The 41,775-nt window shown below is 41.3% G+C and carries 43 protein-coding genes (1 of these 43 cut by a window edge); 20 read left to right on the top strand and 23 right to left on the bottom strand.

Features of this window, described 5'->3' with window-relative positions:
* Nucleotides 1-661 (bottom strand): sugar nucleotide-binding protein (locus tag AAGA18_06880; protein MEM9445060.1); only part of this gene is annotated, 661 nt, incomplete at its 3' end.
* A gap of 363 nt (nucleotides 662-1,024) precedes the next feature.
* On the opposite strand from AAGA18_06880, the gene fdhD reads away from it, so the two are divergent.
* Entirely contained in the window at nucleotides 1,025-1,891 is an 867-nt protein-coding gene (gene fdhD / locus AAGA18_06875) for a formate dehydrogenase accessory sulfurtransferase FdhD (protein ID MEM9445059.1), read from the top strand.
* Nucleotides 1,888-4,161 (top strand): FdhF/YdeP family oxidoreductase, encoded by a 2,274-nt coding sequence (locus AAGA18_06870; GenBank protein ID MEM9445058.1) that lies wholly within the window; start codon nucleotides 1,888-1,890, stop codon nucleotides 4,159-4,161. Before fdhD ends, AAGA18_06870 begins: the two co-directional genes overlap by 4 nt.
* Nucleotides 4,162-4,394: 233 nt before the next feature.
* Here AAGA18_06870 and AAGA18_06865 read toward each other — a convergent pair whose 3' ends face one another.
* The gene (locus AAGA18_06865; GenBank protein ID MEM9445057.1) at nucleotides 4,395-5,045 is read right to left on the bottom strand and encodes a M90 family metallopeptidase; all 651 of its coding nucleotides are present in this window, start codon (nucleotides 5,043-5,045) and stop codon (nucleotides 4,395-4,397) included.
* A gap of 200 nt (nucleotides 5,046-5,245) precedes the next feature.
* On the opposite strand from AAGA18_06865, the gene glmM reads away from it, so the two are divergent.
* The 4 genes from glmM (at nucleotide 5,246) to AAGA18_06845 (ending at nucleotide 10,250) form a co-directional block, all read left to right on the top strand.
* Nucleotides 5,246-6,601: a phosphoglucosamine mutase gene (glmM, locus tag AAGA18_06860; protein MEM9445056.1), complete on the top strand. Its 1,356-nt coding sequence runs from the start codon at nucleotides 5,246-5,248 to the stop codon at nucleotides 6,599-6,601.
* Between the two features lie 33 nt (nucleotides 6,602-6,634).
* A complete protein-coding gene (fsa, locus tag AAGA18_06855) occupies nucleotides 6,635-7,282 on the top strand; it encodes a fructose-6-phosphate aldolase (GenBank protein MEM9445055.1) in 648 nt (215 codons plus the stop codon).
* Between the two features lie 82 nt (nucleotides 7,283-7,364).
* Nucleotides 7,365-9,002, top strand: coding sequence for a hypothetical protein (locus AAGA18_06850; GenBank protein MEM9445054.1), 1,638 nt, complete (start codon nucleotides 7,365-7,367; stop codon nucleotides 9,000-9,002).
* A gap of 24 nt (nucleotides 9,003-9,026) precedes the next feature.
* Complete coding sequence (locus tag AAGA18_06845) at nucleotides 9,027-10,250, top strand: glycosyltransferase family 87 protein (protein ID MEM9445053.1); 1,224 nt, start codon at nucleotides 9,027-9,029, stop codon at nucleotides 10,248-10,250.
* On the opposite strand, the gene AAGA18_06840 is transcribed toward AAGA18_06845, so the two are convergent.
* Nucleotides 10,217-10,942 (bottom strand): lycopene cyclase domain-containing protein, encoded by a 726-nt coding sequence (locus tag AAGA18_06840; protein ID MEM9445052.1) that lies wholly within the window; start codon nucleotides 10,940-10,942, stop codon nucleotides 10,217-10,219. The two genes, AAGA18_06845 and AAGA18_06840, sit on opposite strands and share 34 nt — an antisense overlap.
* Before the next feature lie 85 nt (nucleotides 10,943-11,027).
* Here AAGA18_06840 and AAGA18_06835 point away from each other — a divergent pair, with 85 nt between their 5' ends.
* The 3 genes from AAGA18_06835 to AAGA18_06825 are packed head-to-tail and all read left to right on the top strand — an operon-like array spanning nucleotide 11,028 to nucleotide 12,896.
* Nucleotides 11,028-11,669 (top strand): phosphopantothenoylcysteine decarboxylase, encoded by a 642-nt coding sequence (locus tag AAGA18_06835; GenBank protein ID MEM9445051.1) that lies wholly within the window; start codon nucleotides 11,028-11,030, stop codon nucleotides 11,667-11,669.
* Between the two features lie 29 nt (nucleotides 11,670-11,698).
* Nucleotides 11,699-12,454, top strand: coding sequence for a PHP-associated domain-containing protein (locus tag AAGA18_06830; GenBank protein ID MEM9445050.1), 756 nt, complete (start codon nucleotides 11,699-11,701; stop codon nucleotides 12,452-12,454).
* A gap of 49 nt (nucleotides 12,455-12,503) precedes the next feature.
* Nucleotides 12,504-12,896 carry an ApaG domain gene (locus AAGA18_06825; GenBank protein MEM9445049.1) on the top strand — a complete coding sequence of 131 codons (393 nt, stop codon included), beginning with the start codon at nucleotides 12,504-12,506 and terminating at the stop codon, nucleotides 12,894-12,896.
* Nucleotides 12,897-12,999: 103 nt separating this feature from the next.
* Here AAGA18_06825 and uvrB read toward each other — a convergent pair whose 3' ends face one another.
* On the bottom strand, nucleotides 13,000-15,045 hold the full coding sequence (gene uvrB, locus AAGA18_06820) for an excinuclease ABC subunit UvrB (GenBank protein ID MEM9445048.1): 2,046 nt from the start codon (nucleotides 15,043-15,045) through the stop codon (nucleotides 13,000-13,002).
* 69 nt (nucleotides 15,046-15,114) lie between these two features.
* Here uvrB and rsfS point away from each other — a divergent pair, with 69 nt between their 5' ends.
* A complete protein-coding gene (gene rsfS / locus AAGA18_06815) occupies nucleotides 15,115-15,456 on the top strand; it encodes a ribosome silencing factor (GenBank protein ID MEM9445047.1) in 342 nt (113 codons plus the stop codon).
* 6 nt (nucleotides 15,457-15,462) lie between these two features.
* Here rsfS and AAGA18_06810 read toward each other — a convergent pair whose 3' ends face one another.
* Together AAGA18_06810 and AAGA18_06805 are read right to left on the bottom strand one after the other, a co-directional pair.
* A complete protein-coding gene (locus AAGA18_06810) occupies nucleotides 15,463-15,939 on the bottom strand; it encodes a PTS sugar transporter subunit IIA (protein ID MEM9445046.1) in 477 nt (158 codons plus the stop codon).
* 15 nt (nucleotides 15,940-15,954) lie between these two features.
* The gene (locus AAGA18_06805) at nucleotides 15,955-16,668 is read right to left on the bottom strand and encodes a hypothetical protein (protein MEM9445045.1); all 714 of its coding nucleotides are present in this window, start codon (nucleotides 16,666-16,668) and stop codon (nucleotides 15,955-15,957) included.
* A gap of 55 nt (nucleotides 16,669-16,723) precedes the next feature.
* Between AAGA18_06805 and rpsT the strand changes: the two genes are divergently transcribed.
* Nucleotides 16,724-16,981 (top strand): 30S ribosomal protein S20, encoded by a 258-nt coding sequence (gene rpsT / locus AAGA18_06800; protein ID MEM9445044.1) that lies wholly within the window; start codon nucleotides 16,724-16,726, stop codon nucleotides 16,979-16,981.
* Nucleotides 16,982-17,069: 88 nt separating this feature from the next.
* Here rpsT and AAGA18_06795 read toward each other — a convergent pair whose 3' ends face one another.
* Together AAGA18_06795 and bamD are read right to left on the bottom strand one after the other, a co-directional pair.
* Complete coding sequence (locus tag AAGA18_06795) at nucleotides 17,070-17,591, bottom strand: LptE family protein (protein MEM9445043.1); 522 nt, start codon at nucleotides 17,589-17,591, stop codon at nucleotides 17,070-17,072.
* Between the two features lie 93 nt (nucleotides 17,592-17,684).
* Nucleotides 17,685-18,734: an outer membrane protein assembly factor BamD gene (gene bamD, locus AAGA18_06790; protein ID MEM9445042.1), complete on the bottom strand. Its 1,050-nt coding sequence runs from the start codon at nucleotides 18,732-18,734 to the stop codon at nucleotides 17,685-17,687.
* A 172-nt stretch (nucleotides 18,735-18,906) separates the two neighbouring features.
* Here bamD and AAGA18_06785 point away from each other — a divergent pair, with 172 nt between their 5' ends.
* Both AAGA18_06785 and AAGA18_06780 read left to right on the top strand, forming a co-directional pair.
* Complete coding sequence (locus AAGA18_06785) at nucleotides 18,907-19,131, top strand: hypothetical protein (protein ID MEM9445041.1); 225 nt, start codon at nucleotides 18,907-18,909, stop codon at nucleotides 19,129-19,131.
* Nucleotides 19,132-19,143: 12 nt separating this feature from the next.
* The gene (locus AAGA18_06780) at nucleotides 19,144-19,830 is read left to right on the top strand and encodes a hypothetical protein (protein MEM9445040.1); all 687 of its coding nucleotides are present in this window, start codon (nucleotides 19,144-19,146) and stop codon (nucleotides 19,828-19,830) included.
* A 20-nt stretch (nucleotides 19,831-19,850) separates the two neighbouring features.
* Here AAGA18_06780 and glgA read toward each other — a convergent pair whose 3' ends face one another.
* Entirely contained in the window at nucleotides 19,851-21,467 is a 1,617-nt protein-coding gene (gene glgA, locus AAGA18_06775) for a glycogen synthase GlgA (protein ID MEM9445039.1), read from the bottom strand.
* Nucleotides 21,468-21,819: 352 nt separating this feature from the next.
* Here glgA and AAGA18_06770 point away from each other — a divergent pair, with 352 nt between their 5' ends.
* Nucleotides 21,820-22,800, top strand: a complete 981-nt coding sequence (locus tag AAGA18_06770) for a response regulator (GenBank protein MEM9445038.1) — start codon at nucleotides 21,820-21,822, stop codon at nucleotides 22,798-22,800.
* 34 nt (nucleotides 22,801-22,834) lie between these two features.
* On the opposite strand, the gene AAGA18_06765 is transcribed toward AAGA18_06770, so the two are convergent.
* The 13 genes from AAGA18_06765 to AAGA18_06705 all read right to left on the bottom strand — a co-directional run bounded on the left by AAGA18_06765 (nucleotide 22,835) and on the right by AAGA18_06705 (nucleotide 35,109).
* A complete protein-coding gene (locus AAGA18_06765; protein MEM9445037.1) occupies nucleotides 22,835-23,605 on the bottom strand; it encodes an RDD family protein in 771 nt (256 codons plus the stop codon).
* 13 nt (nucleotides 23,606-23,618) lie between these two features.
* Nucleotides 23,619-24,623, bottom strand: a complete 1,005-nt coding sequence (locus tag AAGA18_06760) for a stage II sporulation protein M (GenBank protein MEM9445036.1) — start codon at nucleotides 24,621-24,623, stop codon at nucleotides 23,619-23,621.
* Entirely contained in the window at nucleotides 24,620-25,996 is a 1,377-nt protein-coding gene (locus tag AAGA18_06755) for a DUF58 domain-containing protein (protein ID MEM9445035.1), read from the bottom strand. The genes AAGA18_06760 and AAGA18_06755 overlap by 4 nt, the downstream gene beginning before the upstream one ends.
* A complete protein-coding gene (locus AAGA18_06750; protein ID MEM9445034.1) occupies nucleotides 25,993-26,958 on the bottom strand; it encodes a MoxR family ATPase in 966 nt (321 codons plus the stop codon). The genes AAGA18_06755 and AAGA18_06750 overlap by 4 nt, the downstream gene beginning before the upstream one ends.
* A 22-nt stretch (nucleotides 26,959-26,980) precedes the next feature.
* Nucleotides 26,981-28,384: a hypothetical protein gene (locus AAGA18_06745; GenBank protein MEM9445033.1), complete on the bottom strand. Its 1,404-nt coding sequence runs from the start codon at nucleotides 28,382-28,384 to the stop codon at nucleotides 26,981-26,983.
* 2 nt (nucleotides 28,385-28,386) lie between these two features.
* A complete protein-coding gene (locus AAGA18_06740) occupies nucleotides 28,387-29,259 on the bottom strand; it encodes a hypothetical protein (GenBank protein MEM9445032.1) in 873 nt (290 codons plus the stop codon).
* Nucleotides 29,256-30,290, bottom strand: a complete 1,035-nt coding sequence (locus tag AAGA18_06735; protein ID MEM9445031.1) for a hypothetical protein — start codon at nucleotides 30,288-30,290, stop codon at nucleotides 29,256-29,258. The genes AAGA18_06740 and AAGA18_06735 overlap by 4 nt, the downstream gene beginning before the upstream one ends.
* Nucleotide 30,291: 1 nt before the next feature.
* Nucleotides 30,292-30,675, bottom strand: coding sequence for a hypothetical protein (locus AAGA18_06730; protein MEM9445030.1), 384 nt, complete (start codon nucleotides 30,673-30,675; stop codon nucleotides 30,292-30,294).
* Nucleotides 30,676-30,700: 25 nt separating this feature from the next.
* Entirely contained in the window at nucleotides 30,701-31,246 is a 546-nt protein-coding gene (locus AAGA18_06725) for a hypothetical protein (protein ID MEM9445029.1), read from the bottom strand.
* Nucleotides 31,243-31,878 (bottom strand): hypothetical protein, encoded by a 636-nt coding sequence (locus AAGA18_06720; GenBank protein MEM9445028.1) that lies wholly within the window; start codon nucleotides 31,876-31,878, stop codon nucleotides 31,243-31,245. The genes AAGA18_06725 and AAGA18_06720 overlap by 4 nt, the downstream gene beginning before the upstream one ends.
* Nucleotides 31,879-31,917: 39 nt before the next feature.
* Nucleotides 31,918-32,712: an RDD family protein gene (locus tag AAGA18_06715; protein ID MEM9445027.1), complete on the bottom strand. Its 795-nt coding sequence runs from the start codon at nucleotides 32,710-32,712 to the stop codon at nucleotides 31,918-31,920.
* A gap of 297 nt (nucleotides 32,713-33,009) precedes the next feature.
* Nucleotides 33,010-34,497 carry a response regulator gene (locus AAGA18_06710; protein ID MEM9445026.1) on the bottom strand — a complete coding sequence of 496 codons (1,488 nt, stop codon included), beginning with the start codon at nucleotides 34,495-34,497 and terminating at the stop codon, nucleotides 33,010-33,012.
* A gap of 30 nt (nucleotides 34,498-34,527) precedes the next feature.
* Nucleotides 34,528-35,109: a cyclic nucleotide-binding domain-containing protein gene (locus tag AAGA18_06705; protein ID MEM9445025.1), complete on the bottom strand. Its 582-nt coding sequence runs from the start codon at nucleotides 35,107-35,109 to the stop codon at nucleotides 34,528-34,530.
* A 97-nt stretch (nucleotides 35,110-35,206) separates the two neighbouring features.
* Between AAGA18_06705 and hisC the strand changes: the two genes are divergently transcribed.
* From hisC to AAGA18_06675, 6 genes are all read left to right on the top strand, one after another.
* The gene (gene hisC / locus AAGA18_06700) at nucleotides 35,207-36,310 is read left to right on the top strand and encodes a histidinol-phosphate transaminase (GenBank protein MEM9445024.1); all 1,104 of its coding nucleotides are present in this window, start codon (nucleotides 35,207-35,209) and stop codon (nucleotides 36,308-36,310) included.
* A complete protein-coding gene (locus tag AAGA18_06695; GenBank protein ID MEM9445023.1) occupies nucleotides 36,303-37,190 on the top strand; it encodes a prephenate dehydrogenase in 888 nt (295 codons plus the stop codon). Before hisC ends, AAGA18_06695 begins: the two co-directional genes overlap by 8 nt.
* The gene (gene aroA / locus AAGA18_06690; GenBank protein MEM9445022.1) at nucleotides 37,177-38,493 is read left to right on the top strand and encodes a 3-phosphoshikimate 1-carboxyvinyltransferase; all 1,317 of its coding nucleotides are present in this window, start codon (nucleotides 37,177-37,179) and stop codon (nucleotides 38,491-38,493) included. Before AAGA18_06695 ends, aroA begins: the two co-directional genes overlap by 14 nt.
* A gap of 20 nt (nucleotides 38,494-38,513) precedes the next feature.
* Nucleotides 38,514-39,170, top strand: coding sequence for a (d)CMP kinase (gene cmk / locus AAGA18_06685; protein ID MEM9445021.1), 657 nt, complete (start codon nucleotides 38,514-38,516; stop codon nucleotides 39,168-39,170).
* The gene (locus tag AAGA18_06680; protein ID MEM9445020.1) at nucleotides 39,167-39,787 is read left to right on the top strand and encodes a lysophospholipid acyltransferase family protein; all 621 of its coding nucleotides are present in this window, start codon (nucleotides 39,167-39,169) and stop codon (nucleotides 39,785-39,787) included. Before cmk ends, AAGA18_06680 begins: the two co-directional genes overlap by 4 nt.
* Before the next feature lie 72 nt (nucleotides 39,788-39,859).
* Nucleotides 39,860-41,086: a PHB depolymerase family esterase gene (locus tag AAGA18_06675; GenBank protein MEM9445019.1), complete on the top strand. Its 1,227-nt coding sequence runs from the start codon at nucleotides 39,860-39,862 to the stop codon at nucleotides 41,084-41,086.
* Between the two features lie 8 nt (nucleotides 41,087-41,094).
* Here AAGA18_06675 and prmC read toward each other — a convergent pair whose 3' ends face one another.
* On the bottom strand, nucleotides 41,095-41,775 hold the 3' portion of the coding sequence (prmC, locus tag AAGA18_06670; GenBank protein MEM9445018.1) for a peptide chain release factor N(5)-glutamine methyltransferase. It continues 162 nt past the right edge of the window; the window shows 681 of its 843 coding nt (coding positions 163-843); the start codon falls outside the window, past its right edge; the stop codon is at nucleotides 41,095-41,097.

The following is a 41,775-nucleotide window of genomic DNA, read 5'->3' as shown; positions in this document are numbered from 1 at the left end:
CGCGAGTTGTGATAAAGCCTGGATTGGTCACATTATAAGTGCCGAATTCAAAATCCTCTTTCCAACACTTCACGCAGGCTCGTACATACTCCTCCAATTGGGAAACGGAATTCTCAACATCTAAAAGCCTTTTATAACTCATCACCTTTGTTAAGTAATTTCGCGGGCTATTGATTTCATGAAAAGGAATACGAAGCCTCCATATATAGCAGTTGCTCAAATCTTTAAGTAGTTCCTCCCCTAATGCCTTTGTTCCGCTATAAAAGCTACAATTATTTTGCCTGAATGTAAAATTGGGAGCATCCTCTTCAGAGAAGCCTTTGCCTTGATTGTTACCTGTAAAAATACAGCCTGAGGAAACATGTCCCCAGGGTATTTCATGATCTCGACAAACCTCACCTACGACACCGGGAAGAACTGCATTAGCTCTCAAGCACTCAGTTTTATCGAGCTCTGCTTGATCTACATTAGGCTTACCTGTATAGCCAGCCGCATTGATAATAAAATTTGGTTTTAGTTCTTCGATCGCTTTGATTAGAACCGACCGCTGCGAATAGTCAGCAGCCGATCGGCTCAAAGACTTATAATCAATCCCCAGAGATTGTAAAACAGCCTGAAACGTCTGCCCCACATAACCACTACCGCCTAGAATTAATATCATCTAATGCCTCTGCCAGAAATTTTAATGGTCTCTTATTATTTTCATGCATCAAGCGAAACATATGACCTTACCTGTTTGCACGGAAATTTATCTAGAGCTACTTTCTAGTAAAGAATAAAAGTAAGCTTACTCGATATCATGGCCTTTACTAATGTGTCCTTCTTAGTTCTCACAATTGATGTCCTTGATACTTTGCCTTCGAGGCTTTTTTGTGTAAATTATGAATTTATCTCCTTACGTCCTTTAGATAAACATTACACTTAGATGAGATCATTTGTTTAACAGTTACTCGGCTAAGGTTTACATCAATATTTGCATTATCAGCCGAGTGGGAGTATTTAATTAATTGAATTAACCCAAAAAATGGACCAACTGACTGATTCAATTAGACCTGTTCGAAAAAGCAAAATCCTTCGGTATTGGAATAGTCAATACGGTTACAAAAATGATATTCTTGCCGCAGAAGAGCCCTTAGAAATTCGTCTCAATTGCCAGGGGAGTGCTTCAAAACTTCATAAACCTTTCATGATCAGTCTACGCACACCAGGACATGACTTAGATCTCATAACTGGTCTGCTTTATTCCGAAGGATTGATCGATTCTATTGATGATATTGTAGCTATTGATTTCCCCTCATCTTTCCAAGCATCTGTTACTTTAAAGAATAAGAAGCCTCAAGAGCATCATTCTAGAACTCATACAAGTAACTCAGCATGCGGTGCCTGTGGAAAATCAGAAATCAAAATGCTTGGTATCGATCGCCTAGATAAACTCTCTGTGCGAGAACGTTTTTGCCATTTAGAATTGGATCGTGTTTATGAAAAGCTTAGTAATACTTCTTCACTTTTCTCTCAGACGGGAGGCATTCATGGGGCTTTCTTGATAAATCCTACTGATTCCAATGTTCTTTGCACACGAGAAGACATCGGTCGCCATAATGCCGTGGACAAAGTCATTGGGGCAGCGTTACGAAATCCAGATACTCAAGCTCTTTTGAACAGGAAATCCCTAGCGATATCAAGCCGCATTGGTTTTGAAATTGTTCAAAAAGCAGCGAATGCTAGAATTCCTGTTATTATTGCACTCGGCGCTGCTTCAAGCTTAGCAGTAGAAATTGCGGATGAACTTAATATCTGTCTCGTTGGTTTTCTCTCCTCAAAAAAACATAATATTTACACGCATTCATTTAGGCTTCTTAAGGATGCTACAAACATTTCCGCAACTCCATGAAACACAAGACTGAAAAATGCCCTGAGGAGCTTACCGCACTCAAACAGAGTACCCCTAAGACATGGGCAGGCGGAGCACTAGCGGTTACCAACTCGCTTAAGCATATTCAACGAGAAACTGGTTTCACAAAAGGGGCCCAACTTCTGAGCATGATCAATCAAAAAAGCGGAGTTGACTGTCCCTCCTGCGCTTGGCCAGATCCAGATGATCACCGGGCACCCACTGAGTTCTGTGAAAACGGAGCAAAGGCTATTGCTTCAGAGGGCACCCAAAAAAAGATTACACCTCAGTTCTTTGAAGAGTATTCTGTTGAAGCATTAGGTGAGAAAAGCGACTATTGGCATGAGCTACAGGGTAGGCTGACTGAGCCGATGCTATTGCCCAAAGATAGCACTCATTACGAGGCAATCTCTTGGGAAAAAGCTTTTGACTTAATTGCTAAGGAGCTAAAGGGCCTTCCATCGCCAGACGATGCAATCTTTTATACCTCTGGCAGAGCGAGTAATGAGGCAGCCTTTCTTTATCAACTCTTAGCGCGTCAGTTTGGAACTAACAATCTACCGGACTGTTCTAATATGTGCCACGAATCAAGCGGTGTCGCCCTCAATAAGACAATAGGTATTGGCAAGGGAACAGTGAAGTTAGAAGACTTCTATAACGCTGATCTCGTCCTAATCATCGGTCAAAACCCTGGCACAAACCACCCACGCATGCTTAGTGCGCTACAAACCTGTGTAAGAAAAGGAGGGAAGATCGTGGCCATTAATCCACTCAAAGAAGCGGGACTACAGGCTTTTTCACACCCTCAAGAAGTAAAAGGCATGTTGGGCCAGGCCACATCACTTGCTTCTAGCTTCCTCCAAGTCAAAATCAATGGAGACCATGCATTGCTCAAGGCTCTCGCTAAAGGGCTGATAGAGAGTGGTCACCTCAACCACGATTTTATTTCAGAATACACCAAGGACTTTGAATCCTACAAAAATTCTATCCTAGCAGAGGACTGGAAAGAACTTTCACGCATCTCTGGCATTGGCAAGGAATTCATAGACTCTGTGGTTTCTGATCTCGCTCAAACGGATAAGATCATAACCTGTTGGGCCATGGGCGTCACACAACATAAAAACGCAGTTTCTACTATCGAAGAAATCGTCAACCTCCATCTTTTACGTGGTGCATTAGGCAAGCCTAATGCAGGGCTTTGTCCAGTCCGAGGACATAGTAATGTTCAGGGAGATCGAACCATGGGTATATTCGAAAAAATGCCGGAATGGTTTTTGGCTAAGCTGGAAGAAGTCTTTCAATTTAAAGTTCCTCGTAAACATGGCTATGATACAGTCGATGCTATACGCGCCATGCATAAAGAACCTGGTAAAGTATTTATAGCACTAGGTGGCAATTTTCTCTCCGCAACTCCTGACACTGAATTTACCGCAAAAGCCCTGCGAAACTGTTCATTGACAGTTCATATTTCCACCAAATTGAACAGATCTCACCTCGTAACCGGAAAACAAGCCCTCATTTTGCCTTGCTTAGGTCGTAGTGAACTTGATCTTTCAGATAATGGAATTTACCAATTTCTCACCGTCGAAAACTCCATGGGAGTAGTTCACACTTCTACAGGTAACCTTCCACCAGCGTCCGATCATCTTTTAGGAGAACCCTGTATCATCGCCAAGCTTGCTGAACAACTTCTTGAGCAAAGTCATGATACCCCTTGGAGTGAATGGTCTACCGATTATTGCAAAATAAGGAAGGCTATCTCAGAAGTCATCCCTGGATTTGAAAACTATGACCAGCGAGTTCGAGTACCCGGGGGATTCTATTTACCTAACCACGCTCGTGAAGGAAACTATGAGCCGATAGGAGGAGCGATTCCTTTCTCCACCAATGCTTTACAGGAACTTACCCTAGAAGAAGATCAATTGTTACTGATGACCATAAGAAGTCATGATCAATTTAATACGACCATTTATGGTATGAATGACCGTTACCGGGGAATCAAAAACGAACGAAGAGTCCTCTTCATGAATCACCAAGACATGTCTTCCCGAAAGATCGCAAATCAACAGTTAGTTGATATCACCAGTGAATTTCAAGGCACCACTCGCCGAACGAATACTTTCCAAGCAATTGAATATGACATCCCCAAAGGATGTGCCGCCGCTTACTTCCCCGAAGCCAATGTCCTAGTACCTATTTCCAGCACAGCAGATCAAAGTAATACCCCTACTTCCAAAAGCATCGTCATTCGCGTTACTCCGAAGGAATAAATTCGACGTTACTCTATTTTTCTTTTTTGAGCAGGAGAATACTAAGGCTATTCATAGAGGTAGTTCGAATAATCAGACAGTTTGAAAACTGTCACTAATGTTTTGCTTGGCTATCCTATCAAAAGGCTTCCCTACTCTATAATGTACTCATACTCTACTTGAACGTTTCCAACTAGCAGGATCGACACGATAAAACTTCGCTAACTCTGCATAAAGCTCAGGATGCTTACGCTTCATTTTTTTTGATTTCTCAAAAAAGCTCTCTGTAATGACGGCAAAGAACTCCGCAGGATCTGTTGCGCCATACGCATCAAATCTGCTTTAGCACCTCGCTCTAGCCTATCCTGCAAGTTTTCATACTCCTCGCCAAGTACTCGAGCCCAACTGGCATAGGAAGCCCTATTTTCTAGAGTTGGTGCTCCATCGGTATCTCCATCGAGTTGATCAAGTTGATGAGCAAATTCGTGAAAGACAACATTTTGCCCATCTTGAGCGTTCAGTGCATCACCTATCACGCTATCCCAAGCGAGGATAACGGAACCGGTTGACCAAGATTCCCCCAGGCGGGTAGGGTTGTCATCTTGATAATTGAATAAACAGCCGTCCGTATTATTTCGAAAACTGGAAGGGTAAAGCAAGATGGTTCTGAGAGCTGGATAGATATCTGAGTTCTGATTCATGATCAACATACAAGCTTGACCTGCAATTGTCACAGTCATTTCCTCAGTAACCTCCAAACCTCCACATCCTTCAAAAGATTTTTTAGCTAAAAAGAGTTGAATTGACCGATGAAGTTTTTCTTTCAACTCATCCGGCAATCCTTTGTATAGAGGGATATTTTTTCTTAAAATAGCCTCCCATGGAGTTGGAAATGGCCGATTCAAGATAGCTCTGCACCTACGACTGCTCAACCTAATCTGCCCAAAGTAAAATCCGATTGCCAAGAGTGCAATACCCAGCAGTATCCATAAGCCTATCATAGATTATCATAATCTTATCTCCTATGAATAAGTTGATCAAGTCGCTCATAGGGTAGAGTAAAGGTTGATTTCAAAAGTGACATCCTCTACGTTTTGGCAAAAGCATGATGAATAGAAAATACTTCGGCACAGACGGTATTCGAGGAACCTATGGTCATCACCCTATGACATCCGCATTCGCTTACCAAGTAGGCTATGCATTAGGAAAATTTTTTAATCAAGAGGAGAGTACTCTCTTTGTGATTGGTCGAGACACAAGAGCTTCTGGAACCACACTAGAAAAAGCTCTAGTCAAAGGCATAGAAAAGTCAGGTGGATCAGCAGCGTGTATAGGCGTTATACCAACTGCCGCTGTAGCCTTGCTCACCCAGCACCATCGAGCAGCAGCAGGAATCATGATCAGCGCCTCACATAACCCCTATGAGGACAACGGTATTAAATGCTTTGGTCAAGATGGTTTTAAACTTACCGACGAAATAGAACGCGAAATAGAAACTCTGATAGATCAAGCACCAGCTCTACAAGATTCTCAGCTTACTGACCAAAAACCTTGTTTCGAAACCAAAGATACTTGCTTTAAGATTTATGAAAAAGCCCTTTGCAGTAGCCTCCCCGAAAAAACCTCACTAGAAGGCTTAAATATCTTTGTCGACTGTGGAAACGGGGCTTCTTGGGTTTCAACTCCCCAAATTTTAAAAAACCTTGGAGCCAAGGTCACCTCTTTGTTTGTAGATCCTAATGGAGAAAATATTAATCTCAATTGCGGTAGTCAACATACAGCAATCCTTCAAGAGCTAGTCAAAAAAAATGAGTATGCTGTAGGACTTGCACATGATGGCGATGCCGACCGCTTTATCTTGATTGATGAAACAGGCCAAGCTCTAGATGGAGATGAAGTTTTAGCTATTCTAGGCATCGATATGCTAGAGAGAAGAACCTTGAAGCATAATACGGTTGTTACCACTGTGATGAGCAATTTAGCACTAGACGAAGTTTTGATGAAGCATGGAGGCCATGTTCATAGAACCCAAGTTGGGGATCGTTACGTCCTCGCTGCTATGAAGGAGCATGATTATAATCTGGGAGGTGAGCAATCTGGACACATGATCTTGCTAGATTTCCTATCAACCGGGGATGGCCTTCTCTCTGCCTTACAAGTCCTCGAATTAATGACTCGAAAAAAGAAAACACTCACGGAACTAAGAACCTGTATAAAAAAATACCCGCAACAGCTCTTTAATATTAGAGTAAAGTCAAAACCTCCTTTAGAAGAGCTCACTGACCTTCAGTTAGCTTTAAATGAAGTTAACCAAGATTTAGGAGCTCAAGGACGCGCATTCTTACGCTACTCGGGCACAGAAAACAAAATTCGCTTATTGCTAGAAGCCAAAGATGCCTCTAAAGTCTCGCCAATGGCTGAAAGGATTCTCAAGGAGATCCGAATCGCCATAGGTGTTTAAGTAAAGAGAAATAAGAAATCAAAGGAGCAAAATATGATCATTTTTATCGATTCTGGTGATACAGATGAAATTCGCGAACTCAATGAAATGGGAATTGTTGACGGTGTCACTACAAACCCTTCACTTGCAGCCAAAAGTGGCAAAAAATTTAAAGATCTGATCACAGAGATTTGCAATATCGTCGATGGTCCAATCAGCGCAGAAGTCACTTCTTTGGATGCGCCAACTATGATCAAAGAGGGTGAAGAGTGCGCAACCTGGCACGAGAATGTTGTGGTTAAAATACCCCTTATTGAAGAAGGTCTAAAAGCAACAGCAGCGCTTACCCAAAGGGGTATTAAAACAAATGTCACTCTATGCTTTTCTGCATCTCAGGCCTTGTTGGCTGCAAAAGCTGGTGCTACTTACATAAGCCCTTTCGTAGGCCGTTTAGATGATCTCAGCCAAGACGGCATGGACCTCATTGCTGACATCCGCCAAGTGTATGATAATTACGGGATGGAAACGATGATCCTAACTGCATCTGCGAGAAGCCCAATGCACTTCTTAAATGCAGCAAAAATCGGTAGCGATGTCATTACTGCTCCTGGGAAAGTCCTTAAGCAATTGATTAAGCATCCGATGACAGATATTGGGCTTAAAAAGTTCATGGAAGACTGGGAAAAAGGCGCTGGAAAATAATTTATGCTTTCATCGTAATTTTTGATGCAGTGAAACGGTGAGCTTTTAAGCTCGCCGTTTTTTTTAACTAAAGAGCAAGACAATGAGTCATTCTGTTTTTAACTTTTTATGGATTATATCTATAGCACTCTTTTTGATATCTTGCTCAAGGGAGGAGTCTTTTCTACTTGAGGAAGATCCCAATCTATTTGTAGATGATTCCACATCAGTCCCCCTCACAGTTGTAGCCTACAATGTGGAGAATCTCTTCGATATAGATGGGCAAGCCATCTTCAATGACTACAAGCCTCAAACGGTAGATCGACCCAACGGCTATACGGCAACCAAGTTTCTTACCAAGCTAGAAAATATTTCTTACATTCTTTCGACTATTAATAAAGGAGAAGGACCTGAAATCATCCTCTTTCAGGAACTTGAAGCAGATCAAACACCTGAAGGATGGCATGGGGATTTGCGTCGTTTTTTATACGAAAACCCTGAAGTAACTGTCAGAGATATGTTGACATCAAATCGATCTGCTCAGTTTAAGCAAGTGCCTGCTGAAGCTTGGCTGTGGCGAATTCTTTTTGAAGCAGGCTTGGGTGAATATTTTGTTGCGGTTGGTGATTCTTATCCAGACCCTCTTGGCTATTCCTTTCCTCACGTAAACGCTACTTTTAGCAAGTTCCCCATAACGAATTCGATCACTCATAAAACTGCCGGGGGCAGAGGCATCCTAGAAGTTAAAATAGAGATCGGAGAGATTCCTTTAATCATTTTCAATAACCACTGGAAAGCTGGTGCTAGTTCAGAGGAATCTGAGTTAATACGCACCGGAAATGCCAGAGTGCTACGAAGTCGAATTGATGAATTACTAGCTGAAGATTCCTATTATGACTTTATCATTGGTGGAGATCTGAATTCTCATTATAACCAAACTAACCTTTTCCCATCCATGAAAAGGACGGGGATTAATGATGTCTTGAAATCCAAAGGCAACGAAATTGGCTTAATAAGTGATCCTGAGATTGATCTTTACAATCTTTGGTTTGAACTACCTTTCGATCAACGCTACAGCGAAATTTTCAAAGGTCATCACAGCACTCTCATGCATCTTATTATCCCCCAAGGGCTCTATGATTATAAAGGTATACAATACATCGATAATTCTTTCAAAGTCCTATCTTTGCCGGGAGTAAACACTGATAAGATAACAGGAATACCGATTAGATGGAACAACCAAAAAAATGGATACGGCTTCTCAGATCATTTGCCAATTTTAGCAAAATTCAAAACAATTCCATTTACTGTTCAGAAAAGAAAAGTATTTCTAGATAACCCATCCTATGAGCCAACACCTCCTTCTAGGCCAGTAAAGCTAGATTATGCACATATGAATCTAGCTATGGCACAATCTACCAATAAAATCCCCATGCACACCCCCTTGCAATCAAGTTACTTTTATAACAAAGTGCTTTTGGTTGACTCGATTGTTGTGAGCACCAAACCCTTTCAAATAAAGGTGCATAATGAAACTTTTACCATATGGTCTCCTAACAAAAAGCTACTCAACAAAATTACCTCTACTTATATCAAAGATGATTCACTTTACTTTTATGGGCAACTCAATCAACACAAAGGTAAGTGGCAATTTGTCATTCAGCATCCAACATGGTTAGATCCAGGTCTATTCTTACAGAGTAACAGCAAGGGCAAAAAGCAAACAGCTGAGCATAACTAGGTGTTTCTTAAATAACCTAAATCCATGAAATCTTTCTTTTGCCACAATGCTTTGTGGGTCACACTCTCCGTGTTGGCATCCATTCAATGCTATCTCTTTGCCTCACTCTTCATACAAGATAATCCAGCTACGGGTGAATGGGATATAGGACCTCAATTCAGTCCCAATGATTTGATACAACACTATGTCGCATGCCAACTTGTCCTTGAGGAGAATATGAAAGCCCCATATCAAATCGCTAGATTAGGAGAAAAATTTATATTTCTCTATCCTGATTCTGAATACACTGAGAATTTTAAAGGTGACCATTATCTCTACCCTCCTCCTACACTAGCTTTTCATTATGTTCTATCCATCTTGGCTGGCCATGATTATACTACTTTTGCAGATTTATGGAGCCTATTTTCTATTCTCCTCTATATCAGTGCTGGCGGGTTACTTCTTTTGCAAGTATATTTCAAAGAAAGGCTCAAAGTCCTGCTTCTCTTACTATCGTTTCCTGGCTTTAGCTATACACTAGGAATAGGCCAAAATGGTTCTATCAGTCTATTAGTTATTACTTTTTCTGGCTTCTTGGTTTACAAGAAAAAATTTTTTTTGGCAGGTGGCTGTATTGGCTTGCTGGCCTATAAACCACAATTAATTTTATGCTTCTTACCTTTCCTCTTTTTTCTCAACAAAAGGATATTACTAGGAGCCTTATCAATGCTTCTGGTTGGTGGAACCCTTTCCTTCATTATTTTTGGCTTAGAAGTGCATCAAGACTGGCTCAATATTATACTCAATCATCGAAGTGAAGCTTTCAATCATTTCTGGGGATGCACTTGGCTCTCTTTTGTGCAAAGCTTCCTAAAAATCGATTCACCTTTAATAGGGCTGCTCCTTGCAATCCTGTCTATATCATTAGGAATAGGCCTCTTCTTTTTCATCGGCAGTAAAACTCAGGCCAAAAAATGGCCTCTTCATTTGCATTTCTATTTTGCCACTGCCCTCGCTTTTTTGTTTTCTCCTTACCTATTATTTTATGACCTGATTCTCTTTATCCCCTTTGTCGGTATGATTCTTGAAAGACATCAAGAAAAGAATACCCTTTTGATAAGTGTCCTCTATGCCTTGACATGGGGAGCTGTCTTTTTCTCCATTCTGGGGGAAAGTGTGGGGTTTTCTTATGTTGCACCAAGTCTCAGTCTTATTTTTGTAGCCTACTTACTTACTTACCTCAAAGCTTCAGGAAGCAAGATAAGGTAGCTCTGAGCTACTAGGAAACTTGTTAGGTAAAAGAAAGCGGCCTCTTCCCACGGCATCTTTTTGCCGATCATTACCCCTGTCACTTGCTTATAATCAAAATGCCAAATCCCCTCATTAATGGCTAAATAGTCCGCTAGGGAAAGATAAGTCCCTAATAATAGGGCAGGAAAAACGACCCACTCCCATCTTGGCAATAACACTTCCCACCCAATGATCCACTGCATAAAGATCACAGGCAAAAACCAGTAAAAAAGATGCCAAGCGTAATGCCAACGACTCTTTGAATCAATCCGCTTTTTCCCAAACAAACCTATTACTAAAAAGACTAACGAAAGCATGCCCATTAAGATCCAGCGATCAAGGCCCCAAGAAACTTCTAAACTTTCTTTAGCATTGGTATCAATAAAAATTTGAGTTAACAGCATGGCTTGAACTGACTGAATAACAAAGAAAAGGTATTCTTCTACAGGTAAATACTTCACCATCTTCCAATACCGATTATCTGCAAAACCCCAGATTCCACAATAAGCCGCATAGTTATCCCATGGAGTCGTAAAAATCATGACAATTCCTAGAACAACTCCTAAAACACACCATTGCTCCAAACCCCAACTGCCAAAAAAATATAAACCTAGAATTAGACAGAGAAGTATTGGAAGATTAAAGATGAGATGAAATCTAAAGTATGTCATTATTGGTGATTAAAGAGGGGGAACTTTTCTAGTATTGTTCTTACTGTCGCAAATACTATTCTATAGTCCTTAAGTTCCATAGCAAATGAGAATCTACATTACTTTAGGTCCAAGTTACGAGCCAATAGACCGCGTTAGAAGAATCACTAATTTTTCCACCGGCACGCTTGGAACGCAACTCGCCAACGCTTTTTTGGATGAAGGGCATGATCTAACTTGCTTTAGAGGTGAAATGTCTACCTGCACTGAACAAATCCCTGATAGATATGTCACTCCTTTCTCCACCCTACAGTCTTTAATCAATATAATGAGGGAAAGAGCTGCTAATAGCGATCACCCAAGTTATATTTTTCACATAGCTGCACTCACAGATTTTATGATTAAAGAAATCCGCAGTGAATCTCATTTGCTAAATGACCCAGGAAAAATTTCTAGTAGTGCTCATGAGTTAACACTCAGTCTTAGACCCGCTCCCAAACTTATTGTGGAACTTCGCTCTTGGTACCCTAAAAGCAAAATTGTGGGCTGGAAATATGAAGTTGATGGAACTGAAGAAGAGGCCATTCGCAAAGGTCGAGCACAAATCGAATTCAACCACACCAATGCTTGTGTTGTAAACGGACCAGCATTTGGAAAAGGCTGTGCCTTTATCACTTCAGGGCAGGACGTAGTCACCCTACCCAGCAATAAAGAATTATTAAAGTTTCTCAAAGAATGGGCTAAGTGAACATTTAGGGAAAATCAATTATTCTTGTTATGCCTAAATACCGTGTAGATCTACATAATCATTGTAACTGCGATCCGATTGATGTCTTAGACTATTCTGCAGAACAGCTTATTGACCAAGCCAAGCATTTAGGGATAGATGTGCTGAGTATAACTCCTCACAGAGACTATTTTATAGACCCTCAAGCTTCAGCTTATGCAAAATCTAAAGGCATCTTGCTTATTCCAGGAGTTGAGCGCATCGTTGATGGAAAGGAAATACTTATTTTAAATGCAGACCCAAGATTTTTCCCCAATGACGCTTTTAGTACGAAAGCAGATCTAGAAAAGGCTCGTGCTTATCACGGAGACTCTATGCTAATCGTAGCACCCCATCCATTTTACCCTCGCAAGACCTGTGCTCATCAATATCTCGATGAAATCCACTATTTGCTGGATGCTGTAGAGTTTTGTCATTTCTATTTTCCTTTTTATAACCCTAACCAAGAGGCAGAAATATGGGCAGAAAAGAATGATATTACCATTCTCGCAAACTCCGATGCTCACCAACTCAAAATGGTCGGTTACAATAGTAGCCTCGTCGAAGCAAAACAACTTACTGCAGAGGCAATCTTCCAAGGCATACGAGATAACTTAGTCTCCTATGAGTATAAATATATGGACTTGCTTGAATTTGTCATTTATGCAAAAAACTTGGTTATGCAAGATCTTAATAGGCGTTTGCAAAGGCCGGGGGTTATAAAGAGAGAAAATAAGCGACTCAAAGCCCTAATGCAACACTCCTAGTAAAGCCCCTTTAATTCCCTAGCTGTAATTAACATTTTCATTCTACAAGATGCCAAACTCCTCGCTCGAACATGAAGAAATCTCTGGACTGTGGGTTAGTGTAGATAAAGTTGAATACTGCAAAGACGCTCAGACACCACCTCACAAGCCACACCAGTTCACCTATTACATTACTATTCATAATGATAGTTTGCAGGTGGTCACCATTGTTGGCCGTAAATGGTTGGTGACAAACCAAGAAGGTCACCGCCTAATTATCGAGGGAGATGGAGTGATCGGCCAATTCCCCCGACTTGCACCTGGTGACCAGTTCCATTATCACAGCTATCACATTGTGAGTGGCCCTAGCAAAGCAGAAGGCGCTTACCTGGGAAAAGATGCGGAAGGCAGTGGAGTGCTTGCAAGAATTCCCTCATTTGTGATGAAACCGCCAGAGGATTAAACCTGAATGATCCCCTGTGAAACTATACTTATGTTCTTTGATAGGTATTCTAGAGAATCATAGTATCCCATGAACCTTTGCTTTTAATCATTCATTCGAGTGCTTAAGACATCTTCTTTATTTTCCCACGGTAAGATATTTTTTTCCTCTTCATGGTTTTTTCTTCGAGAATTTCCGGATCATTGCCTAGCTGAGTTTTGAGTTCCTTAATTTGATCACGCAGCAACGCTGCTTTTTCAAATTCTAGTCTCTCTGAGGCTTCAACCATCTCACTCTGAAGTTCTCTTAGCGTTTCTAAAATATCTCCATCTTGGTTTGCACCTTCCATGACACGTGAAGACGCACTGTTGCCTCGAACAATTGTAGATAGACTCTCCTGAACCGCCCTTTTAACTGTCTTGGGAGTAATGCCTTTCAATTGATTATGTGCCATTTGTTTTTTGCGACGATACTCTGTGACTTCAATCAGCTTGTTAATTGACTTTGTTTTTTTATCTGCAAAAAGGATAACCGTTCCATTAACGTGTCTCGCAGCTCTACCCGCTGTTTGAATCAGCGAAGTTTCCGAGCGCAGATAACCTTCCTTGTCTGCATCCAATATTGCCACTAATGAGACCTCTGGAAGGTCTAGCCCTTCTCTTAATAAGTTAATACCCACCAATATGTCGCATTCACCCTGACGCAAAGAACGCAAAATCTCCACTCTAGCCACGGCATCTACCTCTGCGTGTATGTACTGAACTTTTAAACCAGACTCCCTAAGGTAATTAGATAAATCTTCCGCGGTCCGCTTCGTAAGTGTTGTGACCAATACGCGCTCTCCCCGCTCAATGCGTTTGCGACTCTCAGACATTACTGTATCGATCTGCCCTCTTAAAGGCTTCATTTGAATAAGAGGATCAAGGAGTCCAGTGGGTCGTATAATTTGCTCAATGACCTCTCCCTTGACTTCCTTCAACTCATAATCTGCTGGCGTAGCAGAAACATAGACAACTTGATTCATCAGAGATTCGAATTCTGCCGCGTTTAAGGGTCTGTTATCCAAAGCAGAAGGCAAGCGAAACCCATGCTCTACTAACACCATTTTTCGAGAGCGATCACCAGCGTACATTCCTCCTATCTGTGGAACAGAAGCATGAGACTCATCAATAATAGTTAGAAAGTCTTTTGGGAAGAAATCAATGAGCGTATACGGCCTAGAACCTGGCGGACGCGCACTCAAATGCCTGGAGTAATTTTCAATACCATTGCAGAAGCCCATCTCTTGCATCATATCGATATCATAAGTTGTCCTCATCTTTATCCTCTGAGCTTCTAAGTACTTACCCTGTTGCTCAAATTGAGCAATCCGTTCATCAAGCTCTTTTTGAATGTGCACAATTGCACGGCGCATTTTTTCATGAGGCGTCACAAAATGGCGAGCTGGAAAAACAATACTGCGCGGCAACTCTCCTAATGTTTCTCCCGTGAGCAGATCAAAGCTCGAAATACGATCAATTTCGTCTCCAAAAAACTCAACTCGCAGCCCCTCCTCCGTATAAGCAGGTGCAAGCTCAATAACATCTCCACGCACTCGAAATTTACCGCGATTAATCTCTACATCATTGCGTTCATACTGTGTTTCCACCAACCTAGCCAAAAAGGCATCGCGACTCATGATGTCACCTACAGCTATAGAAACTACCATCTGTTCGTAGTCTTCCGGCGACCCTAACCCATAAATGCATGAAACGCTTGCCACGACCACGACGTCTCTACGGGTTAAAAGCGAGCTTGTAGCAGACAACCTCAACCTCTCAATTTCTTCATTGATACTAGAATCCTTTTCAATATAGGTATCAGTCCGTGGCACATAGGCCTCAGGTTGATAGTAATCAAAGTAGCTTACAAAGTATTCAACTGCATTATTTGGGAAAAACTGCTTTAGCTCACTGAACAATTGGGCAGCAAGTGTTTTATTATGAGAAATTACTAATGTAGGACGATTTATCTTTTCTATGACATTAGCCATAGTGAACGTCTTCCCTGAGCCAGTGACTCCCAGTAGGACTGATGATTTCTCATTTGATTCAAGACGCTTACTGAGTTTTTCGATGGCTTGTGGCTGATCTCCACTAGGCTTCATACCGCCTGCTAATTTAAATCTCACTATTCCTGCTTTCCTTACGCTTTAAAATCATCTTAAATCATCATCCATTGCTTTCCACAAAACAAATCCATGCCAACTGAAGGACTCGAACTTGCCAAACTCTGCAAAAAATATGCAGAAGATAAAAAGTGCCTAAACCCAGTGATTCTAGATCTCTCCGAATTAGATGGGCCAGCACTCTATTTTTTCATTTGCTCTGGAATGGCTGACCCACATCTCAAAGCTATTTCCGAAGAAGTCCATCTGCGACTCAAAGAAGAACATCAGATCAAACCGTATTCTAAAGATGGTAATATGGCTAGCCAGTGGATGATTGTCGACTATGGAGACGTTCTTGTGCATATCATGAGTGAAGAAAAACGGAACTACTACAACCTAGAGAGCCTTTGGAAAGATGCCAAAACATACTAGATGCACTCAAGCACTCGATGTCAAAAATTTTTGACTTTGAATGATTTGGAATAAATCTTTTTTATTCCCCGCCTCGTTTAGCTTGCTTTTGATTTCTGGCTGGTTAAGAAAACGCGCTACCGTAGCCAAGGTTCGCAAATGTATTGAGTATTTATCAAAGGGAACCAATATCATGAAAAAGATCTTAATTGGTTTTCCGTCTGTTGACTGGGAGTCAATAGACTCATCGACCTTTGCTAAGAGAGCAAGGACCTCGGGCAACCCTTGGATTGAGGCATGAGGAAGGCCAATACCATCTCCAATACTCGTGCTTATTTTGGCCTCTCTTTCCTCCAAATTTTTTAAGACACTTTCTCTTAAATCTGTTGGTAAAGAACCCTGTTGCACAAGATAATCAACCATTTCGGCAAAAACACGCTCTCTTCCCTCAGCACCAGAAAGCTCAATGATGCTTGTCTCTGAAATCAATCCTGAAATTTCCATAATCTGATACGGTATTTAACTTATTTCATGAGCGGTGGCTATTCTTTTAAGTAGATTTTTCATTAAATCCATCATTCCGTCCCAAACAAATCCATAATGGTTCATAAGCATATCTAAAAACTGCCCTGCACCCTCTTTCAATCCAAAAGGCTGAAGCCACCACCACGCAAGAATGAGCACCATCCATAAATTAACCAGTGCAATGACGACAAAAGAAAAAATATAGCCCTGAGACGAAAAATCTGTCTGCACCCTACCCATAACATAAAGCGTAAAAGTCACATGAAAGCTCCAGGTTAACCCCCAAGTAAATAAAAATATATTCTGAAACTCCGATAACTTTGGCAAAAATACTAGAAGAACGCCCCAGATGAGACCAATGATAAGAGGGTACAGAGGAACAAGATAGGGCGATAAAGCGATCCAAGCTGACATTTTATTGCATACAACCTGCCCTCCCCTTGAGGTGACTTTGAAATCATCAATCTTCCCACCACTCATGACTACTGCCAGAGCGTGAGTACACTCATGTCCAAAGACATAAAGCCAATTCGGCCTTGGTAAAAAGAAAAAGTAGATGACCCACAGAAGAAAACCTCCTAGAAACCAACTCGCTTGAGCCCAGGACCAATTGACATATGCTTGAAAGACCAAGTAGTGCCCAAATACGCATGAAGCAGTAAGGAACGGCAGTAGAAAGAGAGCAATGAAAAATTTTAAAATTTTCACGCCTTGACTTTAGACAAAAAGAATCCCATTATCCATCACCACTTTTTAAAAGACTATGGCAAATACAAAATCAGCACAAAAGAAGACACGAGTAACAGAACGCCGTCGACTGGTTAATAAATTTTTAGTGACCCGCGCACGCACCAATGAAAAGAAAATTAGAGCCCTGGTGGACGGCGGTGACAAAGAGGGTGCCAAGAAACTGTACTCCCAGTTTGCTTCCTCTATTGATAAAGCTTCCAAGCGCGGATCCATGCACAAAAATACCGCTGCTCGCAAGAAGTCACGGATCGCTGTGCTTCTAAAAGACTAGATCTAGCACACTTTTCGATTTGATTACTTTTGTGATGACAGGTATAAGAACCTACTGCTTGGATAGGCTTTAGACGAAGCTTCCTGTTCTACCACCCATCGGTTACCATTCCGCTTATTTTCTGCGCAAGACTGATAGAAGCCAGTGGTAACGCCTGTCTTTCCACTTCTTGGAAATTGTCTTGGAAGAAGTAATCAGTTGTTCCTTTGACAGTGCGGTCTTTAAATAGCAAGGTCCCGGTCTTAAGGTTAGTTAAAGATACTTTAGCCTCCAGAACTCCTCTATATTCGGTCACAAAGCTAGCATCGCCTATATCACGTCTCAAAGGCTCACGGCTAAATTTGGTGATTGTCACATCCAAAGTCGCATCCGCATTACGCAATCTACTCGTTTGGTAGGTGCCATCATTCTCTATTTCACGAATGATCGCATTAGTCGTCACAACCTCCAATCCAGGCTCAAATGTCAGATTCTTAACCACTGGAACATAGATTGTTTCTACACCTTCCATGTCAGTCCTTGGGATATTACCGAGTCTATATCCAGCACAACCCACAGCTAGCATAGTTAGCAATAAGAATTTACCTAAGAGGAACCTTGAAAAAATCATAGATGTTCAGAGTAAAGCTATAGAAAGTGTATGTGACAAATCAAATCATTCAATAAATCGATGCAAGCTAACCCAGTTATAACTTGAAGCACTTTAAGACCTCTCTTGTCTTTCTTGAAGAATTCTTCTTTCAGATTCAACCTGTTCAGAGGTGTTTTCTTCTTCTAGAGAAGGCAAGTTCAATTCCTCAGCCACTAAAGGGCGGATAATGGCGATACGCTTTTTAGCCTCTGAAGCTTCGTTTGATTCCGGACTGCGTTGAACCACATCGTTGTAATATATATATGCTGCCTTGTAATTTTTTTGGGTTTCGTAAAACTTAGCAACGTTGAAGGCACCCTGAACCTGCCTTCCATTTAATTCCTCCATATATTCTTCGGCCTGAATAATCTTTTCGCTATTAGGATACTTCACAGCAAAATCCTCAAAAGCTTCAATAGATTTTTGAGCTGCACTCTGGTCATATTCAGGCAGGGAAGAAGCTTTATACCAAGCGTAGCCTATTTGGTACTGAGCATCATCTGCAATGGAACTATTTAAATAACGATCTAGGATCGTTCTGTAAGCTTGGATTGCCTCACTCCACTTGCCCTGTTTCTGTCTTGCAAGACCTATATGAAAATAGGAGTCAGCAGCATACTCCCCATAAGGTGCATCGTCTATCACACTTTGAAAAATTTCTACAGCCTTATCCATGGAGGGCAATAAAGGTATCTTCCAGAGCTTTTGAGGCTCACCAGCTAAATATAGCCTTCCAATGCTAAATTTTCGCTCAATAGCTAGATCAAAAAATTGGCTTCCCGGGTATTTCTTTATGACCAAGTTATATGCCTTGTAGGCTTCCCAGAAATTTGCTGCCTTTTCCGCCATAAAGCCGACTTTAAATTGAGCTTCTCCGGCTGAGGATGAAAGTGGCCAACGTCTCACAAGAATCTTATAAGACTTAAGAGCTGCTTCCCAATTCTCATCGATCTCAAACTTCTTGGCTAAGGCCATTTGGGCTTTAGAGTCACTAGCGGCTAGTACTTCTCCACTGTCCTCTTGAACCCATCCTTCCCCTGGCCTCCAAACTAACGCTGCCTGCACTGAGCTAAAAATTAGGGCACACAACAAAAACACCCAAGCTGTTTTTCTCATTCGCATTATTCTAGCCCTCCCTAGCATGCCGTCAAGATTTCCAAGAAACCCTGTGGGTGCCTAAAATAGCCTAGTAACAGAGAAATGAGGTCATTTATTTCAATGACTTACAGGTGTTCTAAAGATTTTTAGACACTGAGCTTGATATCGACATCCCACCAAAGATATTATCTTAGGCGTGAATTTTTTGAAGATACCTGAGCGTATTAATCAGCTCTTGTATAAGAAGGCATTAGGCAGACTATCTAGAGAGGATGTGAAACTGGCAGATGATTGGACACTAGCACTCATAAGAGAACGTTATCCCTATTGGTCCGATAGACAAATTAAGCGTTATCACCAAAATCTCTTAAAAATACAGGTCGTTGCTGTCGATGAATGGTCTAGAAGGATTCAAGCTTAACAACCATATTATATGAAATTTAATACACTGCCTACACTTACTCTTTTCAGCCTGTTGCTTACCTCTGCATCTTCATTAAATGCCCAAGATTCTGATAAAGCTGAAAAAACCGAGGAAATCAAAGAATTCAATGTAGGAGCTTTCCAGTTTGATATTCCCGAAGACTGGAACTGGATTGAAACAAGTTCTCCAATGAGGGCCGCTCAACTCTCATTCATCAATGAAGACCTAAAAAAGAAAGTTGATGTTGTCTTCTTTCATTTTGGCAGAGGCCAAGGAGGTCAAGTTCATGCAAATTTAGAGCGCTGGAAGAGCCAATTTAATCCGCTTGATGAATCTGAAATCTACAATGCTATTCGAGAAGGCAATGTTATTCATTACCTTTCGGCAAAAGGCACTTACAACCGCGGTATTCCCGGAGGAAAAGTGACACCAGTTAAAGATTCTGGCCTTCTGGGGGCTATCATAGAACATCCTAGAGGCAGTGTATTTGCCAAAATGACAGGCCCTTATGCAGTTGTTAAAACAGCCACCCTTGCTTTTCGCACTATGATTGAGGGACAAGTGCCATCAGATCCATCTGAGGAGGACGAAAAGGCCAAAGACCCAGAAAAATCAAAAAAGGACTCTAAAGATAAAAAAGATGATAAATCCAAGTCTTCTAAAAAAGAGGAGCCTTCTGAGGACAAAAGCCCCTAGCTCGTAGCTTGGGCTCGGACCTAGGACTTGCCTTTGCTAGTACCTCGGATTGCCTGAAGCATAAAATTACCATTTACTCTTTGCAGACGACCCGCTGCACCCTTGCTCTTGCTAAGATTATTTTTTACCTTGCTCATAGTTCCCTTCTCATGGACGTCTTCTTTGACTGCTTCTGGCAGCAAATTCAAACGCCGCTCTATTGCATGTGTGTAAACAACTTCATATTTTTTAGCAGATTCTTTCCAACAAAAATCCTGCTTCATGCCCCGCTTTCTTATAGCTAAGTACTCTTTGGGATAGTCATACCAAAGTTGCATAGCCCGGCACAGAGCTTCTTTCATAGAATCGGCAGAAATATCGTTAAACTTAATGCCTGTTCCATTGTTATTTTTCCAATCGACTACCGTATCCTCGAGTCCACCTGTTGACCGGACTATGGGGACAGTACCATATTTTAATGAGTAAATTTGGTTCAGGCCACACGGCTCGTAGATAGAGGGCATCAGGAAAAAGTCACTACCAGCTTCTATCAAGTGAGACAGGGGTCCAGAAAAGCCAATATGAATCCCAACTTTATCAGGAAAACGTTGCTTCAATCGGTGAAAGAATGCCTCTGTCTCATGTAAGCCTGAACCAAGCATTACCAACTGTAAGTCCATTTCATCTACCACAGAACCTAAGGCTTCTTGCATTAATGAAATGCCTTTCTGGGCTACTAATCGGGTAACAATACCTACTACTGGAATCTCTTTGCCCTCTGGTAATCCAAAATATCTTTGAAGCTCTTTTTTACAGCCCACTTTGCCACTTGTATCCCTAACAGAATAATTAAATGGAATATGCTCATCAGTCTCAGGATCCCAGTGGTCGTAATCAACTCCGTTTAAAATACCAAATAGATCGCCCTTTCTGGAGCTGATATATGGCGCCATCCCCATCCCTCCAATAGGATCACAAATCTCATCTGCATGAGTGGGAGAAACCGTCGTAATGGCATCAGCCATAGCAATCCCCGCTTTAAGCATATTGATCCGTCCGTGTGCCTCTAGACATCCTGAGTGATAATACTCGAGTCCAACACCTAAAAATTTCAAGACATCCGCAGTGTAAACCCCTTGATAGCCAATATTATGAATTGTTAGAACGCTAGCGGTAGAGGAAAGCGGAGATAAAATCCTATCCCAAGTCTTCAGGAAAAGAGGAACTAAAGCGGCAGGCCAATCATGAACATGCATGACTTCTGGTATAAATATCTGATCTTTAGCTATTTGTAGAGCTGCTTTGGATAATAGGGCATAACGATAAGCGTTATCTGGATAATCCTCATTATTATAACTATAGATGCCGGGCCTCGCAAAAAAACGATCACACTCCATAAACCAAATTCGAACTTTTAAGCTCAAACTGCCCTCATAGAGTCCTATCCATTGCTCTTCACCATCACCCATATGAATACAAGATGATGCTAAGTACTTAATCTTATATTTCTCCCTCGGAATCTCTGAGTAGAGAGGCATCAAGACTCTGACTTCATGTCCTAATTCACCCAGAGCTTTAGCAAGCCCTGCTGTCGCATCTCCTAGTCCACCCGTTTTCACGTAGGGCATGCATTCAGAACATACAAATAAGATTTTCATAATTCGTCTGGAATTACCACCAACAGCCCTATCTTTAGGAGAAACTCTCTAGATGTCATATAAGCCTATTCGGCAAAAGGGAATCATATTTGCAAATTCTTTAAGGAATCAAAAATCTAGCCACTTACTGCCTTTTATTTAACTAACTTTAACCCCAATGATAGCAACTAGTTCCCTAGCTTCAAATTTATTAGTAATTCTTATGTTTTTTTCTGTCTTTCTAAATGACAAACAACTGATTATTAAATCATTTAATTTATACAAACTATATCTTTTGTATTTTTGGCTTTATTTTGGAAATATTTTGTCGATTTTCAACAAGTAGGGAGAACCACTACTCATTGCTATTAAGATGTCTAACATTCAAGAAATGATCGACCAGAAAAAATTCGAGAGCGACAACGAACGTATGGCTTTTGAAGAGGGCTACAAATTAGGCATTGAGGAACATGGCGGCAATCCTGTAGAAATTATTGCACTCATAGATGATGACGAAAACGTCATCGAAATGATGTCTACCAACCTCCAAGCAAGGGGCTATCAAACTCTTACAGGTGCCTCAGGCACCGAATGCTTACAAATACTTAAGGTTAACCGGCCCGACATTGTTGTTTTGGATCTGGGTCTACAAGATATAAACGGAGAAGATATTTCTGAAGTGATCCAGCACGATCCTCATTTAGGCCGAATTGGAATTATTTTGATTTCAGGCCTTATCACACCAGATGAAGCAAAAGACTTAAATCGCAATGAAATGGCACGTGGAAAATTTAAGCGATATGTCTCAAAGCCATTCCCCATAGATGCTCTGTGTGGCAAAATTCGAGAAATACGCGTTCTGCAACGCCGTGATGGGGTTGTTCCTTGGGCTCCACCTTTGCCTGTGGAGATTCATTTTGAACGTATTTCCGTTTCAGTATCTAAGGAGTTTGGATCCAAAAAATTAACTGAAGAACTCACCCTCAAAGAAAAAATTGCTGAATACATTGCTCAAGGATACAAACCAGAAGCCTTCAGGCCTATTATTATAGAAGTCTTATCCTCTGGTAAGATTCGCCTTGAGGTTGAAGGTCGCTCAGAAAGAATCGTATTAAACAACCAACAGCAACATATGGTCCGTGCGCAAGCAGAAGAACTATTTGACCGCTACTACCCTAACAGAGCCTCGGCATTTCCTAACTTACTTAATGAGTCCTCCAATTCCAAAGTAAGCAAAAATCCATACAAAGCAGCAACTTCTAGACCACAATCCCCTAGCACATATAAGAGTGAACAAAATACTAATGAAGACGCTGATATATCTAGAACAGAGCCTTTACAGCCCGCCGCTTAAAAATGAAGCTAGCTCTTGACCTGATCTAAACTTTTTACATCTTTTTTTTGGTAAAGAGCAAATCCACAACATTCTTTACATATTGCTCTGAGCTAAGACCAAAGGTTGTTTTTTCTGGAAACTCAATAATTTCTTTGAAATGCGAGGCCAAGCGATCAAAAAGTAACAATCGATCACTATCACTCATATCATCCCTACGCGACAAAGCCTGCAAAGCAATATCTGCCTCCATGATATCAATCCGTTGTTTCAACTTTGCAACTAAATGCGGGTAATCACAAAACGAATTATATTTGCCGGCAAAGATTTTTTCTAAACTTGGCTGATCTGCCCGTCTGTGTCTTATTACAACAGTATTAGCAGCAAGATCTCCTAGCCTCTGAACCTTACTGGTAAAAAAAGCAGTGATCCCACCAACTAAATAAAAGGCGGGCAAGGCATCTACAAATCTGAGAAGATTTCGCATCACCACTTGAGAAAACTTTAAAGGCAAGGCATCCGCATCAATAACCTGCAACCCTAACAAACGTTTACCGAGAGTTTGTCCACGTAAGCCCCATTCAAAAAAGATAGTATATCCAGTTGAGATGATAAAATATAAAATAATATTCAGCGAATTCATTAAATCTGAGCTGACTAACATAAACCAAATTGTTACGAAATTGACTGCTTTCGCTAAAATAATGATGACCATGAAATCAACTAACAAAGCTAGTGTTCGAGTAATCATACCAGCTAAGGGAATAGAAAAAACAACACCCTCAGGTGTCTTCACTAATAACTCCTGACTCTGCCTTATACTCATAACCATGTTACCTTTAAGTGCTTTGCTCAGACTTCCTTCGACTTGCTAAGAGCCAATAAAACAATGCAACTAGCTGAATAGCACCAAATATAATTTTAAATTCATAAGGTAGAACAGGGTAATGATACTGAGAAAAAAAGGATTCTACTACTCCAGCCCAAATCAATAAAATGGCAACACACCCAAGTAAATGCATCAAATCATCTAAAACTTGACGGATGCGAGTGGTTAAGGGCTTTCCATCTTCTCTACCTATAATAGCGCCGGCTAAAACATAAGATGCCTGGCCCGCTATAAGAACGGCTGGTAACTCTACTGACCCATGGGGCAGTAACCAAGCCAGTAAGAACAGGGTTTCTTCAGCTATCATATAATCAGCAAAAACCGCTCCAAGAATCACACCGTTATAGAAGAGTAAAATTGATGGACCAATCCCTGCCGTAATTCCTAAAGCAAAAACAAACAATGAGACCTTAATATTGTGGGTCATCAAAGAAGAAGCAAATGTTCCCTGAGAGCCCGCCATAGTTTCGCTATTCTTATTTGCCTCCTCATAGGCCACACGATCAGAAGGATCCCCCAGCAAATGAGGGAAAGGCATTATAATCTCTTTACTAGCTGGATCCCAAATAATAGCTAAAGCCCCAAATAATGCTCCTATAAACATGAAGGTGCAAGACAGCTGAAAGGATCTTACACGAGTCCGAAAAACGGATGGGACTTTATCTTTTATCCAGGATACAATCTTAAATCGACGCTTACTCACCCTAACTTCATGAACAAAGCTATAAGTCCTGGCAACCAATCCTTCTAAATAAACACGTATATCAGACTCGGAAGGTAGAACAGAAACTTTCGCTAAATCTGAGGAGACACGACCGTAAAGATACTGAAAGCGTTGGATCTCTGCCAAAGACATCTTGAAACCAATATCTTTATCACTTTTATCAAGCATACCTTCTAACTCTTGCCAATAAACCTGTTCCTGCTCCACAAACTTATCAAAATCAACAATCATAGTATTTGTCTTCTTTTGACATTGAGGTACTGAGAGACAATTTCTGAAGCCATCGATTGAAATTCCACTCCTACGGATAAAACACCTTGAGATAATAACTTATTTTCTACTTCGTGCATCTGTTTCCAAGCCATATGACCTGCCAACCTCTCATAAACTTCTGAGCCACTGCTGACTGCATGACCTGCAAAAATGGGCTCAATCTTCTTTGGTTGTAAATAGCATATTAATACCAAATGCTTGCTTCTTAATATCTGAACACCAGCAAGTAATTGATCCATCACCCCAACATCGTCTAAACTAGTTATGAAAACTAAGAGAGAACGCTTTCTTACTTTAGTTCGTAATTGGGTGCAAACCTCCTGGTAGTCTGGAGCTACAAGTTTTGGTTGCACTTGAAAAAGTGCATCCCGACACGCCATAAAGGTTGCTCTTCCATGACCAGCTCGAATAAAATTTTCTACTTGATCACTAAAAGTAACAATACCAAAAGCATCCTTTTGGTTTTCGGCGGCAATGTTTAGCAACATCGCAGTTTCTACCCCTTTTTCCAAATAGTTGCGCTGTGGGCCAGTTTGTTTAAGTTTTGAGGCACCTCGTCGTAAAGAACTTTTTCGGGAACTCAAGCGAGAACAATCCAACACAACATATATCTGCTGCTCTGTTTCAATTTGATATTCTTTGGTAACTGGTGTGCGTCTTTTTGCTGTTGCTTTCCAACTAATATCATCATAACTATCACCTGGAATATAGTCGCGTAATTTTTCAAATTCCCGCCCTTGGCCTACTTGCCTTTGCACATGTAGACCCGAAAACATACGCTTGTTAAATAGTGCTGAGATAACAGCCTTTTCTTCATCTAGATTAGGGTAAACTCGTATTTCACATTTTAGTGGAGTTTTTTTTCGCTTGGCCCAAAAGCCCATGGAACTGCAAACTTCCACCTGACAATTATCAATAAGAAAGCTACCTCTTTCAAATGGCTGACAAGATAATCTAACTTCCACCTGTTTAACACTTTCCTCAAATTCTACAATCTGACCAGCATGAGAGATCACTAAACTGGGAGGAACTTTAAGGCCCATTTTAAAAGAAGATTTTTTATTTTTCTCTTCTTCCCACGTACACAAAAAGGTTAGAACTCCCTCATGCTCTAAAACTAACCGTTGCAGCTCCGTAATGGGTTGTACTTTGATTTGCCGTGGAACATACCAAACCTTCATAGCGTCGATAATTAGCAACATAAAAAACATCACTAAAACCGTTAGAGTCAGGGTCTGAATTAATGGGTCTGACACTAAAGCCCATAATCCCAGACTCGGAATAATCACAACTGTTGCAGCCAAGATGAGCCTTGTCTGAGGAGCAATCATCTGGGCACAGGAACATCCGTTAATATTTTTTTAATGACATCAGCTGATGTCAGACCCTCTATTTCGTATTCAGGCCTCACAATGACACGATGTACAAGAACGGCTTGAGCAATACTACGAATATCATCTGGGCTTACAAAATCATTTCCGTTTAAAGCGGCAATCCCTCGACTTGCTGCTATTAAGGCTTGAGTCGCTCTAGGCCCTGCACCTGTTAATACTGCAGCATGCTCACGTGTAGCTCGTACTACTTTCACCACATAATCAACAAGATCTTCTCGCATGACAATGGCTTGTAGACTGTGCCGGCATTGACTCAAGTCCTCTATTGAAATAACCGAATGTACTTGATTCCCATTCAATACCTTTTCTGGGGTCTCGTCTCCAAGCATCCTCTTGGCTAACTCCATTTCGTCTTCATGTTCTGGGTAATCCATGTCGATTTTCAGCATAAATCTATCTTTTTGAGCTTCTGGTAAGGGATAAGTGCCTTCATATTCAACCGGGTTTTGCGTTGCGAAAACTGTAAAATTTTCGGGTAAGGTATACGTTTTTCGACTAATAGAGACCACCCACTCTTGCATAGCTTGTAACAGCGCTGACTGTGTTTTTGCTGGAGCCCTATTTATCTCATCTGCTAATAGAAAGGAGGTGAATATTGGCCCCATATGAAAATCAAACTCATTGGTCTTCATATTGAATACCTCGGTGCCAGTGATATCCGCAGGCATCAGATCAGGAGTGAACTGAATCCTAGAAAAATCGCCGCCTAATACTTTTGCTAAAGTTCGAACTAAAAGAGTTTTGGCAACTCCAGGCACTCCCTCTATCAGAGCATGGTTTCCGGTAAAAATAACAATCAAACAATAGTCTATGACAGATTCCTGCCCAATAATAACTTTACCAACCTCTTGCTTAGCCCGTGATAACGTTTCTTTTAACTGTTCTACATATTCATTCATAATTTGACCTTTTATTATTAAACTAGACTTTGATGGCAACTTTTTTCTTAATTTGGTTGTAGCACTCTTTTAAGTCCTCATCTGCTATACCCTTTAGCGATTTACTATTTTTCCCTAGTTTCGCCAACTTAAATAGTTCTTCATTAACATCTTGGGATATGTCTCGCTTACCTCCCACTATATCCTTACCCTTGCGGCAAACGCTGGCAGTCATCAGCCACTCCCGCACACAAACATTTAATAAATCCTTCCTCGCTATATTACGCTTTAATAGATGGACCAACCCCGAGATAGCGTCTCTTCCACTGACAATATTCTCTACTTGCCATCCATAGAAGCGCTCATCTTGCACAACAAGACTCGTCATTCTCTTCCATAGAAATAAAACAAAAACAATCATCACACCTAGAAGAAAACCCTCTACCCGAAAACGCTCAAATAAATTAAAAATACCCAATGTCCTTTGCACTCCATGGTGTACTTCATCAAAAATCACCTGCTCCTTGTTATCCATTATCCATAAGATTAAGTTTACATTTCTCTCATTAGCTAGGGCTTCATTACTCAAAAAATAAGAATCTGAAGCCAGCACCACGCTGCCTGAGCCGATCGGTCTCTCAATTACAACTGGATAGCCTTCTATTTCATAGACAATATTCCAAAGATCTCGAACCTCCACACTTTCTTCTTCCCCCTCCGTCATTAAGTCGAAATAACGATTTGAATACCAAGCAATCTCTTGTGGCAAGGCAATACTCTCGCTGCTAGTTTTTAGTTTGTAAGATTGAGAAAGCTTAGAAACTAAGAAATTCTGTTCTTCATCAGGCAAGGCCTTTGTTGGGAGATTTTTTATAGCAGCATTCCATTCTAGCCAAACAGATAAATTACGCTCATACAAGGTTGGCCTTGAATCTCTTTTATTATTGGACTCCTTCCTTTGAATTTCATCTCTACCATTCAACTTTTTTTCACCTTCTTGAAAAGATCCAGTATGACTAACTTCCTCTGTTTGATCCTTGCGCGAATCATCTTGGTTAGGTTGTTCCTCGTTCTTTTCTTGAGAACTAATTCTATAGTCCCCTCCTGGCAAAGTAACAATTAGCCTCCAACCTTTGCTTATCCTAGCTTCAAGTTCTTGAAATAAATTTTCCGGAATCATATCGAAATTGTTTTCATGCACTCCACAAACGATTACACATGACCCTTCATAACCAGGCATATAACTTCCTAGTTTAATAAAATTGCGTTCTGCAGAGATGTTTACCGCTTGTAAAGAATCAAAAAGCACGCGAGTGCCCTTAAGATCTGATCGAAAAGATGAATACTCAGGATAAATATCTCCAGACTCAAAGCTTAGACTAAAGAACTCAATGATACCGAAGAGCAATAATAACAATAGCCCCACCAGAAATAGTCGTGACTTCATTTTTAGCTCTTGGCACCTAGTTGAATGATGCTGCTATTCTTTTTAAAAGAATCAATCATCGTCTCTGTAACAAGATGATCCCCATACCAAATCATTTCAATCATCTGGATATTATGCCTGAAGGATTGAATCATATTGCCTTTATTCTTAAACCGGCGCTCTAGCTCCATGAGATAATCTCTATTTGATTTTGATGCACGAATCTGAATGAAATTCGTATGGCCTAATTGAGCCAATAAAGACAGAAATAGAGCCCTAAGTCCTAGTCTCATCTCTCTCTTCTCAAACATTTCCTCAGCTAATTTCGCCCATTCATCACTTGGTAATTGATCAGGAGAAATATCTTCATCTTCTAAATCGGGAATGGAAACAGTCTCGGCTGACTGATCTTCGTCAATAGAGAGTGTAATGTGTTTTCTATGCTTAAACCAATAGTACACCATCCAACTGATAAATAGTGCTAAGATAATAAAAGCAAAAAACTTGATAAAAAATACGGGATCCGCAGGGTTCCTATCTCGAGAATTATGAGATCCACCAAGTCTTTCAAACCAACTTTCTACCAATTGTCTAAGCATATGATTCCATTCCTTCCACTTATTTTTAACCCACTCTAGTGAATTTTTTATCCAGAATAAAAACCAATTGCTCTCGTCAACATCTTCTAGGAGACTTTGCTTCTCCACTTTGTTCCATAAATATCTTCTCTGTGTAAGAGTCTTTTCTATAGCCTTTTCTAGCTCAGAGTTACTTAGCTCACTACGCTCCTGATAAACAATTTCATTATTCTTTTCGATTTGAGATAGTGCACATGAAATTGAAAGAAAAAGGATCACTCCTAATAAAATCAAATGATAAGTAAATCCTGCCCTCATACCTGTCCTTGAATTGCAGATTTTTTCTTTTTTACTTTATGCAAATTTACTAAAAGATCTCGTCCCGTTTTTTTAGACGACTCTCTATATATGCGTAAAACATAAGCAGCTTTTACAAGAGGCTCCATAACTAAAAAAGTCAAAGCACAAACAATCACGACAAAAGTTGTTGAAAAAAAGTTAGTCCCGCTCATCGTAAATGAGCTCTCTATTCCAAATAAAATTTTCACGAGCATAGGTCCTACTATGATTACGCTTGCTATATTAATAGCCACGGCAGCGGCAACCGGAACCATAAGAATCAATACCCCTGCCAATATCCATATCCAAACCATCATTAACGCGGCTAGTAACCGTAATTCTTCTATATAAATCAATTGCAGAGCATAGATAGTAGCAAGCACTAAAACCGCGCTAAGCACCATTAAATAAGGACTTACCATCCATATTAGTAAATGATTTTCTTTGTGACGAGCCATAGCCATAGCCCATGATCTCTTCAAATCAGTCCATAATGATTCCGTTTGCTTATTAGAAATTGCTCGAACTTTACCGCCTATAATATTAAAATTATGATAGAAGGCGTAACACCAGCCAAATGGAAAGAGCAATAAAATAGCGGTTGGCAATATAATCCAGGAAGTGGGTTGAACAATGCCTTGAGAAAAAATGATTCGCCTCCATTCCTCCGCTGTCAATTTAGCATGCTTCTCATCAGTATAATCCTCCAGTAAGCGCATTGTATAAACGGAATGCCATACCTTCATCCATATGTATAGAAGAGAAAGCGTTCCTGCCATGCCTAATATTTCGCTTGTTTCTATCTTAGGCCTATATACTAAATCACCCCAAAAATAAATTAACGCCAGAAGGAAAGGGAGGGTGCCTAGAAGATAAGTTACCCAACTTTCGACGGATGATGCCTTAATAAGATGGAAACCCTCTTCTACTAAATTTAAGCTTCCTCCAAGACGACGCTCTAACCACCCACCATCTTTTGTCACACTTTGAAGCCTGTTCTTTTTAAGCATTCTAATTTCCCTGGCTTTTATTCACAAAGCCACCTTCATGAAAATTATCTGGAATAGCCTGGATAAGAAATCCTACTCCTGAAAATAAAACCCATAAAAGAATGATGGATAGAACTAATCCTGACCCTTTTGCTAGAACGCCCCATCGTGACCCTGTTTTCTCTTCATCCTTATGCTTAGCTACAATTTCAGCCAGACAGTGGTTACAAAGCATCCGTCCCTCGTAATCCACCACACATTCACTGCAGAAAAAATTATGACACTCTATACACTTAGCCACCGCCTCTCGGTCCTCATGAATAAAGCATCTTGTTGAGGCAATACTTCTACCTAACGTATTAGCTTCACTTAGAATTGAGAAATTGGCTGGAGGCTTCTGTCTCATACATCAAAATATAATGATTGAAATTCTAAAGATCACTTTTTTCAATCTCTATGACCTTTTTTAAACCCTCTTGGTCCAGCTTACCTTGCGCTTTCTCTATAAATCCTGACAAGATTTTCTCGGTATTCTCAGCAACACGCATCGTATTTAGAGAGGGTATTTCTATTGCTGCTACATTAGTAAGAATCAAAAACTTACAGCTCTTTCGAAAAAGCCCAATAAATATACCTCTTATTAAAAACAATGTACCGATAGCACCAACTACCAAGATAACTATCCATTTTGTCAAATTATCAGATACTAATAAGCTCGAGCCCACACCTAAGAGTAAAAAAAACAACCCGATCAAGCTATAACTAACGCTATGTATCAAGTACAATTTCGTAGTTAAGATAATGATGCCTTTGATATTTTCAAAATATAGCCTTTGGTAGTGCTCCCAAAAGGTGAAAATGAGACCTCTACCTTCCACATGTAAAAAATGATCTTCCTCAAGCCATAGATTAGATTTGCGGACACTCAAGAGACTTTGCATAGATGCCCCTTTAATTTTAAGTTTCGTATAGCTCATGACCCCATTTCACCGAATGTTAAGCTTGTCACTATGAGTACAACTATGCCTATGAGGAAAAGCACCTGGAGAAGTGAGAATACTATTGCCACGATATTACGAATCTTGGATCTAGGCATAAAATGTCTAGTCTTACCCCAATAAGCTATCGAGAGAAATAATGCCGCTGGTGCAGTAAAGATAATTGCCCAATACATAATAATACAAATAGGGGGTATAAGGGGAACAACAGCCAGACTGACTGCCATACCATCGTATAAAAAGACTTCCTCCCTTCCGCCTCTACGACCGGAAGATTCTAGTTTACGGCTATAGCACTCTGGACATAAAACCCCTTCAGAAGCTCCATCATTTGCCAAGGGATCTGGAATTGCACATAGCTCGCATACGAATTTGCCGCATTCATCACAAATAGCGACCGCTTTGCGATCCGGATGGAAATAACAAGTAGCTTCCTTGTCACCTAGTGCTTTCTGACCTAATTTTCCCTTTTCAATTTTATCAAAATAGGCTGGGTATACTTTTAAACGACTACTTGCCTGACAGCTTGGGCACGCTTCATAGCTGCCATCTAGGATACTACCACCTTTAAGTAAAACCCCACATTTTCGACATTTCAGTAGCTCGCCCATACATCCATAAAACTACAGCCTGCGCAGAAAGAAAATCTATCAATTATTTCTCACCACTAGAGTATCGCATAATTTATCATGCAATCCACGTTTCTCACGATCAAAGGCAACCATAATATATCCAATATACAGAATAATACCACTTAGCATAATACCCCAGTACCGACCGAAAGCTCGCATATAAGTCAACTTAGATCCATCCGAACGTATCACTTTTGCTCCAATAAGTTTTTTTCCTATAGTCGCACCAAATTTACCAATCAAAAAGACCTCATAGGCCATAGGTATGCCTAAAGAACACACCAATTGAATGATAAAATATATACCCACGGTGCCTGCAGATGCATCACTGCTTTGTCCAATTAAATTGCTTGCAAAACCCGCCACGCCAAAAGGTATAGCTAATAGAAACATAAGAGCGTAAGATACAATTGATGTGATAATACCATCTACGAGCCTGGCCAATACTCGCCACCAAAAGCCGATATAGTTATAAATCCCTTCATCTAATCCAACGCCAGACTTGATTCTCTCAAGCGCCTCATTCTTATGTTCAGCCGAAACCCAACGTCCATTTAATTCAATCGCCTCTCTCTTAGGAACAGATTTACCGGATACACTACAAGTAACCATCTCACCCTGTGAACTTTGAATGCTATTTCCATCGGAGGAGTCAAAGGTATCTTTTACTTCTACATAGGACTTCCATCCACTCATCCCCTCTTTCCAAACCAAGGTTAGATCATTAATTTCGCCCGTGCTTGCTAAGCGAAGAACCTCTTTCTCATCTACAGGTCCCGCTTGCTCCTGACCTTTTTGATAGTACCAGCTCATGATCTACTCCATCCTATAATTTGAATTTAAAAATAATACGATTGCCACTTATCAGTAATCTAACCCGAGTGGTGCAATAGAGATTTAAAGATCTGCGCAACATTTTGGCCACAAGAATCACAGAATCTCCCCAATATGTAACGTTTGGATACATCTTCTTCAACTCTGTTTTCCTTATCGCTCAAGCTATACATCACATTCTACTTCTTTGACATCATTCGGCTCTATTAAAATCCAACAGTAGAATAGCTAGCTTTGGCTGGTCAAGGCAATAGAGCGAGCAGGACTTTTCATAGACTATTCCTTTTGAGCACTATTTTGTAACGCCTTGTGCACAGCCTTGAGTAGCTGCTTTGCCGCAAAAGGCTTAAAAAGCGTAATTAGTTTTTCTTTCCTCAATTCCAATGCTTTTTCGTCACGCATATAGCTAGTAACCATGACAAATTGTTGCTCGAAATTATGCTGACGAACTTCACGAACAAAATTTAAACCTGTCATATCTACTAGCTGGTAATCCACGACAATCACATGAGGAAACTCATCACTCTCTTTCAGTGACTCAATTGCATTCTTACCTGAGGATGCAATTTTGGTTCGAAACCCTTTTCCAGCCAGGGCATCATCTATCATTAATTGAATCATGCGCTCGGTCACCACAATAAGAGCATAGAGATCCTCCTTAGCTGTTTGATTTTCTATATCAAGTGATATGTTCCTCGTTTGAGTTCCAATCTGCACAGTGCTACTATGAACTTCAAGCTCCTGTGGCACGCTTTTTAAGAGATCTACTAGAGACTCACTAGCTGATTCCACTGCCTTGCGACAAAATTCCAGGCAACAAAGTGCTGTCTTTTCAGGTATGGGCTTAAGCAGTTCTAGATGATTCTCGATCATGCTGACTAATTGCTTAAAGTCTGAAGAGATACCATAGGCCACATCAGATAAAGCGATGCGCTCTTCCTTGCTGTGGTCTTCTGGACTTAAAATCTCCTCTACCGCAGACTCTCCTTCATCCTGATCGGTTGCGTATAGCCTTATCCTAATCCCACTCATTCTCAGGTCTTTCTCCCGAATAGGTTCAAAAACCACCCTCCAAATTGCCTTATTACCTGCTTGAGAATAACATATCGCGCGCTGGGAAAAACTAACGCCTTCATCATCTAAGTGTGTCATCTGGCTTTGAAAAAAAACAAGCCCTTTGCGGAATAACAAAAAAAACGGATCTCTGCCAACCACTTCACCTGATACATAGCCTAATTGAGCTGTAAAGGCTTGATTGATATGAATAACACAAAACTCGTCACTCATCCGTTGGGCAATAAGTATAGGATTTGAAAAGCGGTTAAGTGCTGTGGATACATACGCAGCTAATTCATCGGTCTGCGAAAGCGTATTTTGCGCGCGCATAATGTGAGTCACATCTAGACAAATTCCTAGCAACCCTGGAAAGCTCTGACTTTCATTAGCGGGAGTAAGATGAAATAAGAGCCAAATTTCACCAGAATCAAAACGGTAACATAGGCGGTGCACGGTCTCCTTAGCTTGGGTATGGGATTCAAGGCAACACCCTTCAAAGTCCGCTGCAAAAGTTATAGGTAGAGCAGATAAAATATCACGTCCGACTATATATTTTGAAGGAACTGATAAAAGATCAGAAAATGAGTCATTTACATTGCGAAAGATAAACCGTTTTTTTTCTGACTCCCAAGCAAGAGTAAACGTTCCCACCTTAGTTATTTGGGTAAACTCGTCGTGTCCTATTAGCTTAACGTCTTGCCTAGCCATAGTAAAAGGTTATGAAAAGATAACAGAATCCTACCACTTAATTCGATCAGGCAATTTATACTGATTTTTTTTCCCGGTAAGCTTTTCAAACCCTTTTTTATCTTCTTGCACCCAATTTTCTGCATCGAGGCTATCTGTATGACGGCGTCTCACGCATAGGTGGTTTGGCATCACATGACTTGCAGCGATTGCCGTATTGGCCAATTTGAGGCGCCTACTTAGAAGCTGTGTGATACCAAGTAGTAATTGAGCTCCAGAAGTCGCTTCTTGTTCCATAAAGGCATGCAGCCCCTCTAAACCTAAACTCCATAAAACACAATCTTCTATAGCTTTAACCGTAGCGGTTGCGCTGGTTGGCTCAAATAGGCTGATTTCGCCCAAGCAATCACCGGACTCTACCTGTCCGAGAGTCACTGCGTTACTTTCTAAGGTTTTGAAAACTTCAAGTCTACCACTCACGACGATATATAAAGTATTAGGTTCTTGACCTTGCTCAATGAGAATTTGTTCGGCAGCTAGCTCATGAAAAGACCCAAATGGCTGTAAGATACTGATGCGTCTACGTGACATGAATCCAAGCACACCAATTGGTTGGAGGGTAATCTCTGACATACTAGACCATTAACAATATCTAATTGGTTTGCTATGTCAATCTAGTGGACAACATGCCTGGCTTAAGGCATTATTTCAGCCGTTTGTCTCCAGTTTTATGAAAAAGCTATTAAATAAGTTAGCCAACCCGAATTTAAGCGCTCTCGTTCCTTATGAACCGGGCAAACCCATAGATGATGTAGCCAGAGAACTAGGCCTAGATCCTTCCTCTATTTCAAAGCTTGCATCAAATGAAAACCCCCTTGGTCCATCACCCAAAGCTCTAAAAGCTATTACTGAAATGGCTTCGCAAACTCATATTTACCCTGATGGTGGAGGTTTTCACCTACGCCAAACTATCGCGGAGCATAATAAACTCTCTAAAAGCCAAGTAGTCTTAGGCAATGGTTCTAACGAAATTATTGAGCTCGCCTACCATGCTTTCACTCGCCCAGGTCATACGAGTGTTATTGCTAGTAGTTATGCTTTTGTCGTCTACAAACTCATGGCTCAGCTCTTTGATGTCGAATTCATTGAAACTTCTGATCGCAATTTTGCTCATGATCTAGATGCCATGAAGGCCTCAATAAAGCAGAACACTCGTCTCGTCTTCATTGCCAATCCCAATAACCCAACCGGGACACTCATTCCTACTAATGAGCTAAAGTCTTTTATCGAATCACTTCCCGAGCATGTTATCTGCGTATTGGATGAAGCATACTATGAATTCCTGAAAGAACCCCCTCCGTCCATCGAATGGCTCAAGCAGTTTCCCAATCTCATTATTTTAAGAACTTTTTCTAAAATTCAAGGACTCGCCGCACTTCGTGTCGGTTATGGCATTACCAGAGAAGACACTGCCGAGGCACTACAACGCTCAAGACAACCCTTCAATGTCAATGCCATTGCTCAAGCCGCTGCATTAGAAGGCTTCAAAGATCTTGAGCATCAGAATAAAACCAAGGATATCACACACCAAGGCCTTGCTCGATTAAGAGATTTCTGTGAAGCAAATCAAATCCCTTACCTCCCTTCCTACGCTAATTTCCTTATGATGAATGTCAAAGATGCAGATCGGGTATTTCACGCTCTCCTGCAGAAGGGAGTCATCGTACGCTCACTCAAAAGCTACGGACTGCCAGAGTGGATCCGCGTTTCCATTGGCACAGCCGAACAAATGACTCATTTTGAAGAAGAACTCGTTTCCTGCATAAATGAATAATGATTTTCCATTTTCCTCCATTGCTGTCATTGGGCCTGGGCTTATGGGCGGCTCTATTGCGCTCGCTGTTATTGAAAATAGTAGGCGACAAAATCTAAAAGATGCTCCAGATATTAGGGTTTGGGGAAGAAATGAGTCCTCGTTATCTTCCATCCGAACTGCACAGCCTGAGCTGAAGACAACGACTTCTCTTAGAGAAGCTATTTCAGGTGCCGAACTCATCATTTTCTGCACACCGGTAAAGATTACCTCTGAACTTCTTAAAAAATATTCCCCCTATTTTGAAGCAGGCACCCTAGTCACTGATGTCGGAAGCACAAAGGCTTCCGTTGATGAGATCGCATCTAGTCAATTAGATAAGAACGTTCTCTGGTGCGGCTCACATCCCATGGCAGGAAGCGATAGCTCTGGGTTTTCCTCCGCCTCTTCCACACTTTACCAGGATGCCGTAACCGTTCTGACACCAACTGACAAAACTCAAAAGGAAGCAATACAAAAGCTAGAGACCTTTTGGACTTTTCTGGGTTCAAAAGTCATTACTCTATCTGCCGAAAAACACGATCAGTTTGCCGCGGAAATCAGCCATTTTCCTCACCTACTTGCCTTTCTTGTCATGAATTGCACTCAAGTAGATGCCTTTTCCATGCTTGGCCCTGGCTTTCGTGATTTTACACGCATCGCCGCTAGCCCATCTCAAATGTGGCTAGAAATTCTATCCGATAATAAGCAACCCGTCATAAAATCTATTGATCAATTCATTGTCGCCTTGCAAGAAGCAAAACTTTATCTAGAACAAGGTAACTTAACGGCACTTGGCAAAGTCCTTGAAAAAGCCGCCCAGTCCCGCAGAGCACTTAAAAAACATCATGTCACAACTTAAGGTCACTCCTATTAAAAACTTTCGAACCGAAATCTCAGTTCCAGGTGACAAGAGCATTTCGCACCGCGCTCTTATGTTTGCAGGTCTAGCGGACGGCGAGTCGAAGGTTACAGGGTTTCTTCCCAGTGCGGATTGCTTGGGAACCTTGAAAGCCATGCAAGCTTTAGGTGTTGAAACTGAAAAAATCAACCCTACTTCTATGATCATTCGCGGTAGAAATGGCAAGCTCCTCGCATCTGGTGAACCCTTAGATTGCGGAAACTCAGGCACCACCATGCGGCTTATGTCAGGTATCCTTGCCGGACAACAGTTTAATTCCAGTTTATTCGGTGATGAATCACTCAATAACCGCCCCATGAAACGGATCATGGAGCCTCTAACAATGATGGGTGCTAAGATTTTATGTGAAGGGAAAGGAAAGCGCCCCCCTATTGTGATTGAAGGAAAGCCCCTTGAAGGCATCTCCTACCATCTACCTATTCCCAGTGCCCAGCTAAAGTCCTGCATCCTATTAGCAGGTCTTCAAGCAAATGGAAAAACCACTGTGGAAGAAACTATCCCATCCCGTGACCATACCGAACGCATGCTTCGCTACATGCGTGCCACTATAGACAACGATGGAAAAAACATTACTGTCCATGGAGGTCAAAAACTCAACGGCGTCAACATTAGCGTTCCAGGAGACTTCTCTTCCGCAGCTTTTTGGATCGTTGCAGCTTCTATTTTACCTGAGTCCGCTTTGCGTATTGTCAACGTAGGACTCAATCCTACTCGAACAGGCCTTCTCAATGTTATGATGCGCATGGGTGCAGCCATCCGAGAACATATCGAACACAATGATTTCGAACCCACTGGTAGCATCCGTATTTCTGAAACGGAGGAGCTTCAGGGCGTTGAAATAGGTGGCAATGAAATTCCCAATATCATTGATGAAATCCCTATCATTGCCGTAGCTGCCGCCTGTGCAAAAGGGCAAACAATTATCAAAGATGCCGCTGAGCTCCGCGTTAAAGAATCAGATAGGCTTGCTGCAGTGGCTACGAATCTCAAAGCATTTGGTGTCCCTGTTGAAGAGACTGAAGATGGCCTCATCATCGAAGGTGGTCACCCTATCAAAGCAGCAGCCGTTAAGAGTTATGGAGACCACAGGATTGCTATGGCTTCTGCCATTCTTGCACTCAAGGCAGATGGCCCCAGCGCAATTGAAAATGTGGATTGTATTGATACCTCATACCCAAGTTTCACCAAACAACTAAGCGAAATCTCCTCTGGTAATAAAAAACTTTCTTTTGCTCTCTTTTAAAAAGAGTAACACTAGGTAGTATGAATACTGTTATTGCCATCGATGGACCATCAGCTTCGGGAAAAAGCACCGTTTCTCGCAAATTAGCTAAAACCCTAAGTTTTGTTCACGTAGACACCGGTGCTATGTACCGGGCTTTTACCTGGTATGTCTTAGAAAAGAAAGTCGATCCGAATTCGCGTAATGATGTACGCCGTCTCATCCCCGCTATGGACTACGAGACAATTATTGATTCGGGTCATTTTCAACTGAGAATTGATGGTCAGGATCCTACCCCATTCCTTCGTGATCCTGAGATACATGCATCCGTATCACCATTAGCTACCATACCAGAAGTTCGCGAATTCCTAGTAACAAAACAACGCCTTTTACGAAATCAAACCTCCCTCGTAATGGATGGTAGAGATATCGGCACCGTTGTTTTTACAGATACTCCTCTCAAATTTTTTATTGATTGCGACCCCGAAGTTCGTGCGCAACGCAGAGCTGCCCAAGGAGAAAAGGATGCCACTGCTGTCCGAGATGAAATTGATAGTAAACGAAAAATCTCACCCCTGATTCGAGCTGCAGACGCAGAGCTTCTAGATTCCGGAGTTCTGAGCGTTGAGGAAATTACTAACCATATCCTGCAACGCTACGAGGAAGTTAGCCCGCATAGCACGCTCACTACCCCATGACCAAATTTTACTATCGGTTCGTACAAGTCTCATTTCACGTCCACCTCAACTTATTTCACCAATTTAAAAGCGAAGGCATAGATAATATTCCCTCTGAAGGGGGGTTTATCTTAGCTTGTAACCATGTTAGTTATTTGGACCCACCTTTAGTTGGGGGTTCCTTCTCAAGGGAGATTCATTACCTCGCCCGAAAATCCCTATTCAAACCACCCATTCTCGACTGGTTACTTCCCGAGCTAAATGCTTTCCCTATTGACCAAGACCGCCCTGATATGAGTAGCCTGAAAAAGGTAATCCGACTAGCTAAGAGCGGTGAAGGCGTTCTGATTTTCCCAGAGGGGTCGCGATCCTACGATGGGGAACCTCAGCCTGCACAACCAGGTATTGGCCTTGTCTTAGCAAAGGCAGATGTCCCAATTATTCCAGCACGGATTTTTGGAGGGCATCTAGCATGGCCGCGAGATAAGGCCCTAAGCCTTTTTCATCCAGTACAATTAGTCATTGGTAAATCATTTCAAATCACAACACCTAAAAAAGCCAGCAAGGAAGCTTACCAAAAAATCGGAGATGAAGTGATGGCAGCTATTAGGGCAATAAAGCCTATTTCGCAAGACTAATGTCTGCTCGCCAAAAGCTGCACGAATCATTTTGACGGCTCCTATCCTGATGCCCAATATGTCTTAACGTAGATGAACACTTTGCTACTAAGTAAATACATACTCATACTAGCCACCTTGATTAGCCTTGGTCCTGCTTCCTATGGAAATACCCCCCAAGAAAGCTTCATCGAATTCGGTCAATACCTAAGAAGGTACCTTTACTACATACCTCAAGATTTACCTAACAAGAAAAGACCTCTAGTCTTTGTCTTACATGAAGAGGGTAAAGATGCTGAATATATGATGACTCAGACAACGAAAAATCGCTGGAATCAACTTGCTGACCAAGAAAAATTCATAGTGATTTACCCTCAAGGCATCCACCAGTCTTGGAATCTGGATGCCGCTGATAGCCATCAACTCTCTCATGCTGATGATGTAGGTTTTATCGATGCCATCCTTGACCTCGCTCTAGAAGAACTTGCTGTCGATCCTCAACGTATTTACGTATCTGGACACTCCTATGGTGGCATGATGAGTTTTCACTTAGCACTAGAGCGCTCTGACCGCTTTGCTGCTGTCTCTTCCTTTGCCGGAGCATTACCCATAGACTCCATTCTCAAGCTCCCCGAATTTCCCATTTCTATCCTATACATGGCAGCCACTTCAGATGCTAGCACCCCCTTTCATGGAGGTAAATTCGGAGGAAATCGAGCAGCTATTGCTAAGCCCGTTCTATCTGCACATGATACTATTGCTTATTGGGTAGATCACCTAGAAACAACTGTTGTTCCAAAAGTGGAACACCTGCCCGTTCATCTAAATGATGACCATGGCACAGTTACAAAATATGTATACTCAAACGGCTTTGATCTCAGCCAGGTAGCTTATTACCAAATCGAAGGTCATGGTAGGCCCTCTTCCAATCAATTTTCACCGACTGGACAATCAGTCCTCGGCAAAAAGAACCAAGAGATCCTTGTTTGTGATGAGATATGGGCTTTTTTCAAAGAACAAAAATTAGCCCATAATACTTTAGCACCTAAACCTCCAAAGAATCTAAGCTATGAAGAAACTGCCACACTTATCAGTCTTTCTTGGAGTCCAAATACTGAAGAAGATTTCAAAGCATACCGAATCTTCAAAGCGGTAAATGATGGTGAATTCATGTGCGTTGTTCGTCATTTCAATCATACCGAACTTATTGATGATCTCATTGAAAGTGGCAATACCTATTCTTATTACCTAAGGGCTATGGACGAAGCTGGTAATCAATCTGGACCTTCTCAGACAATTACGATCGAGATAGCCGAATAACCTTTTATTCAGGATTCACCTGCTTTCTTAGCAACAACAAAGCGTTCCCGTTTCAACAAGTCTTCATGAACTTCAACATCAATATAACCTGCTTCCAAGAGCAACTCTTTAACAATTGATCCATGTTTAATTCCAATTTCTAGAAAAATCCACGTTGCTATCTCAACTGATTGTTTAATTAAGTGTCGCACTAGATCTAACCCATCCTCACCACCATGCAGAGCCGAATAGGGATCTTGCTGAACCTCTGGATTTAGATGCTTCATTTCGTCTGATGTCAAGTATGGCAGATTCGCCACAACTGCCAGTGCGCCCTGATCTTTTACACCCTTCAATAAATCGCCTTTTTGCCAACTTACTTTTAGATGTGGATAAGCAGCTCCATTCTCTTCAGCTAAACGGAGTGCATGATCGTCAACATCTACCGCTACGAATTCTGCATTGTTTAATTCATGAGCTAGTGACAAGGCAATTACACCCGAGCCTGTTCCTATATCATAGATAACCCCTTGCGCATTCTCCCCTAGCTTTTTCACTACCAATTCCACTAAATACTCCGTTTCTGGCCTGGGCACTAAAGCCTTAGGACTACACTTCACTTTTAAGCCATGAAACTCTGTCTCTTCTATAATGTGTTGCAAAGGCTCTCGCCGTCCACGCCTCTTAATCATTTCGCGTAAAGGAGCTAG

The organism is Verrucomicrobiota bacterium (genome assembly GCA_039192515.1).
GTDB lineage: Bacteria > Verrucomicrobiota > Verrucomicrobiia > Methylacidiphilales > JBCCWR01 > JBCCWR01.
The sequence above is the reverse complement of the archived record's forward strand: the minus strand, read 5'-3'. Positions and strand labels throughout refer to the sequence as shown.

Bases quoted from the DNA above. Each gene is read 5' to 3' on its own strand.
- AAGA18_06795 (MEM9445043.1), bottom strand. From the start codon at position 17,591: ATGATTTTTTCAAGGTTCCTCTTAGGTAAATTCTTATTGCTAACTATG.
- AAGA18_06695 (MEM9445023.1), top strand. From the start codon at position 36,303: ATGAATAATGATTTTCCATTTTCCTCCATTGCTGTCATTGGGCCTGGG.
- rpsT (MEM9445044.1), top strand. From the start codon at position 16,724: ATGGCAAATACAAAATCAGCACAAAAGAAGACACGAGTAACAGAACGC.
- AAGA18_06850 (MEM9445054.1), top strand. From the start codon at position 7,365: ATGAGTCATTCTGTTTTTAACTTTTTATGGATTATATCTATAGCACTC.
- AAGA18_06735 (MEM9445031.1), bottom strand. From the start codon at position 30,290: ATGCTTAAAAAGAACAGGCTTCAAAGTGTGACAAAAGATGGTGGGTGG.
- AAGA18_06810 (MEM9445046.1), bottom strand. From the start codon at position 15,939: ATGGAAATTTCAGGATTGATTTCAGAGACAAGCATCATTGAGCTTTCT.
- aroA (MEM9445022.1), top strand. From the start codon at position 37,177: ATGTCACAACTTAAGGTCACTCCTATTAAAAACTTTCGAACCGAAATC.
- AAGA18_06840 (MEM9445052.1), bottom strand. From the start codon at position 10,942: ATGACATACTTTAGATTTCATCTCATCTTTAATCTTCCAATACTTCTC.
- glgA (MEM9445039.1), bottom strand. From the start codon at position 21,467: ATGAAAATCTTATTTGTATGTTCTGAATGCATGCCCTACGTGAAAACG.
- bamD (MEM9445042.1), bottom strand. From the start codon at position 18,734: ATGCGAATGAGAAAAACAGCTTGGGTGTTTTTGTTGTGTGCCCTAATT.
- rsfS (MEM9445047.1), top strand. From the start codon at position 15,115: ATGCCAACTGAAGGACTCGAACTTGCCAAACTCTGCAAAAAATATGCA.
- AAGA18_06825 (MEM9445049.1), top strand. From the start codon at position 12,504: ATGCCAAACTCCTCGCTCGAACATGAAGAAATCTCTGGACTGTGGGTT.
- AAGA18_06835 (MEM9445051.1), top strand. From the start codon at position 11,028: ATGAGAATCTACATTACTTTAGGTCCAAGTTACGAGCCAATAGACCGC.
- fdhD (MEM9445059.1), top strand. From the start codon at position 1,025: ATGGACCAACTGACTGATTCAATTAGACCTGTTCGAAAAAGCAAAATC.
- AAGA18_06745 (MEM9445033.1), bottom strand. From the start codon at position 28,384: ATGAAGTCACGACTATTTCTGGTGGGGCTATTGTTATTATTGCTCTTC.
- hisC (MEM9445024.1), top strand. From the start codon at position 35,207: ATGAAAAAGCTATTAAATAAGTTAGCCAACCCGAATTTAAGCGCTCTC.
- AAGA18_06725 (MEM9445029.1), bottom strand. From the start codon at position 31,246: ATGAGCTATACGAAACTTAAAATTAAAGGGGCATCTATGCAAAGTCTC.
- AAGA18_06830 (MEM9445050.1), top strand. From the start codon at position 11,699: ATGCCTAAATACCGTGTAGATCTACATAATCATTGTAACTGCGATCCG.
- AAGA18_06765 (MEM9445037.1), bottom strand. From the start codon at position 23,605: ATGAGTATAAGGCAGAGTCAGGAGTTATTAGTGAAGACACCTGAGGGT.
- AAGA18_06705 (MEM9445025.1), bottom strand. From the start codon at position 35,109: ATGTCAGAGATTACCCTCCAACCAATTGGTGTGCTTGGATTCATGTCA.
- AAGA18_06675 (MEM9445019.1), top strand. From the start codon at position 39,860: ATGAACACTTTGCTACTAAGTAAATACATACTCATACTAGCCACCTTG.
- AAGA18_06755 (MEM9445035.1), bottom strand. From the start codon at position 25,996: ATGATTGCTCCTCAGACAAGGCTCATCTTGGCTGCAACAGTTGTGATT.
- AAGA18_06845 (MEM9445053.1), top strand. From the start codon at position 9,027: ATGAAATCTTTCTTTTGCCACAATGCTTTGTGGGTCACACTCTCCGTG.
- glmM (MEM9445056.1), top strand. From the start codon at position 5,246: ATGATGAATAGAAAATACTTCGGCACAGACGGTATTCGAGGAACCTAT.
- AAGA18_06740 (MEM9445032.1), bottom strand. From the start codon at position 29,259: ATGAGGGCAGGATTTACTTATCATTTGATTTTATTAGGAGTGATCCTT.
- AAGA18_06870 (MEM9445058.1), top strand. From the start codon at position 1,888: ATGAAACACAAGACTGAAAAATGCCCTGAGGAGCTTACCGCACTCAAA.
- AAGA18_06715 (MEM9445027.1), bottom strand. From the start codon at position 32,712: ATGAGCTGGTACTATCAAAAAGGTCAGGAGCAAGCGGGACCTGTAGAT.
- fsa (MEM9445055.1), top strand. From the start codon at position 6,635: ATGATCATTTTTATCGATTCTGGTGATACAGATGAAATTCGCGAACTC.
- AAGA18_06760 (MEM9445036.1), bottom strand. From the start codon at position 24,623: ATGATTGTTGATTTTGATAAGTTTGTGGAGCAGGAACAGGTTTATTGG.
- AAGA18_06680 (MEM9445020.1), top strand. From the start codon at position 39,167: ATGACCAAATTTTACTATCGGTTCGTACAAGTCTCATTTCACGTCCAC.
- AAGA18_06770 (MEM9445038.1), top strand. From the start codon at position 21,820: ATGTCTAACATTCAAGAAATGATCGACCAGAAAAAATTCGAGAGCGAC.
- cmk (MEM9445021.1), top strand. From the start codon at position 38,514: ATGAATACTGTTATTGCCATCGATGGACCATCAGCTTCGGGAAAAAGC.
- AAGA18_06750 (MEM9445034.1), bottom strand. From the start codon at position 26,958: ATGAATGAATATGTAGAACAGTTAAAAGAAACGTTATCACGGGCTAAG.
- AAGA18_06720 (MEM9445028.1), bottom strand. From the start codon at position 31,878: ATGGGCGAGCTACTGAAATGTCGAAAATGTGGGGTTTTACTTAAAGGT.
- AAGA18_06780 (MEM9445040.1), top strand. From the start codon at position 19,144: ATGAAATTTAATACACTGCCTACACTTACTCTTTTCAGCCTGTTGCTT.
- AAGA18_06710 (MEM9445026.1), bottom strand. From the start codon at position 34,497: ATGGCTAGGCAAGACGTTAAGCTAATAGGACACGACGAGTTTACCCAA.
- AAGA18_06730 (MEM9445030.1), bottom strand. From the start codon at position 30,675: ATGAGACAGAAGCCTCCAGCCAATTTCTCAATTCTAAGTGAAGCTAAT.